Source organism: Lentisalinibacter orientalis, assembly GCF_040706535.1.
GTDB lineage: Bacteria > Pseudomonadota > Gammaproteobacteria > Steroidobacterales > Woeseiaceae > Lentisalinibacter > Lentisalinibacter orientalis.
The window spans coordinates 1304457-1360388 of sequence record NZ_JAPDRJ010000001.1 but is presented as its reverse complement, the minus strand read 5'-3'; the positions used below and the strand labels follow the sequence as shown (position 1 = coordinate 1360388).

53 protein-coding genes (2 of these 53 running past the window's edge) are annotated in these 55932 nt (G+C 67.4%); 27 read left to right on the top strand and 26 right to left on the bottom strand.

Annotation, left to right across the window (positions count from 1 at the left end; translation table 11 throughout):
• The 4 genes from ACJMK0_RS06035 to ACJMK0_RS06020 all read left to right on the top strand — a co-directional run.
• Window positions 1–421 carry the 3' portion of a S9 family peptidase gene (locus ACJMK0_RS06035; RefSeq protein ID WP_405236475.1) on the top strand. 1538 nt of this gene lie to the left of the window's left edge, so 421 of the gene's 1959 nt are visible here — the last part of the coding sequence; the start codon falls outside the window, past its left edge; it ends in the stop codon at window positions 419–421.
• 341 nt (window positions 422–762) lie between these two features.
• A complete protein-coding gene (locus ACJMK0_RS06030) occupies window positions 763–3615 on the top strand; it encodes a TonB-dependent receptor plug domain-containing protein (RefSeq protein ID WP_405236473.1) in 2853 nt (950 codons plus the stop codon).
• Window positions 3616–3779: 164 nt separating this feature from the next.
• Entirely contained in the window at window positions 3780–5009 is a 1230-nt protein-coding gene (locus ACJMK0_RS06025) for a hemolysin family protein (RefSeq protein ID WP_405236471.1), read from the top strand.
• 28 nt (window positions 5010–5037) lie between these two features.
• Complete coding sequence (locus tag ACJMK0_RS06020; RefSeq protein ID WP_405236469.1) at window positions 5038–6162, top strand: PQQ-dependent sugar dehydrogenase; 1125 nt, start codon at window positions 5038–5040, stop codon at window positions 6160–6162.
• A gap of 30 nt (window positions 6163–6192) precedes the next feature.
• Here ACJMK0_RS06020 and ACJMK0_RS06015 read toward each other — a convergent pair whose 3' ends face one another.
• Together ACJMK0_RS06015 and ACJMK0_RS06010 are read right to left on the bottom strand one after the other, a co-directional pair.
• Window positions 6193–6648: a tellurite resistance TerB family protein gene (locus tag ACJMK0_RS06015; RefSeq protein WP_405236467.1), complete on the bottom strand. Its 456-nt coding sequence runs from the start codon at window positions 6646–6648 to the stop codon at window positions 6193–6195.
• A 101-nt stretch (window positions 6649–6749) separates the two neighbouring features.
• Window positions 6750–8642: a Na+/H+ antiporter NhaC family protein gene (locus tag ACJMK0_RS06010; protein ID WP_405236465.1), complete on the bottom strand. Its 1893-nt coding sequence runs from the start codon at window positions 8640–8642 to the stop codon at window positions 6750–6752.
• A gap of 152 nt (window positions 8643–8794) precedes the next feature.
• Between ACJMK0_RS06010 and ACJMK0_RS06005 the strand changes: the two genes are divergently transcribed.
• A complete protein-coding gene (locus ACJMK0_RS06005; protein WP_405236463.1) occupies window positions 8795–9928 on the top strand; it encodes an aromatic ring-hydroxylating oxygenase subunit alpha in 1134 nt (377 codons plus the stop codon).
• A gap of 111 nt (window positions 9929–10039) precedes the next feature.
• Here the strand turns inward: ACJMK0_RS06005 and ACJMK0_RS06000 are convergent, their stop codons facing one another.
• Together ACJMK0_RS06000 and ACJMK0_RS05995 are read right to left on the bottom strand one after the other, a co-directional pair.
• On the bottom strand, window positions 10040–11533 hold the full coding sequence (locus ACJMK0_RS06000) for a sodium:solute symporter family transporter (RefSeq protein ID WP_405236461.1): 1494 nt from the start codon (window positions 11531–11533) through the stop codon (window positions 10040–10042).
• 71 nt (window positions 11534–11604) lie between these two features.
• A complete protein-coding gene (locus tag ACJMK0_RS05995; protein WP_405236459.1) occupies window positions 11605–11889 on the bottom strand; it encodes a GIY-YIG nuclease family protein in 285 nt (94 codons plus the stop codon).
• Between the two features lie 133 nt (window positions 11890–12022).
• On the opposite strand from ACJMK0_RS05995, the gene ACJMK0_RS05990 reads away from it, so the two are divergent.
• Together ACJMK0_RS05990 and ACJMK0_RS05985 are read left to right on the top strand one after the other, a co-directional pair.
• The gene (locus ACJMK0_RS05990; RefSeq protein WP_405236457.1) at window positions 12023–12760 is read left to right on the top strand and encodes a hypothetical protein; all 738 of its coding nucleotides are present in this window, start codon (window positions 12023–12025) and stop codon (window positions 12758–12760) included.
• 23 nt (window positions 12761–12783) lie between these two features.
• Window positions 12784–13677 (top strand): hypothetical protein, encoded by an 894-nt coding sequence (locus ACJMK0_RS05985; protein ID WP_405236455.1) that lies wholly within the window; start codon window positions 12784–12786, stop codon window positions 13675–13677.
• A 16-nt stretch (window positions 13678–13693) separates the two neighbouring features.
• Here the strand turns inward: ACJMK0_RS05985 and ACJMK0_RS05980 are convergent, their stop codons facing one another.
• Entirely contained in the window at window positions 13694–15316 is a 1623-nt protein-coding gene (locus tag ACJMK0_RS05980; RefSeq protein ID WP_405236453.1) for an NAD-dependent malic enzyme, read from the bottom strand.
• 24 nt (window positions 15317–15340) lie between these two features.
• A complete protein-coding gene (locus tag ACJMK0_RS05975; protein WP_405236451.1) occupies window positions 15341–16678 on the bottom strand; it encodes a DUF418 domain-containing protein in 1338 nt (445 codons plus the stop codon).
• A gap of 169 nt (window positions 16679–16847) precedes the next feature.
• Here ACJMK0_RS05975 and ACJMK0_RS05970 point away from each other — a divergent pair, with 169 nt between their 5' ends.
• The gene (locus ACJMK0_RS05970) at window positions 16848–17507 is read left to right on the top strand and encodes a hypothetical protein (RefSeq protein WP_405236449.1); all 660 of its coding nucleotides are present in this window, start codon (window positions 16848–16850) and stop codon (window positions 17505–17507) included.
• Window positions 17508–17594: 87 nt separating this feature from the next.
• Complete coding sequence (locus ACJMK0_RS05965) at window positions 17595–18455, top strand: MBL fold metallo-hydrolase (protein WP_405236447.1); 861 nt, start codon at window positions 17595–17597, stop codon at window positions 18453–18455.
• A gap of 100 nt (window positions 18456–18555) precedes the next feature.
• Here ACJMK0_RS05965 and ACJMK0_RS05960 read toward each other — a convergent pair whose 3' ends face one another.
• Window positions 18556–19299 carry a glutathione peroxidase gene (locus ACJMK0_RS05960; protein ID WP_405236445.1) on the bottom strand — a complete coding sequence of 248 codons (744 nt, stop codon included), beginning with the start codon at window positions 19297–19299 and terminating at the stop codon, window positions 18556–18558.
• A gap of 95 nt (window positions 19300–19394) precedes the next feature.
• Window positions 19395–19874 (bottom strand): Dps family protein, encoded by a 480-nt coding sequence (locus ACJMK0_RS05955; RefSeq protein ID WP_405236444.1) that lies wholly within the window; start codon window positions 19872–19874, stop codon window positions 19395–19397.
• Window positions 19875–19986: 112 nt separating this feature from the next.
• Between ACJMK0_RS05955 and ACJMK0_RS05950 the strand changes: the two genes are divergently transcribed.
• Both ACJMK0_RS05950 and ACJMK0_RS05945 read left to right on the top strand, forming a co-directional pair.
• Complete coding sequence (locus ACJMK0_RS05950) at window positions 19987–20889, top strand: hydrogen peroxide-inducible genes activator (protein WP_405236442.1); 903 nt, start codon at window positions 19987–19989, stop codon at window positions 20887–20889.
• A gap of 108 nt (window positions 20890–20997) precedes the next feature.
• Entirely contained in the window at window positions 20998–21702 is a 705-nt protein-coding gene (locus ACJMK0_RS05945) for a J domain-containing protein (RefSeq protein ID WP_405236440.1), read from the top strand.
• A gap of 4 nt (window positions 21703–21706) precedes the next feature.
• On the opposite strand, the gene ACJMK0_RS05940 is transcribed toward ACJMK0_RS05945, so the two are convergent.
• Complete coding sequence (locus ACJMK0_RS05940; RefSeq protein ID WP_405236438.1) at window positions 21707–21958, bottom strand: hypothetical protein; 252 nt, start codon at window positions 21956–21958, stop codon at window positions 21707–21709.
• 113 nt (window positions 21959–22071) lie between these two features.
• Between ACJMK0_RS05940 and ACJMK0_RS05935 the strand changes: the two genes are divergently transcribed.
• Complete coding sequence (locus ACJMK0_RS05935; protein WP_405236436.1) at window positions 22072–22449, top strand: hypothetical protein; 378 nt, start codon at window positions 22072–22074, stop codon at window positions 22447–22449.
• A gap of 37 nt (window positions 22450–22486) precedes the next feature.
• On the opposite strand, the gene ACJMK0_RS05930 is transcribed toward ACJMK0_RS05935, so the two are convergent.
• Entirely contained in the window at window positions 22487–22747 is a 261-nt protein-coding gene (locus ACJMK0_RS05930; protein WP_405228324.1) for a hypothetical protein, read from the bottom strand.
• Between the two features lie 369 nt (window positions 22748–23116).
• Entirely contained in the window at window positions 23117–23668 is a 552-nt protein-coding gene (locus tag ACJMK0_RS05925) for a lipid-binding SYLF domain-containing protein (RefSeq protein WP_405236434.1), read from the bottom strand.
• A 169-nt stretch (window positions 23669–23837) separates the two neighbouring features.
• On the opposite strand from ACJMK0_RS05925, the gene ACJMK0_RS05920 reads away from it, so the two are divergent.
• Window positions 23838–24350, top strand: coding sequence for a hypothetical protein (locus tag ACJMK0_RS05920; protein WP_405236432.1), 513 nt, complete (start codon window positions 23838–23840; stop codon window positions 24348–24350).
• A 251-nt stretch (window positions 24351–24601) separates the two neighbouring features.
• Here the strand turns inward: ACJMK0_RS05920 and ACJMK0_RS05915 are convergent, their stop codons facing one another.
• Genes ACJMK0_RS05915 through ACJMK0_RS05885 form a run of 7 tightly spaced genes read right to left on the bottom strand, consistent with a single transcriptional unit; the run spans window position 24602 to window position 29103 of the window.
• On the bottom strand, window positions 24602–25420 hold the full coding sequence (locus ACJMK0_RS05915) for a GTP cyclohydrolase II (RefSeq protein ID WP_405236430.1): 819 nt from the start codon (window positions 25418–25420) through the stop codon (window positions 24602–24604).
• 25 nt (window positions 25421–25445) lie between these two features.
• The gene (locus ACJMK0_RS05910) at window positions 25446–26111 is read right to left on the bottom strand and encodes an NUDIX domain-containing protein (protein WP_405236428.1); all 666 of its coding nucleotides are present in this window, start codon (window positions 26109–26111) and stop codon (window positions 25446–25448) included.
• 10 nt (window positions 26112–26121) lie between these two features.
• Complete coding sequence (locus ACJMK0_RS05905) at window positions 26122–26529, bottom strand: CBS domain-containing protein (RefSeq protein ID WP_405236426.1); 408 nt, start codon at window positions 26527–26529, stop codon at window positions 26122–26124.
• 45 nt (window positions 26530–26574) lie between these two features.
• Window positions 26575–26925, bottom strand: coding sequence for a P-II family nitrogen regulator (locus ACJMK0_RS05900; RefSeq protein ID WP_405228311.1), 351 nt, complete (start codon window positions 26923–26925; stop codon window positions 26575–26577).
• Window positions 26915–27751 (bottom strand): DUF1538 domain-containing protein, encoded by an 837-nt coding sequence (locus tag ACJMK0_RS05895; protein ID WP_405236424.1) that lies wholly within the window; start codon window positions 27749–27751, stop codon window positions 26915–26917. The genes ACJMK0_RS05900 and ACJMK0_RS05895 overlap by 11 nt, the downstream gene beginning before the upstream one ends.
• The gene (locus ACJMK0_RS05890) at window positions 27742–28485 is read right to left on the bottom strand and encodes a DUF1538 family protein (protein WP_405236422.1); all 744 of its coding nucleotides are present in this window, start codon (window positions 28483–28485) and stop codon (window positions 27742–27744) included. The genes ACJMK0_RS05895 and ACJMK0_RS05890 overlap by 10 nt, the downstream gene beginning before the upstream one ends.
• Window positions 28486–28530: 45 nt before the next feature.
• Complete coding sequence (locus ACJMK0_RS05885) at window positions 28531–29103, bottom strand: hemerythrin domain-containing protein (protein ID WP_405236420.1); 573 nt, start codon at window positions 29101–29103, stop codon at window positions 28531–28533.
• A 206-nt stretch (window positions 29104–29309) separates the two neighbouring features.
• Here ACJMK0_RS05885 and ACJMK0_RS05880 point away from each other — a divergent pair, with 206 nt between their 5' ends.
• Window positions 29310–30059, top strand: a complete 750-nt coding sequence (locus ACJMK0_RS05880) for a TerC family protein (protein WP_405237904.1) — start codon at window positions 29310–29312, stop codon at window positions 30057–30059.
• Window positions 30060–30116: 57 nt separating this feature from the next.
• Here ACJMK0_RS05880 and ACJMK0_RS05875 read toward each other — a convergent pair whose 3' ends face one another.
• On the bottom strand, window positions 30117–30821 hold the full coding sequence (locus ACJMK0_RS05875; RefSeq protein WP_405236418.1) for an OmpW/AlkL family protein: 705 nt from the start codon (window positions 30819–30821) through the stop codon (window positions 30117–30119).
• A gap of 224 nt (window positions 30822–31045) precedes the next feature.
• Between ACJMK0_RS05875 and ACJMK0_RS05870 the strand changes: the two genes are divergently transcribed.
• Together ACJMK0_RS05870 and ACJMK0_RS05865 are read left to right on the top strand one after the other, a co-directional pair.
• Window positions 31046–32854: an ABC transporter ATP-binding protein gene (locus ACJMK0_RS05870; RefSeq protein WP_405236416.1), complete on the top strand. Its 1809-nt coding sequence runs from the start codon at window positions 31046–31048 to the stop codon at window positions 32852–32854.
• A gap of 17 nt (window positions 32855–32871) precedes the next feature.
• Complete coding sequence (locus ACJMK0_RS05865) at window positions 32872–34062, top strand: M20 aminoacylase family protein (protein WP_405236414.1); 1191 nt, start codon at window positions 32872–32874, stop codon at window positions 34060–34062.
• A gap of 4 nt (window positions 34063–34066) precedes the next feature.
• On the opposite strand, the gene ACJMK0_RS05860 is transcribed toward ACJMK0_RS05865, so the two are convergent.
• A complete protein-coding gene (locus ACJMK0_RS05860) occupies window positions 34067–34420 on the bottom strand; it encodes an HPF/RaiA family ribosome-associated protein (RefSeq protein WP_405236412.1) in 354 nt (117 codons plus the stop codon).
• A gap of 354 nt (window positions 34421–34774) precedes the next feature.
• Between ACJMK0_RS05860 and ACJMK0_RS05855 the strand changes: the two genes are divergently transcribed.
• Complete coding sequence (locus ACJMK0_RS05855) at window positions 34775–35200, top strand: MarR family winged helix-turn-helix transcriptional regulator (protein WP_405236410.1); 426 nt, start codon at window positions 34775–34777, stop codon at window positions 35198–35200.
• 18 nt (window positions 35201–35218) lie between these two features.
• Here ACJMK0_RS05855 and ACJMK0_RS05850 read toward each other — a convergent pair whose 3' ends face one another.
• Complete coding sequence (locus ACJMK0_RS05850; protein WP_405236408.1) at window positions 35219–36943, bottom strand: L,D-transpeptidase family protein; 1725 nt, start codon at window positions 36941–36943, stop codon at window positions 35219–35221.
• A 205-nt stretch (window positions 36944–37148) separates the two neighbouring features.
• On the opposite strand from ACJMK0_RS05850, the gene ACJMK0_RS05845 reads away from it, so the two are divergent.
• From ACJMK0_RS05845 to ACJMK0_RS05835, 3 genes are read left to right on the top strand one after another with little or no spacing between them, the layout of a single operon-like run.
• Entirely contained in the window at window positions 37149–37706 is a 558-nt protein-coding gene (locus ACJMK0_RS05845; protein WP_405236407.1) for a DUF882 domain-containing protein, read from the top strand.
• Between the two features lie 4 nt (window positions 37707–37710).
• On the top strand, window positions 37711–39462 hold the full coding sequence (locus ACJMK0_RS05840) for an amidohydrolase (protein ID WP_405236405.1): 1752 nt from the start codon (window positions 37711–37713) through the stop codon (window positions 39460–39462).
• A gap of 18 nt (window positions 39463–39480) precedes the next feature.
• Entirely contained in the window at window positions 39481–41496 is a 2016-nt protein-coding gene (locus ACJMK0_RS05835; protein WP_405236403.1) for a tetratricopeptide repeat-containing sulfotransferase family protein, read from the top strand.
• Window positions 41497–41527: 31 nt separating this feature from the next.
• Here the strand turns inward: ACJMK0_RS05835 and ACJMK0_RS05830 are convergent, their stop codons facing one another.
• Together ACJMK0_RS05830 and ACJMK0_RS05825 are read right to left on the bottom strand one after the other, a co-directional pair.
• Window positions 41528–42442: a hypothetical protein gene (locus tag ACJMK0_RS05830; RefSeq protein ID WP_405236401.1), complete on the bottom strand. Its 915-nt coding sequence runs from the start codon at window positions 42440–42442 to the stop codon at window positions 41528–41530.
• On the bottom strand, window positions 42439–42999 hold the full coding sequence (locus tag ACJMK0_RS05825; RefSeq protein ID WP_405236399.1) for an aspartyl/asparaginyl beta-hydroxylase domain-containing protein: 561 nt from the start codon (window positions 42997–42999) through the stop codon (window positions 42439–42441). Before ACJMK0_RS05825 ends, ACJMK0_RS05830 begins: the two co-directional genes overlap by 4 nt.
• Before the next feature lie 154 nt (window positions 43000–43153).
• Between ACJMK0_RS05825 and ACJMK0_RS05820 the strand changes: the two genes are divergently transcribed.
• Together ACJMK0_RS05820 and ACJMK0_RS05815 are read left to right on the top strand one after the other, a co-directional pair.
• Window positions 43154–45583, top strand: a complete 2430-nt coding sequence (locus ACJMK0_RS05820) for a TonB-dependent receptor (protein WP_405236398.1) — start codon at window positions 43154–43156, stop codon at window positions 45581–45583.
• Window positions 45584–45699: 116 nt separating this feature from the next.
• The gene (locus tag ACJMK0_RS05815) at window positions 45700–46713 is read left to right on the top strand and encodes an alpha/beta hydrolase family protein (protein ID WP_405236396.1); all 1014 of its coding nucleotides are present in this window, start codon (window positions 45700–45702) and stop codon (window positions 46711–46713) included.
• Here the strand turns inward: ACJMK0_RS05815 and ACJMK0_RS05810 are convergent.
• Window positions 46710–47429, bottom strand: coding sequence for a DUF4097 family beta strand repeat-containing protein (locus ACJMK0_RS05810; RefSeq protein ID WP_405236394.1), 720 nt, complete (start codon window positions 47427–47429; stop codon window positions 46710–46712). The genes ACJMK0_RS05815 and ACJMK0_RS05810 overlap by 4 nt on opposite strands.
• A 127-nt stretch (window positions 47430–47556) precedes the next feature.
• Between ACJMK0_RS05810 and ACJMK0_RS05805 the strand changes: the two genes are divergently transcribed.
• Window positions 47557–48354 carry a DUF2189 domain-containing protein gene (locus tag ACJMK0_RS05805; RefSeq protein WP_405236392.1) on the top strand — a complete coding sequence of 266 codons (798 nt, stop codon included), beginning with the start codon at window positions 47557–47559 and terminating at the stop codon, window positions 48352–48354.
• Between the two features lie 33 nt (window positions 48355–48387).
• Here the strand turns inward: ACJMK0_RS05805 and ACJMK0_RS05800 are convergent, their stop codons facing one another.
• The gene (locus tag ACJMK0_RS05800) at window positions 48388–49746 is read right to left on the bottom strand and encodes a pyridoxal phosphate-dependent decarboxylase family protein (RefSeq protein ID WP_405236390.1); all 1359 of its coding nucleotides are present in this window, start codon (window positions 49744–49746) and stop codon (window positions 48388–48390) included.
• 123 nt (window positions 49747–49869) lie between these two features.
• Between ACJMK0_RS05800 and ACJMK0_RS05795 the strand changes: the two genes are divergently transcribed.
• The 3 genes from ACJMK0_RS05795 to ACJMK0_RS05785 all read left to right on the top strand — a co-directional run bounded on the left by ACJMK0_RS05795 (window position 49870) and on the right by ACJMK0_RS05785 (window position 53077).
• The gene (locus tag ACJMK0_RS05795; RefSeq protein WP_405237902.1) at window positions 49870–51099 is read left to right on the top strand and encodes a putative DNA modification/repair radical SAM protein; all 1230 of its coding nucleotides are present in this window, start codon (window positions 49870–49872) and stop codon (window positions 51097–51099) included.
• 22 nt (window positions 51100–51121) lie between these two features.
• Window positions 51122–52567: a UdgX family uracil-DNA binding protein gene (locus tag ACJMK0_RS05790; protein ID WP_405236389.1), complete on the top strand. Its 1446-nt coding sequence runs from the start codon at window positions 51122–51124 to the stop codon at window positions 52565–52567.
• Window positions 52568–52645: 78 nt separating this feature from the next.
• A complete protein-coding gene (locus tag ACJMK0_RS05785) occupies window positions 52646–53077 on the top strand; it encodes a c-type cytochrome domain-containing protein (protein ID WP_405236387.1) in 432 nt (143 codons plus the stop codon).
• Window positions 53078–53165: 88 nt separating this feature from the next.
• Here the strand turns inward: ACJMK0_RS05785 and ACJMK0_RS05780 are convergent, their stop codons facing one another.
• Entirely contained in the window at window positions 53166–54461 is a 1296-nt protein-coding gene (locus tag ACJMK0_RS05780) for a cysteine desulfurase-like protein (protein ID WP_405236385.1), read from the bottom strand.
• Window positions 54462–54680: 219 nt separating this feature from the next.
• On the opposite strand from ACJMK0_RS05780, the gene hemN reads away from it, so the two are divergent.
• Window positions 54681–55932, top strand: partial view of an oxygen-independent coproporphyrinogen III oxidase gene (gene hemN / locus ACJMK0_RS05775; RefSeq protein ID WP_405236383.1) — the 5' portion only. 131 nt of this gene lie beyond the right edge of the window; only the first 1252 of its 1383 coding nucleotides appear in the window; the start codon lies at window positions 54681–54683; its stop codon lies beyond the right edge, outside the window.

The following is a 55932-nucleotide window of genomic DNA, read 5'->3' as shown; positions in this document are numbered from 1 at the left end:
CATCACCTTCACGCCGGAGCTCTACCAGTGCGCCATCAACTACGTGGGCGTCACCGACATACCGCTGCTGTTCGAGACCATGCCGGCCTCCTGGCGGATGCAGCGGGCGGAGATGAAGCGGACCATCGGCGACTACGACGATCCCGAGGAGCGGGCCGACATGGCTGCGCGCTCGCCGATCAACCACGTCGACAAGATCCGCGTGCCGCTGCTCATGGGTTACGGCGAGGAAGACCCGCGCGTGGTCATCGACCATGCCCTCAATCTGGAGGAGAAGCTCAAGGCCCACGATGTGGAGTACGAGCTCATCATCAAGGAGGACGAGGGCCACGGGTTCCGCAAGCTGGAGAACCAGGTGGAGTGGTACACCAAGGTGGTCAACTTCCTTGACGAGAACCTGAAGAACCCGGATCAGAGCTGACGCGACTCCCGCGGCGGGGCGCAAACGCCCCGTCACCGGAGAGGATGCGAACGCCTCGCAACCAGACGGCTCCCTTCGGGGAGCCGTTTTTTTTCATGAAAACAATAACCTGCGAAATCATTTTTGCCGCGTCGCCGTAAATCGACTTATGTTGCACAGTTGCAACAGAATAATCCCGGAAAAATAGACACTATCGGCGCCAATCTGCTAAATTCCGGCGAGGTCGTCGTCTTGCTGCAACAGGTCGGGCGACGCCGGGATAGCATAAAAAGACTGACTAGAAACCCAATGGAAACCGTCATCCGGCGGTATCCGCCAAGTGATTTCCGGGAGGCTTGGTAATGAAAACCCTGAACCTGCAACGCTGGTCTGCGTTAGTAGCCAGCGCTCTGCTAGTGCTCGGTGCCGTCGGCACCACCACCGCCTTCGCGCAGAGCGAAGAAGAAGACGACGAGGACAGCGCCGAGCTGGACCGCGTGGTCATCACGGGTTCGCGTATCACGCGCACCGCGATCGAGGGCCCGAGCCCCGTCACGGTGATCGACCGCGAACAGATCGACCGGGAAGGCTTTACCACGGTCTCCGAGGCGCTGAAGTCGCTGAACCAGGTCACCGGCCTGGCGCAGAACGAGGCGCAGGCCGGCACCTTCACGCAGAACGCGAACTCCATCGACCTGCGTAACCTGGGTCCTGGCCGCGTGCTGATCCTGGTGGACGGACGCCGCATCTCCGATTACCCGCTGCCCTTCAACGGTCAGTCCAACATCGTGAACATCTCGGCCATCCCGCTGGCGGCGGTCGACCGGATCGAGTTCCTCGCGAGCGGTGCTTCGGCCATTTACGGTTCCGACGCCATCGCCGGCGTGGTCAATATCATCCTGCGCGATGACCTGGCTAATTCGTTCGAAATGAACGTGCGCTACGGCGACTACACCGACGGCGGCGGCGAGAATATCCGCTTCCAGGGTATCGGCGGCTTCCTGGGTAATAACTGGAACATCACCTACGCGTTCGAGTACTTCGACCAGGATCCGATCTATGCCTTCCAGCGCGACTTCATGGACAGCGTCCAGGACGCGCCGCGCCCGAACGAGCGCATCGCCAGCCGCAACGCGGTTGAGATCGACCTGTTCTCCGGCGCCTTCGGCCCGTTCCCGATCTACATCGATCCGCGCGTGGCCACCGGTAACCCCGGCGCGTGTTCGGACTTCCCCGATGCGCCGCTGGCCAGTCGCCCGGATCCTTTCGACCCGAGCGGCCAGCGCTTCTACTGCGGCAGCGAGACCTGGGTGGGCGAGCAGTCCATCCTGAACGGCCGCGAACAGATCAGCGCCTATACGTCCGGCTCGCTGGAACTAGGCGATCACGAGATCTTCGGCGGCGTCAACTACTTCCAGGTGGATGCCGACATCGACACCGGCTTCAACTACTACTTCAACCAGACGCCGTTCTACGTGCCGAACTCGGCCTCCCAGGCCCTGTCGCCCTTCGGCATCCCGGGCTCGGTCGTGCAGATGCAGCGCATCTTCACGAATGCCGAGATCGGCGGCCCGAGCGCCAAGTTCCAGCAGTTCGACGAGGAAGTCATCGACTACTTCGTCGGCATCCGGGGCCAGCTGTTCAGCCCCTACTGGGACTATGAGATCTCCTGGAACTCGTCGAACTACGACCTGACCCGCGACCGCACCCTGCTGGTCGAGGCGCTGGTCGAGGACTACTTCTTCGACGAGGTCCCGGGCGCCGTCGATCCGACGGGCAACGGTTTCCCCGTGCGGGCCATCGACTACAGCACGGTGTACGCGCCGCTCACGCCCGCGATCTGGCAGAGCCTGACGGACAACGAGCGCTCGACGGCGGATTCGTCCAACGACGTCATCCAGGCCGTCATCACGGGCGACCTCATGGACCTGCCGGCCGGCACGGTCCAGATGGCAACGGTGTTCGAGTGGGCAACCCAGGAATACGACATTACCCTGGATCCGCGCCTGGTCGCTGCCAACTACTACTGGGGTCTGACCGGCACCGGCGGTGGCGGCGAGCGTGACCGCTACGCGGCCGGCGTCGAGTTCGCCGTTCCGGTGACCGACCAGCTGCAGCTCTCCCTGGCCGGTCGCTACGACAAGTACGACGACATCACCCAGGTGGACGATGCGTTCACCTACAACGTGGGTCTGGAGTACCGCCCGACCGACCGCATCCTGCTGCGCGGCTCCTGGGCCACCAGCTTCCGGGCACCGGACATGCACTACGTATTCGCCGACCCGAGCGGCTTCTTCACCTCCGTGGTCGACGAGTACCTCTGCCGCGACGAGCAGCCTGGTTCCTCGCTGGGTGCGTGCGCCGACTCCGACCCTGCCCGCTACAACCCGAACATCTTCGGCGAGCGTGCAGGTAACCCGGGGCTGGAAGAGGAAGAAGGCGAGTCGTTCACCGTCGGTTTCGTGGTCGAGCCCATCGACAACCTGTCGATCACGGCCGACTGGTGGCAGGTGGACCTCGACAACATCGTGGTCGACAACCCGCTGGCTCGTATCCTGGAGCTGGAGGCCGACTGCCGCCTGGGTACCCGGGATATCAACACCGGCGAGTGCCAGGACGCCATCGGCCGCGTGACCCGCGTGCCGGACGACGGCACGGTCCGCGCCGAGACCATCCTGCAGGTGGACACGGGCCCGATCAACGCCGCCAACAACAAGGTGACGGGTATCGACGCCTCGCTGGACTACCTGTACGAGACGGACGGCATCGGCACCTTCTCGCTGAGCCTCGGCTGGACCCACGTGCTGGATGACGACTTCAACGTGTTCCCCGAGGACCCGGTGGAGAACGTCCGTGACCAGAGCATCAACTGGCGCAGCCGTGTTCGTGGCAACGTTTCCTGGCAGTACCAGGACTTCACCGCCACGCTGTTCGGCGAGCGCTTCGGCTCGACCCGTTCCTACGAGGGCCGGGTGTTCGACGAGTTCGCCGAGGAGCCGCGCATGGGGCCGCAGATGTACTACAACCTGTCGCTCGGCTACGAGTTCATGGACGGCAAGGCGAACGTGCAGTTCATCGTCGACAACCTGTTCGACGAGAAGCCGCCGATCGACCAGGAGTGGAGCGGCTGGCCGTACTTCTCGTTCTTCAACTACTACCAGGCCTCCCTGGGTCAGTCCTACGCGATCCAGCTCGGCTACCGTTTCGATTACTGATCGAAACCCACTGTCCGCATTGGACGAAAAGCCCGGCTTCGGCCGGGCTTTTTTTTGTGTGTATGATTCGTCGGACAACTGTAGGAGGGGCTTTAGCCCCGATTCATTGAAGAATCGGGCCTGAAGGCCCTCCTACGTGAGGATTTAACGTTCGAGGGATTCCCATGCTCGTCTTCGTCGTCGCCGTCTCGGTGGCTCTCGTCTTCTCCTTCCTCTGTTCCATCTTCGAGTCGGTGCTGCTCTCCGTGCGCTACTCGCGGGTGGAGGAACTCGCCCAGAGCGGCAAGCGCTCCGGGCGGCTGCTCCGGCGCTTCAAGCGGGACATCGACACGCCCATCGCGGCCATCCTGATCGTCAACACCGTCGCGCACACGGTGGGCGCGTCGGTGGCCGGCGCGAGTTACTCCAACGTGTTCGACCCGCAGACGCTGTGGATCTTCACCATCGTCTTTACCGTCGCCGTGCTGCTGTTCACCGAGATCATCCCGAAGACGGTGGGTGTCACGTATTCCGATCTGCTCGCGACGCCGGTCGCCTTCGGCATACAGGCTTTCACCGTGGCGCTGAAGCCGCTGGTGGTGGTGAGCGGCATGCTGTCCCGGGCGCTGCGGGGCGGCGGCGAGGAGATGCCCATCACGTCGGTGGAGGAGATACGCCTGCTCGCCTCGCTGGGCCGCCGGGAGGGCAGCGTCGGCCTGCGCACGGCGTCGATGATCGTCGGCGCCACGCATCTGCGCCAGCTGCGCGCCGTGGACGTGATGGTGCCGCGCGCGGCCGTGCGTTTCCTCTCCGGCAGCATGAGCCGGCAGGAGCTGCTTGAGACGCTGAAGGAGGAACGCTTCAGCCGCTTCCCGTACTCGCCCACGGAGGACCTGGACCAGGCGGCGGGCATCGTGCTGGCCAAGGAGCTGCTGATCCACCTACAGGAGCACGAGGAGGTGGACTGGGAGTCGCTGGTCCGCGAACCCCTGATCGTGCCGGAGACCAAGCCGGTCAACTCGCTGTTGCTCGCCTTCCAGGAAACCCGCACCCACATGGCGCTGGTGGTGGACGAGTACGGCACTTTCCTCGGCATCGTCACCAACGAGGACCTGCTGGAGGAGATCGTCGGCGAGATCTACGACGAGACGGACCGTCCGACGGAGGAGATCTGGCGCCAGCCCGACGGCAGCCTGCACGCGCTCGGCACCGTGGATCTGCGCAAACTCTGCGGCCAGCTCGGCCTGCGCTGGGAACCGGAGGCGGACGTCGTCACCGCCGGCGGTCTCGTCAGCACGCTCCTCGGCCGTCTGCCGGAGGTGGGGGACGAGGTAGAATGGCGCGGCTACCGCCTGCGGGTTCTGGCCGCGGGCCGACGGCGCGCGGAACGCATCGCCGTGAGCAAGGTCGACTAGAAGACGAACAAGAAAAGGGAGAGATTCCATGCTGCGGGTGTCCGTATGGTCGATTCTGACGGCCGTTCTGCTGGTTGGTGTGTCTGCCGAGGTACGAGCGGAGCGATTCGGGACGGAGCGCCACGACTTCGAGGTGTCCGTCGTCACTGACGGCCTTAGCCATCCCTGGGGTCTCGCGTTCCTGCCGGACGGCGACATTCTGATCACCGAGCGAGGCGGCACCCTCCGCCTGATGCGCGACGGCGCGCTGCTGCCCGACCCCGTCGCCGGACTGCCGCCCATCGATCAGCACGGTCAGGGCGGCCTGCTGGACGTGGCGCCGCATCCGGATTTCGCGGAAAACCGACTGGTCTACCTCTCCTACGCAGGGCGGGGCGACGACGGCTACAGCACCGAGGTGCTGCGGGGCCGGCTGGAGGGCGACTCCCTTGCCGACGTGGAAGTGATCTTCCGCGCCACCCCCAAGACGGACGGCAAGCGGCATTTCGGCTCCCGGCTCCTGTTCGGGCCGGACGGCAAGCTCTACGTGTCGCTCGGCGACCGCGGCGACCGGCCCTCGGCCCAGGACCTCTCCTCCCACAACGGCTCCCTGCTGCGGCTGAACCCGGACGGCAGCGTGCCCGCAGACAACCCGTTCGTCGGCCGCGACGGAGCGCAGCCGGAAATCTGGACCTACGGCAACCGCAACATGCAGGGCATGGCGCTCAGGGCGAACGGCCAGATCTGGACCCACGAGCACGGCCCCCAGGGCGGCGACGAAGTGAACCTGATGCGCGCCGGGGTGAACTACGGCTGGCCCGTGATCACCTACGGCCGCAACTACGGCATCGGCACGAAGATCGGTGAAGGCGAGGAGAAAGCCGGCATGGCCCAGCCCGTCCACACCTGGGTGCCCTCCATCGCGCCCTCGGGCATGGCCTTCTACAACGGCGACGCCTTCCCGGCATGGAAAGGCGACCTGTTCGTGGGCTCGCTGAAATTCGGCCTGCTCGTGCGCCTGACCCTGAAAGGCGACGAGGTCGTGGCCGAGGAGCGCATGCTCGACAACGCCTACGGCCGCATCCGCGCGGTGGCCGAGGGCCCGGACGGCCTGCTCTGGCTCCTCACCGACGAGCGCAACGGCAAGCTCCTGAAGCTGACCCCCGCCGAATAAAACGTAGGAGGGCCTTCAGGCCCGACGCGGCTATTTTTCGAAGAACCGCTCGTACGCCGAGTGCATGACCTCCGGCGGGATCTCCAGCACCTCCGCGGCGTAGTGCAGGACGTCGAGCTCCGCCGACTCGCGGCGGCCGTCGGCGGCGATCAGCTCCAGCATGAGGATCGCCACCTCCTCTTTCTCCGACGGGTCCAGCAGGTTCCTGAGCGCCCGCAGCTGGGCCTCGAGTTCCTCGGGCTCCGGCGCCTCGGTCAACGCGGTGGTCAGCAGCTCCAGCGCCTCGGCGCTGCTCAGGCGGAAGTGGCTCTCGGTGATGGCGAGCATCTGCGAGGTCTCGGCCGTGGAGATGGTGCCGTCGGTCTTCGCGATACGCACGAGCAGCGAGGCGATCAGGAACTGGAAGTCCCGATCGGTCATGATGCCCTGGGCATCGACGGCTTCGCCGGACTTCAGCCGCAGGGTATCGCGTGGAATCGTGGCCATGGCTGTTCCCCCGCCATCCGCCCCGGACGCCGCCGGGGCACCGCCCTAGTTTATCCATCCTGCCGCGGAACGCCATCCATGCGCGCCGGGCGGGACGAGGCTCAGCCCGACCCGGGCGACCCCGGCGACGACAGCTCGGCGTCTTCCGGCCGCCGCCCGAGGAAACGGATGACGAGATAAAGCACGAATGCCCCCGCCGGCAGCGCCACCCACCAGGGCAGCCCGTAACCCGTCGGTAACGTGCCGATCAGCAGCGCGACGAGCCCGACGGCCATGGCATAGGGCAGCTGGGTGCGAACATGTTCGATGTGGTCGCAGCCGCTCGCCATGGACGAGAGGATGGTGGTGTCCGAGATCGGCGAGCAGTGATCGCCCCAGACCGCGCCTGCGAGGTTGCAGGCGATGGCCGAATACAGGATGCCGTGGTATTCCGGCCCGGTCATGCCCGCCGCCGACATCACCGCCCAGGTCAGCGGGATGATCAGCGGCATGAGGATGCCCATAGTCCCCCAGCTCGTGCCCGTGCTGAAGGCGGTCAGCGCCGACAGCACGAATATCAGCGCCGGCAGCACCGCCGGCGGCAGGGAGTCACCCAGCAGGCTGACCAGGTAATCCGCGGTGTGCAGTTCCTCGGCGATGCCGGCCAGCGCCCAGGCCAGCACCAGGATGATCATGGCGAACAGCATGGAACGCAAGCCCGTATACCAGGCGTCGATGACCTCCTCCAGATCCAGGATGCGCTGCCCGAGCGACAGGACGGCGGCCACCACCACGCCCAGCAGCGAGGCCCACATCAGCGCCTTGTAGGGATCCGCGCTGCCGATGATCTGCGGCAGCGTCTCGCCTTCGCCGGTGATCAGCAGGGCGGCCAGCAGGGTGCCGATGAGCACCAGGATCGGCAACACGGCGTTGACCGCGCGGACCGGCGCATCTTCCTTCGGCTCCAGATCTTCGAGACCCTCGCCGCTGGATGCCTCCGAGGCCTCGGAGCGCACCCGACCCCCGCGGGCGCGCACCTCGGCGGCGTGCATGCTGCCGAAGTCCCTCCCCGTGATGGCCACGAGGAAGACGAAGAACAGCGCGAAGAGGGGATAGAAGTTGTAGGGGATGGTGCTCAGGAAGACCGAATAGGGATTCTGTGAGAACTCGGGGATGCTCTTCAGCGCGTCGCCGATCAGCCCCACCTCGTAGCCGATCCAGGTGGTGGCCAGCGCCACGCAGGTGATGGGCGCCGCCGTGGAGTCCACGATGTAGGCGAGCTTCTCGCGAGAGATGCGCAGCCGGTCGGTCACGGAGCGGGCGGTGTTGCCGACCACCAGCGAGTTGCCGTAATCGTCGAAGAAGATCGCGATGCCCATGAGCCAGACGGAGACCTGTCCGCTGATCCGGTCCGTGGCCTTGCGCATGATCAGCCGCACCACGCCGTGCATGCCGCCATTGCGGGTAACGATGCCGACCATGCCGCCGATCATCAGGCTGAACAGGATGATCATCGCGTGATCGCTGTTGGCCAGTGCCCCGGCCACGTGCACCTGGAAGGCCTCGAGCAGGCCGCGAAACGCGCCGGTCGGGCTCAGCGAGATGAGGGCGGTGGCGCCGAACCAGATACCCAGCATCAGCGACGGGATGACGCTGCGCAGGGCCAGCGCGAGGAAGATGGCGAGTAGCGGCGGCAGAATGGACAGCCAGCCGGGGATGACGCGCAGCGCCGCTTCGGCCAGAGGCCGGGACGACGCCGCAGAAAGCTCGTACACAGCGAGATCGAGTGCCTGCGGATCGTCCACGAACACGTCGCTGAAGACGGCACTGCCCTCGGGGTCCGCGACGGCCTCGAAGCGCAGGGGGCCTGCGTCCAGTTCCAGACGGGCGCCGGCGGGCGCTCCCTCCACGGCCACGTCGAAAGCGACACCGGCGAGCGCCACGCGGGGCGGCTCCAGCCTGGCCTCGGCCATCGCGCGGGAAGGCAACACCGAAGCCGACAGCGCGACGAACACCAGCAGCGCGAGTGGCTTTCCGATTCTTCTTCTCCCCCCACCACCAGGACAACGCGGCGATGTTAGCACGCGCTTGAGAGCCGCCGGCGCTGGCGTCGGCGCAGCCGCTTCGCGATAATGGAGCCACTTGCAGAGCGATTGCGGGGCTGATCATGGCGACTGTATCCCGGGAACAGGACATAGGCGCGACGGACCGCGACTTCGGCAAGGCGCTGACGCCTCCAGGCTGGGTATTCCACGACCGTTCGCTGTACGAACGCGAACTCGAGGAGATCTTCCGCCGCATGTGGCTGGTGGCGGGCCATCACACACGGCTGTCGTCGCCGGGTGATTTCTTCGTGGTCGACGTCGGCCCGGAGTCCGTGATACTCGCCGCGGATGGCGACGGGCGGCCACGCGCCTGGCACAACTTCTGCCGTCACCGCGGCACCCGACTCACCTCCGGCGGCGGCAACTGCCGGATGTTCCGCTGCCCGTACCACAACTGGGCCTATGGCCTGGACGGTTCGCTGATCGCCGCCCCCGGCATGGACGAGGTGGAGGGCTTCGACCGCGGCGAGTTCCCGCTACGCGAGGTGCGCGTGGAGATCCTCGACGGATTCCTGTTCATCAATCTGGACCCCGACGCCGAGCCGCTGGCCGATGCCTACGCCGAATTCCCCGACCTGTCCGGCTACGACACGGCCGGGCTCGTGCGCGTGGGGCACCACGAGTACGAGGTGGCCGCGAACTGGAAGCTGATCTGCGAGAACTACAACGAGTGCTACCACTGCTCGCTGGCGCACCCGGCCCTGCATCGCGTGAGCACCTACGGCGAACTGCCCGAGTACGACTTTGTCGGCCGCAACTTCAACGGCGGCCCCATGGGCATCAAGGACGGCTGCAACACGCTGACCGTCTCCGGGGTCACCGCGAACCCGCCGCTGCCGGGCATCTCCGAGCAGGAGAAGCGTATGGTGCAGTACCTGAACCTGTACCCGAATTTCCTGTACAGCCTGGCGCCCGACTACGTCATGGCCCACTACGTGTGGCCGCGGGGACCGGATTCGGTCTATATCGAGACGGAATGGTTCTGCTCGCCCGCACAGATGGAACACCCGGACTTCGACGCCACCGATGCGATCGACTTCTGGGACATGACCAATCGCCAGGACTGGGCGCTGTGCGAGAACGCCCACCGGGGCCTGGCCTCCAGCGCCCACCTGCCCGGCCCGTACCACCCCAGCGAGAGCGGCGTGCACGCGTTCGACCGCTGGTACGTACAACGCATGTTCGGCCCATTGTAGGAGGGCCTTCAGGCCCGATTTGATAAATGAATCGGGGCTAAAGCCCCTCCTACATGCCCCTCCTACATGCCCCTCCTGCATGCCCATTGGGGATCGGGCCTGAAGGCCCTCCTACACGGTCTTTCGGTTCAGCCACCAGCCAACCACCAGCACCGGCGCGATGCCGACGAGGCCGCCCAGCGTGCCGGTGACGCCGGGGTTGGCGAAAGTCAGGTCCACCCAGGGCAGCAGCACGCTGCCGTAGAGGTACAGGCCGATGTGCACGACCAGCGCGCCGGCCGACGCCAGCCACAGCAGGCCCAGTGGCATGTCGCGGAACAGCACGCCCGCCAGCAGTGGCGGAGCGGCTGCCACCGCCAGACCGTACACCCCCACCTGGCCGAAGATGCCCAGCAGCCGCGGCGGATCCAGATTGACGATGAAGGCCGCCACGGCGATCGCCACCAGCACCACGTGACTGGCCCGCATGCCGAGCCGCATGCGCTCCTCCGGCGTGCGCTCCCGGGGCGAGTAACGGTCCACCAGGTTCAGCACCAGATCGTTCGCCGTAATCGTCGACAATGACACGAGCAGGCCGTCCAGCGTGGACATCGCCGCGGCCAGGAGCACCACGCTGATGATGGTGAAGACCCAGTCCGGGAACACCGTCTGCAGATACACGGTCATCACCAGGTCCTGACGGAACGCGCCGGTGGTCTCGTCGATGAGCGCGCTCTCCGGCACCACCAGGTGGGCCAGGAAGCCGACGCTCGCGAGCAGCAGGAAGAGGAAGAACACCGCCGCGAACACCAGCAGATAGCGATGTACCGCCTCGTCGGTCTTCACGTACAGCGCCTTGGTCAGGATATGGGGCTGGCAGGCGAGCACCGCGCCTATCACGAAGCCGGCGACATAGACCGAGAAGGGATCGTTGAACAGCTGTCCGCCCGTGTTTACCGGCACCAGCAGATCCGGGTCCGCGGCGGCGAGGCGCTCCGCCACCGAGCCCGGCTCCGCCAGGATGATCGCGATGCCCGAGCCGATCACCACCAGCGTCACCAGGATCATCAGCGAGCCCTGCAACATGTTGGTGAGCACGTGCGCATAGGCGCCGCCGATGAACACGTAGCCGGTGACGAAAGTCAGCGTGATCACCAGCGCGGTCACGTTCGAGACCCCCAGCAGCCGCTGCATGACGATGGAAATACCGCCGACCAGCAGGACCACGAACGCAAACGACAGCAGGTTCAGGAACGAGAAGTACAGCGCGAAGCCGGGCGCCTTGTAGCGCTTGCCCACCCAGTCGGGGATGGTGAGCGCCTTCGCCTCGGCGCCGAAGCGCCGGAAGCGGAACGACAGCAGGTACAGCATCGTGAGGATGCCGAGCCCGGTGCCGGGCACCATGTGGATGAATGCAGACAGGCCGTCCACGTAGATGAAGCCCGGGTTGATGATGAACGTCGCCGCCGAGGCGGTGCTGGCCGCCAGCGTGACGCCGACCACCACCGGGCTGAGGTCGCCACGGCCGATGGCGAACGCGCCGAAATCCGTCGTGCGCTTGTAGCCCCGCCAGCCGAGCCACGCCGTGGCCAGCAGATAGACGATGAATAGCAGCCATGCAAACACGGCCCGCTCCCCCGGTTGCGGATTTCAACGAGCGTTGAACTTATAGGAGAAGCCGCCGGGGCGCAACCGGCTCAGGGATTGTCGTCCCGGGCCAGCAGCCGCCGCTTGGCATCCGCCGGCAGCCGGCGGATGGCGTACTCGCGCCGCTGGGCCGCGGAACGGTCGACGGCGGCTTCCGCGTAGACCAGCTCGGCGGGCAGGCGGCTGCGCGTATAGCGCGCGCCGCGGCCCGCGTTGTGCTCGGCGACCCGGCGCGCGAGATCCGTGGTGATCCCCGTGTACAGCGTCCCGTCGGCGCAGCGCAGCAGATAAACCTGCCAGACGCCGCCCTCCCCTGCAGTGGCCTCGTCACCCATGCGGCGAGTATGCCTTCGCGCTGCCCGGCCGGAAACTCGCGGGAACGCCCGAAAATGCCACAGGCTCGCCACGCTCCGCGCGCGCAGACTCCTGTCCCGTAGACCAACCATTGCTTCACAGGGAGGTGGGGCCATGAAGAGACTGATAGTGTTTTGCGCGGTTGTCGCGCTGTGTTCGATGGGTCGGGCGGCGACCGCGACGACTCTCCAGCCCTGGCAAGGGGATCCGATGGAATTGGACGGCCAGATGATCGAGGACGACAGCATACTGTGCAGCGGCAGTGGCTGCGGACCGCTGCTGGATTCGCTCAGGCAGGAATACCAGATGGACCTGTACCTCCTGCTGAACCAGCCCTCGACTCTCGATGAGACAGCGACCTATACGCTGGCTGTCTCCACCGAGCAGCTCTGTGAGCGGTTAGAAGAGTCGAAACCGAAGGGGTGTTCTTCGTCAACTCCGCCTTCGGTGCCGGGTTACGATCCTACCTGGCAACCCAATGGATGTGGCGTTGGCGGCTGGCGTGACCTTCTACTCGAACAACTCGCAAGTCTGGCCTTGACCAATTTTCATGGTGATCTGGACGAGCCATTTCCCGGCGTCAGCTTCCTGCCCGCATGCAACCAGCACGACTACTGCTACGGAATACAGACAGCCAAATACCGATGTGATGATCAGTTCCACGAGAATCTACAAGGCGCTTGTGCAGAAAACACAGCCAACGCCACCAGGACACTCTGCAACAGCGTTGCCGCCGCCTATTTCGTTGCAGTCACAGACCATGGCGATAGCGCTTATGACTCGGCCGGGGAAGATCTTGCGTGCGCCGAATGGCATCGGCAAATGAATATGAATGAGTGTAAGGCATCATAGGGTTGTGTGATCGGGGCAGTGTGATGAGTAGAGTATTCGTACTGGTTATTGGCTTTGTATCCGGGATGACCGTCGGGTGGCTGCTCTTCGACTCGGCGCGCGCACCCGAGCAAAACCCACAGGAGTCGGCCGCCAGCGCTGGCCATGCGCCGGAAATCGAGCGGAACGAGGGACGAGATCTTCAACTGGCCTCGCACCGACCAGACGACGGCAATGGGACACTCACCGAGCAAGACCAGATCCAGGATATCGAGGCCGAACCGGCATCCGAGTCGAGCACGCTCGCCGTTCAGTCCTATGCGGTTCGCACTCAGGACTTTGGAAAGCTGCTCTCCGCATACGACACAGTGTCAGCGAGGACTCTGCAGGAATTCAATGAACGCTATGCCGATGCCATTGCCTTTCGCACCGAAGGCGAATTCCAATGGATGGAAGAGCAAGGATTCCCGCTACCCGAAGAAATTCTGGCAGCGGCACAGATGTCACTCTCGGAACTGCGGTCGCTGGCAGAAAACGGCGATCAAAAAGCCCAGTTCCTCTACCTGGATCGAGCGCTGGAGAGAGTTCGGGACCTCAGAGATAGCTACCTGCGCTCAGGGATATCGCCAGAAGGCCTCAGAGAGATACCGGAATACGGCGATGCGTTGATCGAGGCAGCCTATGCAAAGGGATTCGTTTCCAAGAGCGAGTCGCCGTTTGCCGGTTATCTGATGGCAGAGTTCTCCAGAGCAGCCTTCGCCAACCAATACGGCTACATGGCAGGCCTGCTCTACGCCAGTGACAGGGGTGATGCGCGGGCGCGCACCAAGCTCAGGAGCTTCGTGCGCGAGCAAGGCATCTGCGAAGAAACGCTTCCCGCGATGGGGATGTACGCGACACTACTCGAGACGCGCCGCTCCAGACCAGAGAATCCGTAACCCGGTGCTAACGCGATCAGTAACTCGGATCGTACATCGTCGCCTCGATCGCCGACCGGAGATCATCCGGGACGGGGTCGAGGCGGGCGATGCCGTCCTCCAGCGCCCGCTCTACGACGGTGGTGGCGATGGCGGCCGATATCTGGCGGATGCGGGTGAGCGGCGGGTACAGCGTGCCGGCCTCCAGGTCTTTCTCGCTGATGAGATCGGCCAGGGTCCGCGCGGCGGTGAGGAACATCGTATCCGGTATGCTCGTGGCGCCGGCGAAGACCGCGCCGAGCCCGATGCCGGGGAAGATGTAGGCGTTATTGCCCTGGCCCGGCCGGTAGAAGCGCCCGCCCCAGGTCACCGGCTGGAAGGGGCTGCCGCTGGCGAAGATGGCGCGGCCATTGCTCCACGCGTAGGCCTCTTCGGCGGTGCACTCGGCTCGCGAGGTGGGATTGGACAGAGCGAAGATCACCGGCCGCGGATTGATGCGGGTCATCAATTCGACGATCTCGCGCGTGAACGTCCGCGGCGCTCCGGTGGCTCCGATCAGAACGTGGGGGCGATGCTCCTCCACGGCACCGAAGAAGTCGGCGGGCGCGCTGTCGGCGGCGTAGTCCGCCAGCGTTTCCGGGATATCGGCGCGATCGCGGGTGATGAGGCCCTTGCGGTCGACGAACCGGATCCGGCTGCGCGCATCCGCCTCGGAGACACCCTCCTCCACCAGTGAGGACACCATGAGGTCGGCGATACCGGCGGCGGCGGATCCCTTGCCCAGGAACATGACCCTCAGGTCCCTGAACGGGATGTCCGTGATCCGGGTGGAGGCGATGACGCCGGCCAGCGCCACGGCGGCGGTGCCCTGGATGTCGTCGTTGAAGCACAGCACGTCGTCCCGGTAGCGAGCCAGCAGCGAGCGCGCATTCTCGGTGGCGAAGTCCTCGAACTGGATCAGCGCATCCGGATACGCCTGCTGCACGGCGCGGACGAACTCCTCCAGCAGTTCCATGTACTCCGGCCCGCGCAGGCGGCGGCGGCGCAGGCCGAGGTACAGGGGGTCGTCCAGCAGCGTCTCGTTCTCGGTACCCACGTCCAGCATCACGGGCAGGCATTGCTCGGGGCGGATGCCGGCGCAGGCGACGTACAGCGAGAGTTTGCCGATGGGGATGCCGGCGCCGTTGCCGCCGAGATCCCCCAGGCCGAGCACCCGCTCGCCGTCGGTCACGACGATCACACGGATGTCCTTCTTCTCCCAGTTGTCCAGCAGCTTCGGTATCTGCCCCTTGTCCTCCGGCGTGATGAACAGCGCACGCGTATGCCGGTAGATGTGCGCGAACTCGAGGCAGGCCTCACCCACGGTCGGCGTGTAGATGATGGGCATGATCTCTTCGATGTGGTCGATGACCGTGCGGTAGAACAGCCGCCGGTTACGCCCCTGCAGCGCGCGCAGGAAGATGTAGCGGTCGATGTCGCTGGACTGGCGCCGGAGGTTCTCCAGCACCCGGGTGATCTGCATCTGCTGTGTGGAGATGGCCGGCGGCAGCAGCCCGCGCAGTCCCAGCTGCTCGCGCTCCTCCGCCGTGAAGGCGGTGGACTTGTTGATATCCGGATCCCGCAGGACGTCGATGCCCCGGAGGTGCGACTTGTTCTCCATACGTGCCTCGCGTTGGTGTGCTCGTCAGCTTTTGAGCGGCTGCCGGCGCCAGTATGTCAGGGATCGCCACAGCCATTCCACGGGCCCGAAGCGGAAGCTCCGCAGCCAGATCGGGCTCAACCAGAGCTGCAGGCCGATCACGGCGGCCACGAAGGCCATCTGCCAGAACCGCGGCACGGTCCCGTAGAGGCCGAGACCATAACCGTAGAAGACAGTCGTGAGTATCAGGGAATGCATCAGGTAGTTGGTGAGCGCCATCCGGCCGACGGCCGCGAAGCGGCGCATGAGCGCGGCGAGTGCTCCGGACTGCACGATGCTCATTACCAGCCCGATGTGGCCGAACGCCACCAGGATGCTGGCGAAATAGTTCGGGATCATGCCGACGCGGAAGGCGTACAGGCCGTCGAACTCGTGCTGCCAGAGATTCCAGCCGCTGAAGGCGGCGAGCGGCAGCCCCAGACCGTAGCCCACGATCATCATGCGCCGATAAAAAGCGGGGCTGCGCTGCGCCGAAAACACCCCGAGCTTCATCAGCGCCATACCGATCAGCATGAGCCCGCCCACGCGCCAGAGTGCGAATGCGATCGCGCCCTGGAACTGCATGCTGGCGACCATCGGCGCACGATGCTCGACGATCTCGCCGTAGCTGCCCCGGTAGGCCTCCAGGTCCGCCTGCACGTCCTCGGCGGTGGGCGCCACGAACGAGCGCATGGCTTCCGCGGCCTCCAGGCGCGCCGCCTCCTCCGCATCGAGCGCCTCGCCGGCATCACGCTGCTCCTGCAGCGGCCGTGTGGCGGCCTGTTCCTCCTCCATGTACTCGGCGCCGGCGTAGTTCATGAGCAACGAGACGGGCAACAACAGACAGGCAACGACGATCAGCGTGCGCGGCGCCCGGCGGCGCAGCGGATACAGCAGCATGCCCACCAGCGCGTAGTGGAACAGGATGTCGCCGAACCAGAGCAGGTATCCGTGGGCCACGCCGATCAGGAGCAGCCACAGCTGGCGCCGGTAGAAGATGCCGGCGAAGCCGGCGCCGCGCTCCTCCGCCCGGCCGGCCATGAGCACCACACCCGCGCCGAACAGCATCGAGAAGATCGTCATGAACTTCTGATCGAACAGCAGGTGGGTGAGGAACCAGGTGCCGAGGTTGTACCACTCCTCGCCGCCCATGATCAGCGGATTCGTGTAGGCGGCGAACGGCATCGCGAAGGCATAGACGTTCATGACCAGGATGCCGAGCACGGCCACGCCGCGAAGGGTGTCGATGGCCGTGATGCGCTCGGCGGCGGTGACCGGCCCCGCAGCGGGCAGCCTGGCCGGATCGTCCATCGCCCCGCCCCGGAGCACGCGCGTCTCGCTCATCGCTATCTCCCTGCCGTGCCGGACCACCCGGACTGGCTCGCATTCTACTGCCCGGGCCCGCCCCGGGCATCCGTGGATGTGATCCCGCTCACACCCGCGACCGGGAAGCCGGTATAGCCTTCCGTTTATTCTGTTCAATCGCCCGCCGGAACGCGGGCACGGAGTGACCATGAATACCCTGCGAATCACCGCTCTGCTGGCCCTGCTCGGCCTCGCCTCGGCAACGCCCGCCCAGGCCGACGACGACCTCTGGTTCGGCGTCCGCGCCGGTACCCTCGGCCTCGGCGTGGAAGCCACCTGGCGCCCGGTGCCGTATCTCGACCTGCGCGGCGGGCTGAACCGCTTCAGCTTCGACGACGACGGCTCCGAGGCCGGCATCAACTACGACGGCGAGTTCGACCTGAACACCTGGTACGCCACCCTGAACCTGCGTGCGCCGATGACGCCGTTCCGCCTGACCGCCGGCTATTTCTCGAACAGCAACGAGGTGAATCTCACCAGCCGCGATGGCAGCACAATCGAGATCGGCGGCACCGTCTATCCCGTCGATCAGGTCGGCACGCTGAGCGGCGCGGTCACCTTCGACAGCGGCGCACCCTATGCCGGCGTGGGCATGGACTTCCGCATCTTCGACACCGTCGGCCTGAGCCTGGATCTCGGCGTGCTGTTCCAGGGCGAGCCGCAGGTAGGCCTCGCGGCCAGCGGGCCGATCGCGGATGAACCCCTGTTTCAGGAGAGTCTGGAGACCGAACGCCAGGAGCTGCAGGCCGAGCTCGAGGACTACGACCTCTACCCGGTGGCCATGCTCGGCTTCCACTGGAACTTCTGATCGACGCGCCGCGGCGGCTTCATCAGAACGTCATCGATGCTCCCTAGCATGGACCGCCATGAAGGCTGTCAGCAGGGAGAGGGAACGATGACGGAGAGTCTTGCTCAAGACCGGCACGGCCCGGCCGCGACGGACGCGGTGGCCGACATGCCGCTCGACCGGCGCTCGGGGAACGGCGAAGGCTACGCGCTGCGCTTCCTCGGCATCGGCGGCGGTACCAGCCAGGGCAGCCCCATCGCGACGGTCGAACGGGGAGCGGAACCGCTCCTGATGATCGACTGCGGCCCCGGCGCCGTGGACGGCTATCGCGCGCAGTACGACGCGCTTCCGCACAGCGTCTATCTCACGCACACCCACATGGATCACGTGGGCGGCCTGGAGGAGCTGTTCCATGCGGCGGCGCCGCTGGTCACCGGCGGCAGGCTGCCGCCCGTGCGGCTGTTCGTGCCGGCCGCCATCGTGGCGCGGTTGCAGGAACGGGTGGTGGGTAACGCCTTCGTCCGGGCCGAGGGCGGAACGAATTTCTGGGACGCATTCCAGCTCGTCCCGGTCACCGGCGGCTTCTGGCTGGATTCGCTGTGGTTCCGGGTCTTCGAGGTGCGGCACATGCAGCCGCGGTTCTGCTACGGCGTCGCGCTGCCCGGGAGCTTCCTGTTCACGGGGGATACCCGGCCCATACCCGAGGTGCTGCGCGAGTACGCCACCGAGGGCGAGACCATCTTCCACGACTGCGCGGTCCGCGCGAATCCCGCCCACAGCGGCTTCGTCGATCTGCTGAACGAGTATCCGGGAGAGACGCTCGACCGCATCGTCGTCTATCACTACGGCTCGGTGGAGAACGGCCGCCGGCTCGAGAGCCACGGTTTCCGCATCGCGAAGCTCGGCCGGCGCCACGACCTGCCGGCGCCGCTGCAGGCGGGTGCTGCGGCGGCCCGACTGGCGTCCTGACCCCGGCGCAGACGAAAAAAAAGCCGGGCCCCTCGCGGGACCCGGCTTTCAAATAGCCGTCGTTGAAACGGCTGGGGGAACGACTCGGGCGCCTGGCCTGTCAGGCCGCCTTGCGCCCGCTGAGCCACTGCTCCAGATCGTCGGCACCGCCGATCAGCTCGCCGTCGACGAACACCTGCGGGAAGGTGGTCGCCTTGGCGACGGCGCGCAGCGTACGGTCCGTGTAGTCCCGGTTCAGCACCAGCTCTTCGTAGTCGATGCCGGCGTCGCGGAGCCGTGCCTTCGCCTCGGCGCAGAACGGGCAGCCCTTGCGTGACAGGATGGTCACGTCGTGGGGCTTCTCCGCGCTCGGCGCGACGTACTCCAACATGGTGTCGGCGTCGGAGACCTCGTAGGGGTCGCCGGGCTTCTCCGGCTCGACGAACAGCTTCTCGATCTTGCCGTCGCGCACCAGCATGGAATAACGCCAGGAACGCTTGCCGAAGCCGAGATCGTCCTTGTCGACCAGCAGGCCCATCTTCGAGGTGAACTCGCCGTTGCCGTCCGGCAGGAACCGGATGTTGTAGGCCTTCTGGGCTTCCTGCCACTCGTTCATCACGAACGCGTCGTTGACGGAGACGCAGATGATCTCGTCGACGCCGTGCTTCTTGAACGTATCGGCCAGCTGGTTGTAGCGCGGCACGTGCGACGATGAGCAGGTCGGCGTGAACGCGCCCGGCAGCGAGAAGACCACCACGGTCTTGCCGTCGAACAGTTCACTGGAGGTCTTGTTGACCCACTCGTGTCCCTCGCGCGTGCGGAATGTCGCGTCGGGTACTCTCTTGCCTTCCATCGATGTATCCATTGATTTACTCCTGGTTTCGGTTCGGGTCATGCCCCGTGTTTCGAATCGGTTTCTCGGTGCGCGCAGCCCGGCCAGGCGGGCCGCTGCGGTGCAGGTCAGGCCGCCTCGTCTTTCAGCAGGCTGCGCAGCATCCACGCGTTCTTCTCGTGAATCTGCATACGCTGGGTCAGCAGGTCCGCCGTGGGCTCGTCGTTGGCCTTGTCCACGACCGGGAACACCTGGCGCGCCGTGCGCACGACGGTCTCCTGGCCGAGCACCAGCTGGCGAATCATCTCCTCGGCGTCCGGGCTGCCCGTCTCCTCCTCGATGTCCGTCAGCTTCGCGAACTCGCTGTAGGATCCGGGAGCCTTGAAGCCCAGGGCGCGGATGCGCTCGGCGATCTCGTCGACGGCCTGAGCCAGCTCGGTGTAATGCTCCTCGAAGAGCGTGTGGAGCGTGGCGAACATCGGGCCCGTCACGTTCCAGTGATAGTTGTGCGTCTTGAGATACAGCGTGTAGCTGTCGGCGAGGAGCCGCGACAGCCCGTCTGCGATCTCCCTGCGGTCTTTCTCTTCGATTCCGATGTTGATGGTCATGATTCGTCCTCCTTCGATGTTCCCTATCATAAGGATTGCCATTGATAATGAAAATGGAATATTTTTATAATAGTGATCGATTTAGTGAATGCAACAGCCGGGACTCCGCTCAATGGCCATTAATCTTCCCAGCGTCAAGCAGTTACGTTACTTCGTGGCGCTCGCCGAACACGGCCACTTCGGCCGTGCCGCCGACGCCTGCCATGTCTCCCAGTCCGCGTTCAGCGTCGGCATCCAGGAACTGGAGGCAGCGCTGGACGTGCAGCTGGTCGACCGCACCAACCGGCAGGTCACCATCACCGCCATCGGCCGGGAGGTGGCGGAGCAGGCCCGCCTCTGTCTCAGAGATCTGGAGTCGCTCGTGCAAATAGCAAGGGTGGGCCAGAAGCCGCTGTCCGGCCCCCTGCGCCTCGGCGTCATCCCCACCATCTCACCGTTCCTGCTGCCCCGGGTGCTCCCCCTGGTGCGGCAGAGCTTTCCCGAGCTGAAGCTGTTCCTGGTGGAGGATCTCACGGAGAAGCTGCACCACAAGCTCCTGGCCGGTGACATCGACCTCATGCTGTTCGCCGTCCCCTACGAGCTGCGCAACGTGGAGACCGAGCCGCTGTTCCGGGACCGCTTCCTGCTGGCGGCGCATCGCGAGACGCGTCTCGTGGACCCGGAGAACTACCGCTACAACCGCCTGCACGCCGACAGCGTGCTGCTGCTCGAGGAAGGCCATTGCCTGCGGGAGCACGCCATAGACGCGTGCCGCATCCGCAGCTCCGAAAAGGTGAGCCGCTTCGCCGCCACCAGCCTGCTCACCCTGATCGAGATGGTGGACGCCGACCTCGGCATCACCTTCCTGCCGGAGATGGCCAGGGACTCGGCGCTGCTGAGCGCGACCGACGTCGGGCTCTGGCCCATGGGCGAGCGATCCTACCGCGAGATCGCCCTCGGCTGGCGCCGCGGCAGCGCCCGCGCGGACGAATTCCGCGAGCTGGGCACCTTCATCACCGACAACCGACAGCCCTGACGGCCGTCGCCCGCAACGCGGCGATCTCGCCCTTATGTCGAGTCGGGCCTCGCGGCGTCGCTCGGGTCACTAGAATCCGGGTCATAACAAGAACAACGAGGCGCAGGCATGAAGTCCCGGAACGACCCTGTCGGGGAGCGTGACTACTACCGCATCCTCCACGTCCAGCCCGACGCACCGCTGGAGGTGATCCGCTCCAGCTATCGCACGCTGATGCAGCGGATGCGCGCGCATCCCGATCTGGGCGGCGACAACCGCCGCGCGGCGGCTCTGAACGAGGCCTGGTCGGTGCTGCGGCACCCGGAGAAGCGGGCGTCCTACGACGCTGCCCGCTCGGCCGCCCGCGCCTCTCCCCGGCCTTCCCGGCGGGAACCGCGGCCGACCGAAGCGTGCCTGTTCTGCGGCACGGAGCGCGCCCATGCCGGCGCGCCGGACGCGGGCGAGCGCTGCGGCGAGTGCGCCAGCCCGCTCGCACCGGCCGACCGCAGTCGCCTGGAGACCCGGGGTCAGCGGGCCATCGCCCGCATCCGCCGCTCGCAGCCGATCACCTTCCTCGCGACCTGGCCGCAGCACTTCCCCATGACGGGACGCATGCAGGACGTCTCCCTGCACGGGCTGAAATTCGTCACCCGGCAGGCCCTGTCAGCCGGCCAGATCATCCGCCTCGACAGCGACATCTGCCGGGCGATCGCCCGCGTGGTGGCCGCGCAGCCTTCGGTGGAATCGGGTGGCCGGCAGTGGCTGGTGCGGGCGGAGTTCCTCACGCTCGATCTCGAGCGCACGGTCGGGGCTTTCGTCTGCGAGACCGCCTGAGGCCTCAGACGCAGACCGTCACGAAGCCGAGAGCCAGCCAGAGCACCGCGGCCCGCCGCGCGATCGCGAGCAGGGTGTCGCCGAGCCGGCGGGTGAGTCCCCCGATGGCGAGGTCGTGCACCCGGGTGTCGATCTGCTCCCGGTGCAGCTCGTACGCCGCATCGGAGGAATCCAGATAGCCCTCCGGCAGGAGCACCAGCCCGTCCCCGCTGAATTCCTCTTCCTCGACGGAAGGCGATACGACCCGCTCAGCCATGGAAAAATTCTAGCGCAGGCAGCCGCTTAGCGCCGTGAGCCCGATCACAGAAGCGCTCTCCCCGAGCGACAGGCCGCTGGACACGCTCCCCGCGAAGCGCGACAGTCGGGGCCATGGAGAGCAACGACCTCCGCTGCTGGCGCTGCGGCGCCCCGCTCGCCAGGCTCACCCTGCCCCTGTCACGGCTGGACGAGTGCCCGGAGTGCAGCATCCCGCTGCACGTGTGCCGCATGTGCGTCCATTTCGATCCCACGGTTGCCCGCCAGTGCCGGGAGGACGACGCCGAGGAGGTCAAGGAGAAGGAGCGGCCGAATTTCTGCGACTACTTCCGGCCCTCGGCCACGGCCTTCGAATCGAGCGCCATCGACGCCGAGCGGCGCGCGCAGCAGGAACTCGACAGCCTGTTCGGCGGCGCGCCGGAGCCGGGCCCCGGCGAGGACGGCGGAGACGATCCCCTGGCCGACGCCGAGTCGCTGTTCCGCAAGGAGTAGAGCGCGCGGCGCTGGCGACGGAAATCCGTCGCCGCCCTCACCGGCGCTTGCGCCGCTTCCGCTTTCCCTTGCCGGGCGCGTTGCGGCCCGGCTCGTCCGTGCCGCCCCACTTCTCGCGGTGCGCGGCAGCCGCCTGGGACTGCACCGAAGCGTGCCGGTTGGACAGCAGCAGCGAATCGGGCGAGCACACCCGGGCCTTGATCAGGCCCAGATCGGCGGCTGCGTCGAACAGGCTCGGATACCACCGCTCCCACTTGGGCAGTAATGCTTCCACCTGTTCCCTGAGGCTCGCACTCATTGCAGCCATCCTCCTCGATCGTCCCCCGAATCTATCCCAACGCTCCCGCCAGAGGAAGGGCGGGCGTCGCGGCGCCGGGCATTGCAAGGGCGTACATGAAAAAGGGCCGCATCGCTGCGGCCCTCCGTGAGTGGGGTGTCGTCAACCCCCGGGTATCTTCCGTACCCTGGGCCTCACTGCGACAGCGAAGGCTGCTCCACTGTCACGGCGAAATCCCGGGGCTGGAACGACACTGCCAATTTCTCACTAGACATTGGATCACCTCCTTTCGGTTATGGGCCGAGCCGACAGCATCCAATAATTGCCGGCGAATTCCAAGCGCTGCCGCGAAAAACGCGGACCCGGTCACGAACGGCAATTAGACAGAGCCTAGTCCTTGCTCATGTCCAGCTTCGTGAACTTGGCGCCCTCGAGCGTCAGGTTGTACATCAGGCCCTTGCTGCCGAAAACGAAGCCGACCACCGGATCCTTGATGTTCGCCGTATCGATCGTCTTGCCGGCCCCCAGGTCGATCAGCGCCACCGAGCCGTCCACGCCCACCTTGAAGCCGGCGCTGCTGCGGAACTTCTTCAGCGCCTCCTGCGTCATGAAGGCGATAACGATGCTCTTGGCCTGCGCGCCGAACTGGAAGCCGATGGAACCGGCCGCCGTGGAGTAGTAGTCGACCGTCTCGCCGCCGACCCTGAGCGCGCCCTTGCCGTATTCGCCGCCGATGCCGATGCCGGCCTTGACCACCCGCGGAAACACCAGCACGCCGGCGGCGTTGCTCAGGAAGACGTCCGCGCCGTCGACTTCGGACTTGAAGCTGGCCAGCGCCTCGTCGACGTCGGCATCGATCTCCGCTGCGTCGTCGGCCAGCGCGGGCTGCGCGAAACAAAGGGCTGCCAGCAGGATGGCAGGGAATAAATTCGGGGTCTTCATGGCCGGGACTCCTCGGGAAGAAAGCGCCGGAATTCTAGCAGCATCCGGTGAATCGAGGCTGAACGCCCCCCGGCGGCGGCATCCCGGCCTGTGAAGCGATTCTCAGAATTTCCGGCGTCCTGGCGGGCATAATCCCGACACTATGCGCAGAAACCGCGCGGAGTACGGTATGGCACAGGGATCGGACAAGCCCGGCAAAGGCGACACCGTCAGGCTCGCACGGCCCGGCGGCAAGGTGGGGCTCGACGAGCGCGGCCACTCGGTGTGGGTGGGCGACGTCAAGACCGGGCGCTTCGAGCTGATGAACACGCAGACGGTCGAAGCACTGATCCAACAGGGAGACCCGAATCTGCGCGAGGAGATGGACCGTCTCGCGGGCGACGGCGCGGAGGGCGTGGTGGCCAGGGAGAAAGACACGGGCCACTTCCGCATCCTGGAAACCGAGAGCCTCGAGGCGATGATGAACCGCCCCGTCGCGGGACGCGAATCGGTGGCGGTCGGCGGCCGCAACATAGACGAGCTCGAGCCCGAGCCCGACGAGGCCGATGAGTTGCAGCTGGTCAGCACCCAGATGCTGCGCCAGATCCTCGGCAAGGACGTGACCGAAGCGGACGACGCCGACGACGATGCGCCGGAGGCGGCCTTCTTCAACCCCTACGACAGCACGCCGAAAAAGAAATAGATCGGCCGTTCCGTCGGGCTGTTCCGTCGGCCCGTTTCATCGGCCTGTAATACGAGCCCGCTAGTATCAATCCCGGTTCGGGGACTCACCCAGACCCGTTCCAGGCTGCGGACCCCCCACCCGACACCCGCAGCCGACCGTCCGGCACGCGACAGGATGCCGCAACGGATACCACGGAGGTACCCGGCCGGACGACTCCCCCCAGACCGGTGTACCGGCGGCCGCAACGGCCGCCGGTCTCACCGGCACCCTCAGTCCGTCAGGTCCTCGTCGCTGAGCCGGTGGCCCCAGTCCCGCTTCGCCGCCAGATAGCGGCGGTTCCAGTCGCCCACGCCGGTCACGTGCTTGACCGCGTCGATGTCCGTCAGGCCGTGCTCGGCCAGGTCGGCAACCTTCTTCGGGTTGTTGGTCAGCAGGCGGAACGGCCGCTTGCCGAGGAAATGCTGCAGCAGCGCAGCCGCGTCGCTGAAGTCCCTGGAATCGTCGGGCAGACCGAGGGACCGGTTGGCCTGGTAGGTATCCTCCCCGGCGTCCTGCAGGATGTAGGTGACCGCCTTGGCCCAGAGCCCGATGCCGCGGCCCTCGTGGCCGGCCATGTAGATGAGGATCCCGCCCGCGGGGTCGGCATGAATGCGGTGCATGGCCGCGACGAACTGGGGCCCGCATTCGCAGCGCTGGGAGCCGAAGACGTCACCGGTGAGACAGCTCGAGTGCACGCGGACGAGCGGCCGGTCCGCCGTCTCCGGCGCACCGATCAGGAGCACGCTGTTGACCGCCATGGAAGAGGCGAGCGTGGCGAACAGCCGCTGGCCACCCTGTTCCCTGAGCTCCCGGGCGAGGTCCTCCACCTTGGACAGCTCGGTATGGCGTACCGCCGCGTACCAGCGCACCTCCATGCGCAGCCCGGCGACGTCCAGCGGCAGCGGTATGGGCCCGAGCAGGTTGATGGCCGGCTCGCCCGGCGGCGGCGGATTGGCCGCGTCGATGACCCGTCCGTAGCGGTCGATGCGGATCAGACGGCCCTGCTCGATCAGCCGGCCGCGGATCGTGGGATCGATGTACGTGAACATGGGCGAAGGATAGCACCGCCGGCCGTCAGCTCTCCGGCCGCTCGCGGCGGAGATAGCAGCGCTCGCCCCGGTAGCACAGCAACAGCGGAGGCCGTCCGGGATCCGCGAGGCACGGACGAACCTCGGCGAGCATGGCCTCGGTCACGTCGATGAGACCGGCGGTCACGCTCCCCTCCGGATCCACCCAGCGCAGGTCCAGCAATTCGCCGTCGCCGCCGAGGGTGCCGCGGAGATACCGGGCATCCACCATGAAGAAGCGGGCGTGGTAGCGCCACGGACTGTAGGCCGGCGTGATGGCCCGCCCGACGTAGCGCAGGCGGTGCAGCGGCGGCGCCAGGCCCAGCGCCCGGAAGATGTCCCAGCCGCCGGCACCCGGACCCACGTCTCCGGGCACGCCCAGCACCAGGCCGGTCTCCTCGGCCGTCTCGCGCACGGCCGCCATGGCGAGCGCCCGGGCATGCGCCGGCGAGCGGAACGCTCCCCACTCCCCGGCTGCGAGGTCGGAAGCCGGGCTCGCCCGCCGGTCGTCCGGCTCGAGCCGGCCGCCGGGGAAGACGTAGACGCCCGGCGTGAACCGTGCCTCGCGGCGGCGCCGGCCCATGAGCACTTCCACGCCGCGGCCGCGCCGACGGTAGACCAGCAGGCTCGCCGCGTCCTGCGGGCGTACGGGAGATCGACGGGTCGGTGTCATGCGACCGGTCTCACTCCAGCGTCGGCAGCGCCTCCAGCGCCAGCACGTAGTAGCTGACGATGCCCACCACCGTATGCGTCTCGTCGATCACGGGCGCGTGGCCGATGCCCACACTCTCGAACAGGCGCGCGCAATAGCGGATGTCCATCTCCGGCCGCACCGAGATGACCGGTTTCGCCATGATCTCGTAGACGTTGACGCGTTCCGGCGCCCGGTCCTGGCCGATCACGTGCTTGGCGATGTCCGAGAAGAGCAGCATGCCGTATTCGTCGCGCTCGTGGCGCCGCTTGACGATCAGGCAGGTGGCCTGCACCTGCTTCATGGTCCTCAGCGCGTCCAGCACGGTCATGCTGCCGTCGATCTCCGTGACCTCGCGATGCATCACCTCGCTGACGGGCACCCATTTTCTTTCAGCCATGATCACTCCTCTCTGTTCGTCGGCAGCAGAACGGATTCCATCCCCTCACAACTGCTCCTCCACTACCTCGGTCAGCTTCTGTGCCTGACTCGTAACGCCCACGGCGTCCTCGACGTCGATCTGGATGGCGATACCCGTCCCGGGCTTCTCGTCGAACTCGCCCACCTCGCCAATGTGCTCCAGGATGTGGCGGCTGAGATGCTGTTCCACCAGCATCATGACCACGTCCCGCTGGGTGGAGAGCGTGAGACCCAGGAAGGTCTTCTTTTCCTTGGAGCCTTCGCCCCTCGCGTTGTTGACGACGGTGCAGCCGGTGGCGCCGGCCTCCCGGGCCGCCTCCATGATGGCGTCGGTCTTGTCGTCCTCGACGAAGGCGATGATGAGTTTAAAGTGCATTGCCGTTCTCCTTATCCCGTTTCGCGACGGTCCCGCCGTCGCGCGACCTTTGTTCGTGCTTGGATTGACTGCGGCCCCGGAGCTCCGACAGCTGGGCATACGCCAGGACACAGATGATGGGGAACATGCAGGCGAAGGCCACAAGGCCGAACCCGTCCAGCAGGGGACTGCGGCCGGGTACGGATTCGGCGAGGCCGAGGCCCAGCGCCGTAATCAGCGGAACCGTCACCGTGGAGGTCGTGACGCCGCCGGAGTCGTAGGCGAGCGGCACGATCGCGCGCGGCGAGAAATACGTCTGCACCATCAGGATGACGTAGCAGGCGATGATGTAGTAATGCAGCGGCGTGCCGGTCACGATGCGCAGACAGCCGAGTGACACGCCGATGGCGACGCCGAGGGCGACCGCCACCCTGAGCCCCCAGGGATGGATGGCTCCGCCCGAGACGTCCCGCGCCTTCAGGGCCACCACCAGCAGCGCCGGCTCGGCCAGCGTGGTACTGAAGCCGAGGCAGAAGGCGAAGGCGTAGACCCAGAGATAGTCGGCCCACTGCACGCCGGCGAGGGTGTCCCCGGCCGTGCCGATGAATTCCGGGGAGGTCAGCTGCTGCGCCATCAGCCGGCCGAGCGGGAACAGGGCCTGCTCCAGCCCGATGAGAAAGCAGCCGAGGCCGATGACCACGAGTACGAACCCGACCACGATTCGGTTCCGGTCGGGCATCCGGCCGCCGATGACGAACCACTGGAACAGGAACAGGAACAGGGCGATGGGCGCCACGTCCAGCGCCGTGCCGCCGAGTATCGCCAGGCTGCCGGCGATCATATCCACTTCAGCATTATCCCGTAGCCCATCACGAAGATGATGGGCGTCAGCGAGGCGAAGGCGATCAGCCCGAAGCCGTCCAGCATGGGGTTGCGCCCCTCCAGCGACGAGGCCAGGCCGACGCCCAGCGCCGCCACCAGCGGCACCGTGACGGTGGAAGTGGTGACGGCGCCGGAATCGTAGGCGATGCCGACGATCTCGGCGGGCGCGAAGATCGTGGCGATCACCACGATGACGTAGCCGCCGATGATCATGGCCGGCAGCGGCCAGCCGGTGATGATGCGCATGACCCCGAGGACCAGCGCGACACCGACCGCCAGCGCGACGGTCATCCTGAGCCCGGTGGCGTAGCGTGTCTCCGATTCGGGTGTCGCCTCGATGGCGCCCGCCAGCGCGGCCACCTCGCCGGCCTCGGCCGCCACCGCGATCAGCGCCGGCTCGGCCACCGTCGTGCCGAAGCCGAGCGCGAAGGCGAATACGATCAGCCAGAAGACACTGCCCTTGCGCGCCAGCGCGTGGGCGAGATTCTCGCCCACCGGGAAGAGCGCCAGCTTGAGCCCGTAGATGAACAGCGTGAGGCCGATGACCACCAGGAGGACGCCACCGGCGAGCGGCGCGAGCGTTGCCGCCGGCTGACGCAGCACCAGCAGCTCGAACACCGCGATGACCACGACGATGGGAGTCAGGTCGCGCAGACTGTCGCGGAGATCGCGCCCGAGCGCGCGCAGGACATCAAACATGGCGCTGTGCGTTCTCTCCCCGTTTGTCGGCCGTGTCGACCCGCCTCAGTGGTCCAGGGCGTCGGCCTCGTTGCGGATGAACTTGTACAGGCTCTCGTAGGAGGACTGCACCGACGGACCGAAGACCGGATCGTGGGACTGGTCGGTCTGCCCCGGCAGCGCATCCCAGTCCTCGTCGGCGAGCAGCTCGTCGGCCAGCGTGAAGAGCGCCGCCTCTTCCCAGCGCATGTGATCCCTCAGCTTGCGCACGTAGTCCGCGGCGGCCGCCGCCAGCTCGTCCCGCCGCACCACGGAGCCGGCCTCCACCGCGTCCAGCGCCTCGCGCAGTTCGATGCCGACGCGGCCCAGCTCGTCGTGCTCCTCGAGGATGCCCTCGATACCGCTCAGCATGTCCGGCGCCACGACCTTCAGCCGATGGTAGATGCGGTCCTCCCGCGGATGGTGCACGGAATCGGGGTACGACGTCATGTAGCGCATGATGTCGTGCGCCAGCTCGTAGTCGGGTTCGAGGCCGTCGGCGATCCGCCGCGTCTCCTTCTCCAGCAACTGCAGGAGAACGGCGATATTGCGATGGTCGTCCCGCAGCTGGGCGAGGACCGTGGAAACTGGTGTCGGCATAGTTCGTTCCTGACGCATCTTCCCGGACATGCGCGCGCAGCCGGGCCGGCGGAGCCCTTCCCGCCCGAAACCCATCCTGCGGAGGGCGGCAGGCACAGCCTATTCGGGAATACCACTACCGCCCTGCCGGCGCAACCGCCGGCTTGTGATAACGTCTGGTGCCGACGGGGGCAAAGCCGCGGAGACTCGCTGTGGGATGGATCACAATGCCGGAGGCCTGGATCGCACTGGCCTCGCTGACGGTGCTCGAGATCGTGCTCGGCATCGACAACATCATCTTCATCTCGGTGCTGGTGGGCCGGCTGCCCGCCGAGCAGCGCCAGCGCGCCCGCATCCTCGGGCTGGGGCTGGCCATGGGCATGCGTATCGTGCTCCTGCTGCTGATTACCTGGATCATGCAGCTTTCGGCGGACCTGTTCGAGGTGCTGGGCACCGCCATCTCCGGCCGCGACCTGATCCTGATCGGCGGCGGACTGTTCCTGCTGGCGAAATCGACTCTGGAGATCCACCACTCGGTGGAGGGCGTGGACGCCGACGATAAGCAGGTAAAGGCGGCGACCTTCGGCGGCGTGCTCGCGCAGATCGCGCTCATCGACATGGTCTTCTCACTCGACTCGGTGATCACCGCCGTCGGCATGGCCGACCACCTGGCGGTGATGGTCATCGCCGTGGTCATTGCAGTGGGCGTGATGATGTTCGCGGCCGGCGCCATCGGCCGCTTCGTCGACGAGCATCCCACGGTCAAGATGCTGGCGCTCTCTTTCCTGGTGCTGATCGGCACGGCGCTGATCGCCGAGGGCATCGACCTGCACATCCCGAAGGGCTACATCTACTTCGCCATGGCCTTCTCGGTGGGCGTCGAGATGCTGAACCTGAAGGTCAGGAAGAACCGCCGGCCGGTGGCCCTGCGCAAGCGAGTGCCGAAGGAAGAGGAATTCCTCGAACAGGAAGGCTGAAACGAAAAAAGGCCGGGCTGTCAGGCCCGGCCTCTTCCCGTCAGATACGTTGCGGTATCAGAACTTGTAGCCCACGTTGATGCCGTACACCCAGGGGTCGATCTCGACCGTGCCCAGATCCAGCGTGCCGACGGGGTCGACCGTCAGCTCGGCATCCGTCTCGATGTTGATCCAGCGCACGTCGAAGTTGATCGTCCAGTTCTCGTTCAGGATGAAGTCGGCGCCCACCTGAGCGGCGAGACCGAACGACGTGTCGAGGTCGAGATCCGCGCCCGTCACGTCGAGACCCGGATTGAGGGCTTCGACGGTATCGATCAGGGCCTGATCGACGTCTTCGCTGAAGAAGATCGTCATGTTCAGGCCGAGCCCGACGTAAGGCTGGAATGCGCCGTCCGGCAGGAAGTGATACTGCAGCGAGAAGGTCGGCGGCAGGTGATCCGTTTCGGCGATCTTGCCGATGCCCTTGATCTCGATGTCATGGTTGAACGGTGCCGCGGCGAGGACTTCCAGCCCCCAGTTCGGCGTGAAGAAATAGGTGCCGTTGAAGGTCAGCGTCGTGCCGGAGTCGACCTCGATCGTGACCGGCGTCGTGCCTTCACCTGCCGGCACGGCCGTGTCCAGGTTGTCCGACTTCGGGTCGACCGAGGTCACGCCCACGCGGAACAGCCAATCGCCTGCCTCGTAGGCTTGTGCCGGCCCTGCGATGAGCAGAGACGTACCGACGCAGACAGCCAGAATTCTTAATGAAGATCCCTTCATCATGAGTCTCCTTGGCCTGATGCAGCGGTCGCAAGCAACCAGACCGCCAATGAATGTTCACGCGACCGTCACTATTGTCCGCCGGCCACTGCGATCGGGGTATACGGATTGTCCTGAGACGAGCCTCGAAAATTACTTATTGCGCTGCAGCATCCCCTCATTGCGCTGCCGGCGTCAGTTCGGAATCGGCGGTGCCGCACGCGCCGGCCCCTGCTAAGCTCCCGCCGATGAGCGGCGAGGCCAAGAGCTCCTTCCAGGCACTGAAGCGCCTGCTGCACTACGCGCGGGGCTACCGCCGGCGCATCTGGCTGGCCACCGCCTGCTCCGTGCTGAACAAGCTGTTCGACGTGATGCCGGAGATCCTGATCGGCATCGCCATCGACGTGGTGGTGCGCCAGGAGGACTCCTTCGTGGCCGCGCTCGGCATCATCGAACCCCGCTCCCAGATGCTGCTGCTCGGCGGGCTGACACTCGTCATCTGGATGAGCGAGTCGCTGTTCGAGTACCTGTATCTGATCCTGTGGCGGAATCTGGCCCAGGATCTGCAGCACGGCATGCGCATCGACGCCTACCGGCACGTCCAGGACCTGGACCTAGCCTATTTCGAGGATCAGAGCACGGGCAACCTGGTGGCCATCCTGAACGACGACGTGAACCAGCTGGAGCGCTTCCTGAACGGCGGCGCCAATAACCTCATCCAGGTGGCGACCACGCTGGTGGCCGTGGGCACGGTGTTCTTCGTGGTCTCGCCGCTGATCGCGGTGGTGGCGTTCACGCCCATCCCTGTCATCGTCGTCGGCGCCTTCTACTTCCAGCGCCGCGCGCAGCCACTCTACGCCGAGGTCCGCGAGCGGGTCGGCGGGCTGGGCTCGCGCCTCGCGGCCAACATCTCCGGGATAGCCACCATCAAGAGCTTCGCCACCGAGCGGCTCGAGGCCGAGCGGGTGCGCGCGGACAGCAACGCCTATGTGTCGGCGAACCGCCGCGCCATCGCCGTGAGCTCGGCCTTCATCCCGGTGATCCGCATGGCCATCCTGGCCGGTTTTCTGGCCACCTTCCTGATCGGCGGCTGGATGACCCTGTCCGGCGCCCTCGCCGTGGGCGCCTATGGCGTACTCGTGTTCCTCACCCAGCGGCTGCTGTGGCCGCTGACCAGCCTGGCGGAGACGGTGGACCTGTACGAGCGGGCCATGGCGTCGTCACGCCGGATACTGGATCTGATCGAGGCGCCCGTCGGCATCCGCGATGCCCCGGAAGCCGAGGCGCTCGGCGCGGTGGAAGGCCGCATCACCTTCGAGCACGTGTGGTTCGCCTACGCCGACGGCGAACCGGTGCTCAGGGACATCGACTTCGACATCGCGCCGACCGAGACCGTGGCCTTCGTAGGCCAGACCGGCGCCGGCAAGAGCTCGCTGATCAAGCTGATGCTGCGCTTCTACGAGCCCGGTCAGGGCGAGATCCTGCTGGATGGGCGGCCGATCCGCGATTTCACCCTGGAGAGCCTGCGCCGGCGCATCGGGCTGGTAAGCCAGGATGTGTTCCTGTTCCAGGGCACGGTGCGGGACAACATCGCCTACGGCGCGCCGGAGGCGAGCGAGGCGGCAATCGTCGAGGCGGCCCGGGCGGCCGAGGCCATGGAGTTCATCGAGCGCCTGCCACGGGGTCTGGACACCGTCGTGGGCGAGCGCGGGCAGAAACTCTCCGGCGGCCAGCGCCAGCGCCTGTCACTGGCCCGGGCGCTGGTGAAGGACCCGCCGGTGCTCATCCTGGACGAGGCGACTTCCGCGGTGGACAACGAGACCGAGGCGGCCATCCAGCGTTCGCTCGCCACCATCTCGCACTCGCGCACGACCGTGGTCATCGCCCATCGGCTCTCCACCATCGTGCACGCGGACCGTATCATCGTGCTCGAGCGGGGCCGCATCGCCGAGACCGGCGATCACGGCTCCCTGTTGGCCCGGGGCGGCATCTATGCCAGCCTCTGGGCGGTACAGACCGGACAGGAGGCAGCCGCCCCCGCCGGCCCGATGACCTGACGGAGACGGAATAAGGCATGGAACTCCTGGACCGGATACGCGAACGCCAGCAGGCGCTGACCGCCTGGCGCCATCACATCCACGCACACCCGGAACTCGCCTACGAGGAGAAGGCCACCAGCGACTTCGTGGCGGAGAAACTGGCGGCTTTCGGCCTGGAGGTGCACCGCGGCCTCGGGGTGACCGGCGTGGTGGGCACACTCCGCGCCGGCAACTCCGACCGTGCCATCGGCCTCAGGGCCGACATGGACGCGCTGCCCATCCAGGAGCTGAACGAGTTCGAGCACCGCTCCCGCCACCCGGGCCTGATGCACGCCTGCGGCCACGACGGCCACACCACCATGCTGCTCGGCGCGGCGGAGCACCTGGCCGCCAATCCGGACTTCGACGGGGTGGTGCACTTCATCTTCCAGCCCGCCGAGGAAGGCCGGGCCGGCGCAAAGGCGATGATCGAAGACGGCCTGTTCGATCTGTTCCCGGTGGAATCGGTCTACGGCATGCACAACTGGCCCGGGCTGCCGGTGGGCGAGTTCGCGGTGCGCGTCGGCCCCCAGATGGCCGCCTCGGACAAGTTCGAGATCACCGTGCGCGGCCGCGGCGGCCATGCCGCCATGCCCCACCAGACCATCGACCCGGTGGTGACCGCCGCCCACATCATCACCGCGCTGCAGTCGCTGGCCAGCCGTAACACGGAGCCGACCGATTCGGTGGTGGTCTCGGTCACCGTGCTGCGGGGCGGCGAGACCTTCAACGTCATCCCCGACGAGGTGGTGCTGAAGGGCACCGCGCGCACGCTCACACCGGAGTCACGCGACCGGATCGAACGGGACATCGCGCGGGTGGCCGCCGGCGTGGCGGCAGGCTTCGGCGCCACGGCCGAGACGACCTACCACCGCACCTACCCGCCCACGGTGAACACGCCGGACGAGGCGGAGATCGCCGCACGGGCGGCGGCGGCCGTGGCCGGCGCCGGCAACGTGCACCGCGACCTGCCGCCCACCATGGGCGGCGAGGACTTTGCGTTCATGCTCGAGGAGAAGCCCGGCTGTTATCTGTGGCTCGGCAACGGCCCCGGCGAGGGCGGCTGCATGCTGCACAACGCCCGTTACGACTTCAACGACGAGGCGCTGCCGATCGGCGTCGCCTACTGGGTCAGCCTGGTGGGCGAACTGCTCGGCCGCGCCGAGCGCGCGCCCCGGGCCGCCTGAACTCTCAGCCTGCCTCTTGCGCCGCCCGGGCCTTGCCGGTGCGCTGGCGATTGTAGCCCTTCAGCCGGCGCGTCGCCGCACGGAACGAGTCGTTCACCGCCACGTACGGGTCCTCGTGGGCGTGGTTGTCTTCCTGGGCATGGCTCACGACGATCTCGCGCCCCGGCACGTTGATGTCCACGACGACGTGATAGATCCGCCCCTTGTTCTGGTGCCGGTGCGGCGCCTCCACGGTCACCCGGCACGAGATGATGTCCGAGCACACCTGCTCGAGCTTCTCTGCCTGTTCACGGATGACGGTCTCCAGCGCCGGGGAGCGCGGGATGTCCTTGAAGCGGACTTCGACGGGTATCTGCATTAGGCGACTCCTCTCTGGATGCCTTTTCCGGTGCCTTTTCCGGATGCCTGTTTCGACTATGCGGCGGGCTCCCCCGGAGCAGCCATCAGTGGAATCCACGATCGATGCTGCCGCCGACGGCGGAGGATATTGGCTGGAGTGCCTCGTCCGGTGGGCACCCCTCCTCCGCGTATCCCGCCCGTGCCTGCCTGTGGGTCGATACTAGCAGCGGCGGTGCCCTCGCGCCCGCTGCAAAGCAGCACGGTACGCCGGCTTTCTGCACCCGCCGCAAGACCCGGTTACAGGCGCCAGGGGTCGTGATATTATTGACATGCGGATTGTCTTGAAGACAATTATTTTGTCAGGAGGCCTGACATGCAGAAACACTTCGACGACCTGTTCCACGAGGTACGGCTGCTCTTCACCACGCTGATCCACACCGGAGAACAGCTGCACGAAGACTCCGAGATGACCCAGCCCCGCCGTGCGGTGCTCGAGCACCTGCTGCGCGAGGGCCCGTCGACCGTGCCGGCCATCGCCCGGGCGCGGCGGGTATCGCGCCAGCACATCCAGGCGCTCGTCAATCCGCTGCTGCACGAGGGCCTGGTCGAGCGGGTGGAGAATCCCGCTCACCGGCGCTCGAAGCTGGTGCGGCTGACGGCGGCGGGGCAGAAGGTGATCGAGGACATCCGCAGCCGCGAGGCCCATCAGCTCGACCAGGCGGGCATCGGCGTGTCCGACGACCAGCTGCGCGGCGCGACGGAGGTGCTGCGCCACGTCCGCGAGGCGCTGGAGGCCTGAGCCGGCCCGCCGCGGACGCTACGGCAACAGGCTCCCCGAAGCGCCGGGATCGAGCCCGGCGGGCACGTCGAAGTCGCTGTCCAGTGCCCGCAACACGGCCGCGTCGCGCTCGTAGACGTCCGGGTAGAAGCCGAACTCGCCGTCGGAGCCCATGCCGGCCGTCCAGTACAGGATCATGACGGGGACCGGACGCGGCAGGAAGACGGTGCGCGTGAGCCCGGTCGCCGCCGCGGCATCGATCTCCGCAGGCCCCCAGTCCGGATCCCCGTCCAGCAGCAGCGCCGCCAGTTCCAGCGGCCGCTCCACGCGGATGCAGCCGGAGCTGAAGCTGCGATCGGCGCTCCGGAACAGCTCCCTGCCCGGTGTGTCGTGCAGATAGACGTTGTACGGATTGGGCAGGATGAACTTCACCCGCCCGAGGGCGTTGCCGGGACCCGGGGGCTGCACCAGCTGATAGGGCAAAGCTCCATTCCGGTAGCGGGACCAGTCGACCTCCTGCGGCGCAACGACGCTGCCGTCGGCCGCCACCACGTGCAGATTTCGCCGGGTCACGGCGGCCGGTTCCGCGATGGCCTCCGGGATGATGTCGTTCTCCAGTATCACCGGGGGCACCGTCCAGGTGGGGTTGAAGACGAGATAGACGATCCTGGAGCGGAACACGGGGGTGCGCCGGTAGGGCTGCCCCACCACCACCCGCGTCTCCCAGTGGATTGCGTCGCCGCGCATGAGGAAGGCGCGGAAGCCGGCGATGTTCACCAAAAGGTAGTCACGCTCCGGGCGCTCCAGCACCCAGCGGGCCCGATCCAGGTTCACGCGAATCTGGTCGATGCGCGCGGCGACCGGGAGGTTCATCGCCGCCAGCGTGCGGGCGCCGACGACCCCGTCCGGCTCCAGCCCGTAGCGACGCTGGAAGGCGGCCACGGCGGCTTCGACCACGTCGTCGTACTGCCAGGGATCCGGCGCCGCCGGCAGCGGGATCTCCGCAGCCAGCCGTGAGCGGACCGCGGCCACCCGCGGATCCCGCATGCCGGGCTTCAGCGCCGGCCCGGCCGGGATCGCCTGCCAGCCGCCCGAGGCGGCGATGTCCCGGTAGCGGGCCAGAGCCGCCACCAGTTGCCGGTACGGCGCTCCCCGCTCGAGACTGAAGAACCCGGCCAGGGACTCCGCCGCCAGCGCCGCTTGCAGCGTGGCCACCGGGTCGCCTTCCTCGGTGTCCGGGTGAAAATTCCAGTGAGGATCGAGGCGCGAGGGCTCCACCTTCCCGTAGACGAGGTGATGGGCGAGTCGCGCCAGGGCGTCGGTCATGAGCAGATCCCGGTCCGCCCTGCCGTAGGGGTCCCCGTCGGCGCCCATGTCGTCGACATGGCGCTCCAGGACGGCGAGATGATAATCGCCGGGGTTCAGTCCCTGCTCCGCGCTCGCGCGCACCAGCGCCAGCAACTCGCGGCGGCGCTCCGCCTCGGACCATAACGGCCGGAAGCGCCGGGCGGCGTAGAGATCCGGAAGCAGCGTGCGGGCCGCCAGCGGCTCCCCCTCGAGCACATGCAGGGTATCCGCCTCGATCTGCTCCAGCCGCTGGCGCAGCCGCTCCCGGACGGCCTGCTCCGCGGAGCCGTGCAGTTCCTGATCCCATGGCGAGGCCGCAGCCCCCGCAGCGGCACCGGTCAGCAGCAGAGCCAGCAGCAGGACCGGCAGTCGGGCCTGCGGAATGGGGTGGTTGATCGGGGCGCCGTGGTAGGACACGCCACTATTCTAAACCGGGACCGGCGACACGGAACGGGAACCGCAGGGAGCTCAACCTGTCGATATTCTTTCCAGTCTGCGTCCTCGTCGTCCATAATCGCCCATCGGAGTCGATCGTGTGCGAACGGAGTCTGCTGGCAGTACTGGCACGACAACGGGTTACGACAACGGGTTGCGACGATGGGACCCGACAATGGGAGAGAACATGGCAGGAGACACCCCGGACGATAGTCATTGCGCTTCGCGGCGCCGGTTTCTGGCGGGCGCCGCGGCAGGGGCCGCGATGCTGGCGCCCTGGAGCCGCGCGGCGGCCGCACTGGAGACCCGCAGCCTCGCCTTCTCGCACAACCACACCGGCGAGAGGCTGAAGGCCGTCTATTTCGAGGGCGGCGAATACGTCCCCGACGCGCTGGCCGAGATCAACCATCTGCTGCGCGATTTCCGTACCGGCGAAGTATGGGAGATGGACGTCACACTGCTGGACACCCTGGCCGACCTGCGGTCCCTGACCGGCAGCACCGCCGAGTTCCAGATCATCTCCGGCTACCGCTCGCCCCAGACCAACGCCATGCTGCGCAGCGCAAGCTCGGGCGTGGCGAAGCGCAGCCTGCACATGCAGGGTCGCGCCATCGACGTCCGCCTCTCCGGCTACGACACCGCGAAGCTGCGCAAGGCCGCGATGAGCCTGCGCCGGGGCGGTGTCGGCTATTACGCCCGCTCGGACTTCCTCCACGTGGATACCGGCCGCGTGCGGAGCTGGTAGGACGATGCGCGCGACGCTGCTGGCGACGGCGCTCCTGGTTCTCCAGGCCGGCTGCGCGGAGCGGCCCGCCGGGGAGGCCGGGGAAGCCGCCGGCGTCGAACCCGCGGACATCGTTTTCACCGGCGGCATCATCCATACCGCGGACGAAGAACGCAGCCGTGCCGAGGCGGTGGCCGTCCGCGGCGACACCATCGTCGCGGTGGGCGGCGCCGGCGAAGTGAGCGCCTGGATCGGCGCCGACACCCGCGTGGTCGACCTGGCCGGCCGCGTGGTCCTGCCCGGCCTGCACGACGCCCACATGCACCCGATCACCGGCGGCGAGATGCTGCTCGGCTGCTCGTTGTTCGGACTCACGACCCCGGACGCCATCCTCGCGAAAGTCGCGGAATGCGTGGCGGAGAGCGACGACGAATGGGTGATCGGCGAGAACTTCGACCTGGCCGCCTTCCCCGGCGGCAATCCCCACAAGTCGCTGCTGGACGAGATCGCGCCCGATCGCTACGTCTACCTGCGCGGCACCGACGGCCACAACGATCTGGCCAACTCGAAGGTCCTCGAGCTGGCGGGCATCACCGCGGAGACGCCGGACCCGCCCAAGGGCGTCATCGAGCGCGACCCCGAGACCGGCGAGCCGACCGGCATGCTGCGCGAGACCGCGCGGGCGCCGGTGGAGGCGCTGCTGCCGCAGACCACGTTCGAGGACCGGGTGGCGGCACTCGAGGCGACGCTGGCGGAGACGGCGCGCTACGGCATCACCTCCCTCGTCGACGCCTGGACGGGCGTGCCCGACTGGGAGGTGTATCGGGCAGTGGCCGAATCAGACGGGCTCGACGCCCGGGTGAAGGCCTCGCTCACCTACGGCGTCAATGCCAAACACCAGGGCGAGGCATGGGAAGCCGCGCTGGCCCGGCGCGACGAGTTCGCCGGCGAGCGCTTCAGCGTCAGCGCGGTGAAGTTCTTCGTCGACGGCGTGCTGGAGGGCGAGACCGCCGCCCTGGTCGAGCCCTACACCGGCATGCGCGAGCACCGCGGTGTGCTGAATTTCGAGAGCGACGAGCTGAAAGATGCGGTCACCCGCTTCGATGCGATGGGTCTGCAGATCCACATGCACGCCATCGGCGACCTCGCCGTACGCGAGGGGCTGGACGCCATCGAGGCCGCGCGCAAGGCGAACGGCGACACCGGCAACCGGCATCACATCACGCACCTGCAGCTGGTCCACCCCGACGACATCCCCCGCTTCGCCGAGCTCGGCGTCGCCGCCAGTTTCCAGGCGCTGTGGGCGTATCCGGACGCGTGGATCATGGAGATCAACCTGCCTGTCGTGGGCCCGGAGCGCGTGGAGCGCATGTATCCCATCGGCAGCATCCACCGCGCCGGCGGCACGATCGTCGGCTCCAGCGACTGGGCCGTGTCGTCGATGAACCCGCTGGAGGCCATCGAGACGGCCATCACCCGGCAGGATGCCTCCGGCCAAGTCGACGGCACGCTGAACGCCGACGAAGCCGTGGATCTCGCGACGATGCTCGACGCCTACACCCGCAACGCGGCGCGGCTGCTCGGCCACGACGACATCACCGGCTCCATCGAGACCGGCAAGCGGGCGGATATCGTGGTGCTCGACCGCAACATCTTCGCCATCCCGGCCGGGGAGCTGAGCGAGGTCCGGGTGGACATGACGCTGCTCGACGGCGGCATCGTCTACGAGCGCGATGAAAAGGCCGACGCAGGCGCACCGGCGGAGACCGACACCTGAATACAAGGGCCGGCATCCATGGCTGAGGGCAGCAGCTCCGGCGTCGCCGCGCCGCGGGCCACGTTCCACCAGGCCATCCGGCTGCTGAACGGCGGCGATGCCGAAGGCGCGATTGCCGTCTGCCGGGAAGCGCTGGCGGAGGACCCGGACGACATCAACTTCACGGCCCTGATGGGCGCGATCCTGCTGAAGGCGCGTCGGCTCGACGAGGCCGAGGAGCAGCTGCGCCGGGCCATCGCTCTCGCGCCATCGTTCGCCAAGCCCCACGAGGACCTGGGCCTGTTGCTGCTCCAGCAGCGGCGCAACGAGGAGGCCGAGGCGGTGCTGCGCCGTGCCGTCACCCTGGACCCCGATCTGGAGCAGGCGCATTTCCAGCTCGGCCGGGCGCTGCTCGCCAACGGCAAAAGCGACGAGGCCGACGAGGCGTTCGAGCGCTGCTTCGCGCTGAACCCGGAGAAGGGACGCCTCGCGGAGGCCGCCCGTCTGCACCGCTCGGGCAAGGTCGAGGAAGCCGAGCGGCTGTATCGGCGCGTGCTGAAGGACAACCCGAAAAACGTCACCGCGCTGCGGCTGCTCGGCGTGATCGCCATGCAATCCGGTCACCCGGAGAATGCCGAGGAACTGCTGTCGAAGGCGGTACGGCTGGCGCCCGACTTCACCGGCGCGATCATCGACCTGGGGCGTCTGCACCAGGACCAGAACCGCCTCGCCGAGGCCATCGAGTGCTTCGAGAAGGCCGTCGAGACCGATCCGCGCAGCTCCCACGCCCACTTCCTGCTGGCGGCCGCGCTGGCGCCCGCGGCCCGCACCGCGGCTGCGGCCGCGGCCTACCGGCGCGCAATCGAACTGAAGCCCGAACATGCAGGCGCCTGGCTCGGCCTGGGCCACACGCTGAAGACCCTGGGCCGCCAGCCCGAAGCGATCGAGGCCTATCGGGAGTGCATCCGCCTGAAGCCCGGCAACGGCGAGTCCTGGTGGAGCCTGGCCAACCTGAAGACCTATCCGCTGGGCGACGAGGATATACAGGCGATGGAGGCGGCGCTGCAGACGCCGGACCTGAACGAGCAATCCGAGGTCAACTTCCTCTTCGCCCTGGCCAAGGCCTGGGAAGATCGCGAAGACTACGACCGGGCCTGGCATTACTACGACAGGGGCAATCGCCGCCAGCGCATGCGGGAGAACTACGACCCCGTGCAGACCGAGGTGAACAACGACGCCATCGTCGAGGTCTTCACCGAGGAATTCCTGGCGGTCAACGAGGGCATCGGCTGCGACGATCCGGCGCCGATCTTCATCGTCGGGCTGCCGCGCTCCGGCTCCACGCTGATCGAGCAGATCCTGGCGAGCCACAGCCAGGTGGAAGGCACGGCGGAACTACCCTATCTCGGCCGCGTCGCCACCAGCCTGAATCGCAACCGCGCCGACGGCGTGAATTACCCCCAGGCCGTGCGCGAGCTGAAGGGACCGAACTTCGAGGCGCTGGGCCGCCGCTATCTGGAGCATGCCTCGCTGCATCGCGTGGAGGGCCTGCCCCGGTTCATCGACAAGATGCCGAACAACTTCCCGAACGTGGGCTTCGCGCACCTGATCCTGCCCCGGGCGAAGATCATCGATGCCCGGCGCCACCCCATGGATTCGTGCCTGAGCTGCTATCGCCAGCTGTTCGCCCGCGGTCAGACTTTCACCTACGACCTCACCGAGATCGGCGAATATTTCCTGCAATATCAGCGCATGATGGACCACTGGCACGCCGTCCTGCCCGGGCGCGTGCTCACCGTCCAGTACGAGGAGCTGGTGAGCGACTTCGACAGCCAGGTACGCCGCCTGATCGACTACTGCGAGCTGCCGTGGGAAGACGCCTGCCTGAACTTCCACGAGACGGACCGCCCGGTACGGACCGCGAGCTCGGAACAGGTGCGTCAGCCGATCTACCAGGGTGCCGTCGGCTTCTGGCGCCGCTACGAGCAGCATCTGGACGAGCTGGCCGGGGTGCTGGAGCCGGTCCTCGGGCGCTACGAGGGCTACGCCGGCTGAGACGGCCTGCCGCCCCCCACCCGCCGACGCCTCAGTACGGCCAGACCTCCAGTCCGTGGACCGCGTTGCGGATGTCCTTCGTGAGCGTCACCACCATCCGCGTGCGGCCGGCGGCCAGATCGTGTATCGCGACGGTCGACGGCGAGGACCCGGCTGCGATGCAATGGTCGTCGATGACGGCCAGCCCCCGACCGAAGGCCTGGCGCGCGATGCGGGTATCGTCCAGCTCGGTGTGGGTCAGTTCGTCCGGGTCGTAGACCGGTACGCGGAAGGCCTGCTCGTGTCCCGGCGTGGCGTAGCGCACGACGTCGGCCTGGGTATCGTTGAACAGCACGCCCTCCCGGAACGGCCGCGCGTTGTGCACGCCCTGGGGCAGACCCGCCTGCGCGACGATGCGCCGGCCGTCGTAGGTGAGCAGTGCCCCCGTGCGCAATCCGCTGAAATGCATGCCGCGGTCGTCGCAGTGGACCATGTTCAGGTGCAGGCGATTGCCGGGCTCGGGCCCGGGACCCTCGACGGGATCGAAAGGGGTGCCACGGAAATCGCCGTGACCGCGCACGACGTGCAGGCCCCAGCAGAAACGCTCGGCGTCCAGATCGAAGCCGAGCAGCGCGTCGTAGCCGGTGGACGTGAGGTAGAGCCGGCGCTGGTAGACCGCGATCTCGTGGCAGTGCCTGAGATAGGGGTTGCGCCAGGAGTCGACGAGGCGGAAGTCGGGCGTATAGGCGAACAGCTCGTCGCTCGCCGCAATGTAGACCCGCTCGCCGTCGAAGGCGATGCCCCTCAGCCCGCGGTCCCAGCCGCGCCCCTGCCAGTCGATGTCTGCCGTGTTCCAGTCGACGGTCTGCACCACGCGCTCGCGCTCGAGGTCTATCAGGTAGACGCCACCGTGACTCTCGCCCTGGTGGCTGCCGCGCACCACGGACGTGGCAACGAGAATGGTCACGCCGCGCGCACGGCGCCGGGCGGCAGGTAGTCGAAGATGAACGTCACCCGGTCCTCGTCGCCCTTGTTCATGACGCTGTGCAGCAACTGGTTGTTGAGCTCGTAGACCTTGCCCACCTCGAGCCGGTGCGGGCGCCCGTCGATCATGAAGCGCACCCGCGGATTGGTGGTCACCGGGATATGGATGCGATGGCTGGCATGGAAGGACGGGTGGGAATCCCGGTGGGGGTCGATGCGCGCGCCGGCGGCCAGCCGCGCCGCCATGGCGCGGATGATGGTGCCGCCGGGCGGGTAATAGCGGGCGATGATGTCCTGCATCAGCGGCAGCGCGGCGTCGGCCAGACGGTCCCAGCCGGGCTCCTTGCGCACCGTGATCTCCGGCCAGTTCTTGCCGTCCGTGAATATCATCACGATGGAAGTGGTGCGCTTGTGGACCTCGTACTCCTGCTGGCGGTACTCCTGTTCGTTCCAGGCTGAATCGTCCTGGCCGAGGATCGCGTCGCGCAGCGGCTCGACGTCGACGTCACCGAGTTCTTTCAGGGGCTGATCAATTTTCATGGCTACCGCCTGCTGCGATTCGTCTTGTCGCGAACAGCCAACATAAGACGCTTTTCGGCATAGCAATCATGATGTCACAACAGATACAGCTGTAAACATTATTTGCGCTTTCGCCACGCTTCAGTAGTATTAAGCAAAAGCGGGAGAGACAGCAATGGCCGAAAATCAACAGTCGGGCGCTGCCGCGTACAGCCGTAGCGCCATCGCCGCCGCGGTATCCGCGGCCCTCACGGGACCCAGTGCGTTCGCCCAGACGCAGGGTGACGCCATCGAGGAAATCGTCGTTACGGCGACGAAACGCGAGGAGAGTCTCGCCGACATCCCGATGTCCATCCGGGCCTTCACGACGGACGATATCGTCCGCCAGGGTCTCCAGAGCCTCGACGATTACGTCGGCAAGATCCCGAGTCTCGCGCTGGCGCGCAGGGAGCCGGCGGGCAATAACGTGGTCTTCCGCGGCGTCGCCGCATCGGGCATCGATTTCGGCACCGGCCCCTCCAGCGGCATCTATCTCGACGAGCAGCCGATCACCTCCGCCGGCCTGAATCCGGACCCGCGCCTGGTCGACATTCAGCGGCTCGAGGCCCTGAGCGGCCCGCAGGGAACGCTGTTCGGCGACGCCTCCCAATCCGGCACGCTACGTATCATCACCAACAAGCCGGATCCCACCGCCTTCGACGCCTGGGTGGAACTGGAGGCCAACCAGATCGCCGATGGCGACACGGGCTACGACGTCAGCGGCATGCTGAACATCCCGCTGGCCGAGAACAAGCTTGCGCTGCGGCTGGTCGGCTTCACCGCCGAAGAAGCAGGGTTCATCGACAATGTGCTCGGCACCAGCCCCGGCGGCACTTACACCAACGCGGAGTTCGTGGAAGACGACGTCAACTCGACCACCATCACCGGCGGCCGTGCAGCGCTCCGCTGGTTCCCTAACGACCGGTGGACCGTCGATGCCTCCGCCATTTTCCAGTCGACCGAGGCGGACGGCTTCGGCGACAAGGACTTCGACCGCTCCGGTCTCGAACAGGTGCGATTCTTCGACGAGCGATTCGAAGACGACTGGTACCAGATGGCCCTGACGCTGGAAGGTTCCACCGGCATCGGCGACTTCATGTTCAGCGTGTCCTACTTCGACCGCGAGGTGGACTACGAAGCGGATGGCACCGAGTACATGTTCGCATTCCAGGAACTGAGCGACGCGTACGAAGCCTATTTCAACGATGTCTATGGCACGGACTACGACTTCTATTTCTACGACTTCGGCGGCGAAGTGGTCCGCGGGTACAACCTGGATAACCTTCAGTCCGAGCGCTTCAGCATCGAGGCACGCTGGTCCACGCCCGAAGTCGATGACAGCCGCTGGCGCGGCATCGTGGGGCTCTTCTACCAGAGCTTCGAGGATACCGATATCTACAAGGCGGGCGCGGAGAACTTCGCAGGTTCACCGGCCTTCTATTACCTCGCGTATAACGCTTACAACCCGTCGCTGAACGGCCTGCCACCGGGTAGCTGGGACTTCTCCGATCCCTCGGTGCGACCCGGCGACTGGTTCTTCGGCATCTACAACTCGGAGATCGACCAGTTCGCGCTATTCGGCGAGGCCACGTTCTACCTCACGGACAGCCTGACCGTTACGGCCGGCGGCCGCTGGTATCAGGTGGACCGCAAGGAGAGGCAGGTGCTCGGCGCACTGCAGCAGGGTCCCGTGCCGAACCCGGAGACCGATTACGTGTTTACCGATGGCAGCGGTGACGAGAGCGACGACGGTTTCGTGCCTAAGGTCAATGTGACATACAACTTCAGCGATCGGAGCCTGGCGTATGTCACCTACTCCGAGGGCTTCCGCAGCGGCGGCGCCAACGCGCTGCGCCCGAACTCGGTCTTGCCGCGGAAGTACGACTCCGACATGGTCCAGAACTACGAGGTGGGCTACAAGACGACGACGGCCGGCGGCCGGCTGTTCCTGAGCGTCGTCGGCTATCACATGATCTGGGACGACATCCAGCTGCAGGTGAACGATCCGCAGCCGGGCGTCTTCCAGCTCGGCGTGGTCAACTTCCCGGAGGCGACGATCGACGGCGTGGAGGTGCAGACCTCCTTTGTGCCGGCCCCGGGCTGGTCGCTGGATGCAACGCTCGCCTGGAACGAGGCGGAGATCTCGGAGAGTGCGACGCTGTTCCCGGGCACGGGTGCGGCCGTGGAGGCCGTGGACGGCACCCGCCTGCCCATCACGCCGGACTGGAAAGGTTCGCTCTCCATCGAACGAACCTTCCAAGACACGACGCTGTTCGGCGGTACGCCGTTCCTTCGCGCGGATTACACCTACACGGGCGAGTCCATCAACGCGCTGGCCGGGCTAGAGGCCACGGTAGTATCGCCGCCGCCGACCATCCAGGATTCCTACAGCGTGCTGGACCTGCGTGCCGGTATCGATGCAGACAAGTGGAGCGTCGGTGCCTACATCGCGAACGTGTTCGACGAGCAGGGCGATCAGTTCATCAACAACCGCTACGCGAAGCGTCGGGTCACGGTGAATCAGCCATTAACCTTCGGCGTGACCTACCGCCGCAACTTCCGCTGACTACGGGGCAGTCCGGCGACCGGAAACCGGGCCCGCGAGGCCCGGTTTTTTTATGCGCGTGTGCCGTGCTCTAGAATCCGGTGCATGAGCAGGCGCGGGAAACACCGGGGGCGGGCGTGAGGCGGCGGCGCGCCATCGCGACCGCTATCACCATTGCCATCGTCATTGGCGTGGCCGCCGTGCTGGTCGCACTCGCAATCTGGGTCGCCGACATGCGCAGCGAGCAGCGGGGCCGATTGATCGCCCGGCACGGCACACTGGTAGCGACCACCGTGGACACCGCCGACCCCGCCGCCGCGGCGCCGGGCGGCTACCTGGACGAGACCCTGTCCCTCGCCGCCGACACCGGGCTCCGCGTCGACCTGCGCGTGCGGTGGCCGGACGTCGCGCCGGGAGAGCGCGTGCCCGTGCTGCTGCTGCTGGGCGGCCACCGCACGGGCAAGGACGCGGTGGAGCTGGCCGGCGTGCCGGACGGTGTCGCCTACGCGGCCATCGACTATCCCTACGACGGCAGTCACCGGCTGCGCGGCGTGTGGCAGACCCTGAGGGCGATCCCGGCTATCCAGCAGGCTTTCCTGGACACGCCGCCGGCCCTGTCGCTCGCACTCGACTGGCTGCTCGCACAGCCCTGGGCGGATCCGGCACGCACGGAGCTCGTGGGCGTCAGCCTGGGCGTCCCCTTCGCGGCGGCAGCCGGCGCGCTGGACGAGCGGTTCCGGCGGGTCTGGCTGATCCACGGCGCCGGCGACAACCACGCCTGGCTGGCCCACAACCTGCGCGAGGACTTCCCCGCCGACTGGCGGCGGGCGGTGATGACCGAGTTCTTCTACACGCTGATCTACGCCGAGAGCTTCCGCACGGCGCGCTGGGTGGAGGCCATACCGCCGCGCCCGGCCGTCATCATCGCGGCGCGGGAAGACGAGCGCCTGCCGCCGGAGGCCCTCGCGCCGCTGCCCGCCATCGCCGCGCGGGAGCCCGCCGTCGACCTGCTGTGGACCGACGGGCTGCACATCGAGCCGGACCGCCCGGAGGTCATCCGGCAGCTGCTCGATCTGGTGTTGGTGCGGGTGCGCCAGGACCCGCCGCCGGTGGCCCCGGCGGCCGACCCCGAGTCACGCCAGCCGCGCTAGTCGCGCACGTCCACCTCGCCGCCGATATCGTCGAAGCGCAGGCTGCCGCTGCCGGCATCCAGCACCGTGAGATCGCCCGCCACACCGGTGACGGTGATGCCCCCGGAACCGTCGTCCACGGTGACGCTGCCCGCCACGTCGCGCACGGACAGGCTGCCCGAGCCGTCGTCGATCACGACGTCGCCGCCGGCGTCCTGGACGGCCAGGGAACCGGACCCGTCATCGATCTCCACGGTGCCGCCCACCCGGGTGAGCACCAGCGAGCCCGAACCGTCCTCCACGTCGATGTCGCCGCGGACGTCGGTGATGGCGAGCGAGCCGCTGCCGTCTTCCACCTCCAGCGCGAAGCGCTCGGGCACGCGCACATCCACGCTCATGGTGGGATGCTCGCCCCAGAACGAGCTCCAGCCGGTCTGCCGCAGTTCGGCGACGAGCTCAGCCGCCGCGACGCCCCGCTCCAGGGTCAGCCGGACCTGCTCGGCGAGGATCTCCGCGGCCTCTTCGGCATCGGCATCCGGGAAGTGGATCTCCGCCCGCACCCGTATGCGGTCCGCGCCCGGCATGCCGGTGATCTCCATCGGCCCCGCGCCGGTCTCGATCTCCAGCCGGTCGAGGCCCTCGGCCTCCAGCGCGAGCTCGATGACTTCCGTATGTTCCGCCGCAGCCGGCAGCGCAGCCAGCAGTGCGACGGCGGCCGCGATCGTCACTGTCCTCACTGCCCTCACTGTCCTCACTGTCCTCACTGTCCGCATGGTCGTCTCCCTTGTCGCGAATGATCGTTCTGCATCACCCATGGATGCAATGAGCAGGGCATTCGGTTTAAATTCGGACCCGGGGGGACGCATGATGACCAGCGAGAACGAGACGCGGCAACCCGCCGGGGGGAAGCCGGAAGAACTGCCATTCGTGGCGCCGTGCCGGGACCTGCCTCCGCTGGCGGCGTTCGGCTGGCTGCGACGGGGCTGGCGCGATCTCCGCGCCGCGCCGCGGCAGAGCCTGTGCTACGGGGTCGTCGTCATGTTCGCGAGTTACGCGGCCGGCCTCGTCGCCTGGAAGCTCGGCGGCGTCTGGCTGCTGCTGGCGATGGCCTCGGGCTTCCTGTTCGTCGGCCCGCTCATGGCCATCGGCGTCTACGAGATCTCCCGCCAGCTGGAGCGGGGCACCCGGCCGACGCTCGCCGAGGGCATCCGGGAGACCTCCCAGCACGTGGGCAACGCCCTGGTCTACGCCATCGTCGTGCTGGTGGTCTTCCTCGTCTGGGCCCGGGCCGCTTCGATGGTGCACATATTCTTCCCGGTGGAGACGAACCACTCCTGGCGCGACCTGGTGCCCTTCCTCGGCATCGGCAGCGCGGTGGGGGCCATCTTCGCGAGTATTGTCTTTGCCGCCAGCGCCTTCTCGCTGCCGATGATCGCGGACCGCCGGACGGACACCGTCACGGCGGTCGTCACCAGCGTGAACGCCGTGCTGCGGAACAAGGCGGCGATGGTCGTTTGGGCGGCCCTCGTGGTGGGCTGCATCCTGCTCGGCTTCGCCACCGCTTTCCTCGGCCTGGCGGTGGTGATGCCGCTGCTCGGCCACGCCACCTTCCACGCCTACCGGGAGACCATCGACGCGAGTGCCTGGCCGCCCGCGGACTAGACCCCGTCGAGAAGCGCCGGACTCGGGGTGCCGTCAGCCGGCACGCACCCGCTCCGCGACACGCAGCATGGCCGCCAGGCTGCGCTCCACGTCGGCGTCGCTGGTCGACCAGCCACTCACGCTGATGCGCATGGCCGTGCGGCCCTGCCACACCGTCCTGCCGCACCAGCAGGTGCCGTCGGCCTGGATGCCCTCGATCACCGCAAGCGTCGTCGCCGCATCGCCGAAACTCACCAGTACCTGGTTCAGCACGACGTCGTTCAGTATCTCGTAGCCGGCCGCGGCGAGTCCCTCGGCGAAGCGCCGCGCATGCCCGCAGCAGCGCTGCACCAGTTCGGCGACCCCTGCCCTGCCCAGCTGGCGCAGCGCCGCCCACACCTCGACGCCGCGGCCGCGTCGGGAGAGCTCCGGCGTGTAGTCGGCCGGGCTGCGATGGGCGCCGGGAGGCGGCAGGTACTCGGCCGTGATCGCCATCGCCGCACGCAGCGCCTCGCCGTCCCGCACGAAGGCGACGCCGCTGTCGTAGGGCACGTTCAGCCACTTGTGCGCGTCCGTCGCCCAGGAGTCGGCGGCCGCCATACCCTCGACCAGATGGCGGTGCGCCGGCGAGGCCGCAGCCCACAGACCGAAGGCCCCGTCCACGTGCACCCAGGCACCGGCCGGCTGCATCCGTTCGCACACGCGGGAGACGGGATCGCAGGCGCCGGTATTCACGTTGCCCACCTGGGTGCAGACGATGGTGGGCCCGTCCGGTTCCGGCAGGTGCTCCGGCAGCAGGCGCCCCTGATCGTCCACCGGGATGGTCACCACCCGGTTACGGCCCAGACCGAGGACGCCGAGGGATTTGCTCACGGAGGGGTGCACCTCCTCGCCGACCACGACGGTGACCGCGGGCGCGCCGATGAGGCCGTCGGCCTCGACGTTCCAGCCTGCGTCGCGCAGCACGGCATTGCGGGCCGCCGCCAGGGCCACCAGGTTGGCCACCGTGGCGCCGGTAACGAAGGAGCCCGCGCAGCCGGCAGGCAGCCCGAGAACGTCCAGCAGCCAGCGCAGCGCCACCGCCTCCAGGGTGGCGGTTCCCGGCGTCGGTTCGTACATGGCGCTGTTCTGATCCCAGGCGGTATTCAGCCAGCTGGCGGCGAGCGGCGCAGGCAGCGAGCCGCCGATCACAAAACCGAAGAAGCGCGGCCCGGCCATCGCCGTGGTGGCGGGGGAGCCGAGCTCGTCGAGCAGCGCGAGCACCTCGCGCGGATCGCTGCCGGTCTCCGGCAGCGGCTCCTCGAACCGGTCCAGAGCCGCGACGGCTTCCGCCGACGGCGCCACCGGCCGCTCGTCCAACCCTTCCAGATAGCGCAGCGCCCGCGCGCTCGCGTCCTCCAGCAGGTCCTTCATCGGGCTACCTCGTCATGTCGTGCCGCCGCCGCGTTCCTCGACAATGTCTCTGCAGGGATTGACGGCGGCTGTATATCCATACAGTCTTGGTGGGCATAACAACAGTAGTCCGCCATGCCCCGCCTGACGACCATCGACAAGCTCGCGATCCTGGCCGACGCCGCCAAGTACGACGCATCCTGCGCCTCCAGTTCGGCCCGGCGCAAGGACTCGCGCGCCACCGGCGGCATCGGCTCCACCGGCGGCGCCGGCATCTGTCACTCCTACGCGCCGGACGGACGCTGCATCTCGCTGCTGAAGGTGCTGCTGACCAACTATTGCCAGTACGACTGCCAGTACTGCGTGAACCGCATCTCCAGCGACGTGCAGCGTGCGCGCTTCGGCGTGGACGAACTGGTGAACCTGACCCTGGAGTTCTACAAGCGGAACTACATCGAGGGGCTGTTCCTGTCCTCCGGCATCATGGTGAGCGCGGACTACACCATGGAGCGATTGATCGAGGTGGCCCGCCGGCTGCGCGAGGAGCACCGGTTCCGCGGCTATATCCACCTGAAGACCATCCCGGACGCCGACCCCGCGCTGATCGAGGAGGCCGGCCGCTACGCCGACCGGCTCTCCATCAACATCGAACTGCCCACGAGCCGCGGCCTCGCCAGGCTGGCGCCGGAGAAGGACGCCGGCCGCATCCGCACGGCCATGGGCCGGGTGCGGCTGCGGCTGGAGGAGAGCCGACCCGACCGCCGCGGCCGCCGGGACCCGAACGGACTCAACGCCACGGGCCAGAGCACACAGATGATCGTCGGCGCCGACGACGCCGACGACCGGGCGATACTGACCACCAGCGCCTCGCTCTACGCGGGCTACCGCCTGAAGCGCGTGTATTACTCGGCCTTCAGCCCCATCCCCTACCCCAGCGCTTCCCTGCCGGCAGCGCCGGCGCCGCTGCTGCGCGAGCACCGCCTCTACCAGGCGGACTGGCTGTACCGGTTCTACGGCTTCGGGGTGGAGGAGATTCTCGCCGGCGGCGACGGCAGCATGCTGGACCCCGCCGTGGACCCGAAACTCGCCTGGGCGGTGCGCCACCGGGAGCGCTTCCCGGTGGACGTCAACCGCGCGGACCGCGAGACCCTGCTGCGGGTACCCGGCCTCGGCACCCGGGCGGTCGCCCGCATACTGAAGGCGCGGCGCCACCGCAGGCTCGGCCTCGAGGATCTGCAGCGCATGACCGTATCGCTGCAGAAGGTGCGCCCGTTCGTCGTCGCCCGGGGCTGGCAGCCCGGCCGATTGCTGGACAGTCCGGCGCTCGCCGGCCTGCTCGCCCCGCCGCCCCGCCAGCAGAGCCTGCCGCTGTGAGTCGTACGCTGTCAGTCGTACCATGAGCCGCGGCAACATCGAGATCGTGCTCGACGCGGCGGACGGCTACGAAGCCTGGCGTGATCAGGCGCGCCGCCTGATCGCGGCCGCCGTGCCGCCGGAGACCACCGCCTGGCGCGAGCGGCGCGCGACCCCGGACCTGTTCGCCGGCGCGCCGGCCGCACTGCCCCGCACCCGGCGGGCCATCCTGGTACCGAAGGGCTTCCCGCCGCTCGCCGAACGGGTCGCCTGTCACCGGGATCCGCGCCGCTTCGAGCTCCTCTATCGGCTGCTCTGGCGCCTGCAGTCGGAACGCTCCCTGCTGGACGTGAGTTTCGACGCCGACGTGGCGCTGGCCGCCGGCATGGCCCGCTCCGTGCGGCGCGACATGCACAAGATGAAGGCCTTCGTGCGTTTCCGCCGCGTGCGTCACGCCGTCGTCGAGGCCTACGTGGCGTGGTTCGAGCCGGAACATCACATCCTGAAGGCGGTGGCGCCGTTCTTCATGCGCCGCTACACCGGCATGCGGTGGTCCATCCTCACGCCGGAGGCGAGCGCGCACTGGGACGGCGACGCGCTCACCTACGGCCCGGGCGCGGCCCGCGCCGACTGCCCCGACGACGACGCACTGGAGGCATACTGGACCACCTACTACGCCAGCATCTTCAACCCGGCGCGGCTGAAGGTGGATGCCATGCGTGCGGAGATGCCGCGCAAGTACTGGCGTAATCTGCCCGAGGCCCGGCTGATCCCGACGCTGGTCAGGGACGGGGAGCGGGCGCAGCGCTCGCCGCCGCCGGGGCGGCGGCCGGCGGCCGGCCGGGCACGGCAGTGGATCAGGATGGACATGGCGGAAGAGAAGACACCACGGACGCTGGATGAGCTCGCGGCCTGCCTGGAGGCCTGCCGGCGCTGCCCCATCGGCGAACAGGCGACCCGGGCGGTGCCCGGCGAAGGCCCTGCGGACGCCGGGCTGATGCTGGTCGGCGAGCAGCCCGGCGACCGGGAGGACCTCACCGGCCGCCCCTTCGTCGGCCCGGCGGGACGGCTGCTCGACGAGGCGCTGGCGGCAGCCGGCATCGAGCGCGAGCGCATCTTCCTGACCAACGCCGTGAAACACTTCAAGTTCCGGCTGCAGGGCAAGCGCCGGCTGCACCAGAAGCCGGACGCGAGCGAGATCGACCATTGCCGCTGGTGGCTCGGGCTGGAGCTCGGGATGGTGGCACCGCGGGCCGTCGTCGCGCTGGGGGCCACGGCCGCGCGCAGCCTGCTCGGCCGACCCGTGGCCGTCGGCGAGGATCGGGGCAGCGCCCTCTCGCTGGAGGACGGCACATCGGTGTGGATCACCGTCCACCCTTCATATGTTCTCCGCCAGCGGGACGAGCAATCCCGAGAGCGCGAGCTTCGCCGCCTGGTGGCGGACCTTCGCAAGGCGGCGGCACAGACAGTAGGTATTGCGCGAAATTGACAGGGATGCCTTCCGGTCTAGGATGAAACGGTGACCGAGCAGGCCGCCGTCCCGGCGGCAGCGCACAAGGGGGCAACCATGGGCAGATTCGTGGATACGATTCAGGGACTCAGGAACATCCCGCTCGCCATCGCCACCGTCGCCATCCTGGGCCTGACCTTCCTGTCGGGCTGCGAGCGGCAGGTCAGTTTCTCGGAGGACGTCCAGCCGGTCCTGGCGGCCAACTGCGCCGGCTGCCACAGCGGCTACGCCGAAGGCGAGACCAGCACCGGTCTGAACGTGACCGATTACGCGAGCCTCATGCACGGCACCCGCCTCGGCGAGGTGGTGGTGCCGGGCAGCGCCGCCTCCAGCACGCTTTACCTCGTGGTCTCCGGTGAGAGCGCGCCGGAGATACAGATGCCGCCCCACCATGAGGATTCGCTCGCGCAAGGGCGCGGCTCCCCGCTGGACAGGGACGAGGTGCAGCTGATCAAGGACTGGATCGACCAGGGCGCGAAGAACAACTGACCCGCGGCCGATCGGCGCAACAGGCCGCACGCGCCGGGCCAGTCGGGGCGGCAGGCTCGGCCGGACGGCGGGCCGACCCGGAGCCGCGTCAGCGGCCGGGCGCGATACGCGGCAGGATGCTCTCGAGCGTATTCAGCAGCACGTCCAGTTCCTCGATGCTGTTGTAGTGCACCGGACCCACGCGGATGACGCCGCCCGCCTCCATCAGGCCCAGCGCCCGCACCACCTCCAGCGCGTAATTGTGGCCGTTCCAGACGAAGATGCGCCGCTGCCCGAGTTCCCGAGCGATCATCGCCGGCGCCACGCCCTCGACGGTGAAGGCCACCGTCGGCAGGCGCCGCGAGTACGCGTCCGGATCCGTGATGCCGTGCACCCTCACGCCCGGCAGAGCCTGCAGCCCGTCGATGAGATGGCGCGAGAGCGTCTCCTCGTAGTCGAGCAGCCACGCGAGTGCGGTGTGAACGTGCAGGGCGCGGCCGCTCATGCCGGGGAAGCGCCCGGCATAGTCCGCGGCCCAGGCCTCGCCCAGCGACGCGAAATAGTCCACCGCGCCCGCCGTCCCGGCCATGCCCTCGTGGCTCTGGGTGCCGGTCTCGAAACAGCCCGGGATCCTGTTCGGCGCCGGCCGCACCTTGTAGGGCTCCAGCGACTCCAGGATCTCGCTCCGGCCCCAGAGGATGCCCTGATGGGGGCCGAAGAACTTGTAGGCGGAGCAGGCCAGGAAATCGCAGCCGAGCGCCTGCACGTCGGTAGGGACATGGGGTGCGGACTGCACCGCGTCCACGAAGGTCCAGGCACCGGCCGCCCGCGCCCGGGCCGCGATGGCGGCGACGTCGTTCACCGTGCCCAGCAGGTTACTCGCGCCCGCCACGCAGACCAGCCGCGTGCGCTCGCCCAGCAGGCGATCCAGTTCGGCCAGGTCGAATTCGAAGGTCTCCGTGTCGAACGGCAGCCACTTCACCTCCAGGCCGTGGTCCCGCGCCATCATGACCCACGGCCAGATGTTGGCGTCGTGGTCCATCTGCGTGACGATCACCTCGTCGCCCGGCGACAACGCGGCGCCGATGGAGCGGGAGAGATGGAAGGTGAGGGTCGTCATGTTCTGCCCGAACACGATCTCGTCGGCCGACGGCGCGTTCAGAAAGTCCGCCATGGCCTGATGGGCGTCGGCGGCGATCTCGTCGGCCAGCCGGGAGGTTTCGAAGGGCCCGCCCAGGTTGGCGTTGGCCTCCAGCAGGCAACGGCTCATCCGGTCGACGACCGTGGCGGGAACCTGCGTGCCGGCCGGATTGTCCAGATAAATGCGCCCGCCGATGTCCCCGTCCAGGGCCAGGGCGGGGAAGCGCTCGCGGATTTTCTCGAGGGGATAGTCCTGTACGGGCATGGGGCCTCCCGGGGTGACGAGGGGCGCATGATGAAGGCCCGGGCCGGCCGCGGCAAGGCGCCGCCTTCGGCTAATGCCTATGCAGGCGGCCGCGGTGTTCGGGTACGGTTAGCCTCGGGCCGGGGAGCGAGCCTCTTACCATAATCGTTGTGGTTCAATGAGATGTGACCGCCGCGCGGCGGTATCGGGATTCAGATTCAGGGATTCAGGAATATCGGCATGCAGCCAATCAAGTTCGACGAGGCGCTGATCAGGCGCTACGGAGGCCGCGGGCCCCGCTACACCTCCTACCCCACGGCGGTGCAGTTCCACGAGTTCGACGAGGCGCAGTACAAGCGCCAGTGCGTCCTCAGCAACGAGCGCAACGACGGACCCCTGTCGCTGTACCTGCACATCCCCTACTGCCACACGCTCTGTTACTACTGCGGCTGCAACAAGGTGGTGACCCGCAACCGGGACCGGGCCTCCGAGTACCTCGGCCACCTGTTCCGCGAGGTGGAACTCCAGTCCGCCCTGTTCGACGACAACCGGGTGGTGGAGCAGCTGCACCTCGGCGGCGGCACGCCCACCTATCTCAGCGAGGAGCAGCTCTCCTCGGTCATGGCCAAACTCGGCGAGCACTTCCGGCTGCGCGGCGACGGCCGGCAGGAATTCTCCATCGAGATCGACCCGCGCAGCATCCGCCCGGGCATGGTGGCGGCGCTGGCCGGCATGGGCTTCAACCGGCTCAGCATGGGCGTGCAGGACTTCGACCCGGAGGTGCAGAAAGCGGTCAACCGCATCCAGCCGCCGGAGGAGACCCTGCCGCTCATCCAGCAGGCCCGGGACGCCGGCTTCCGCTCGGTCTCCATCGACCTGATCTACGGCCTGCCCATGCAGACCCCGGAGCGCTTCGACCGCACGCTGGACACCGTGCTGGAGGCCCGGCCCGACCGCATCTCGGTCTACAGCTACGCTCACCTGCCGCAAATGTTCCGCGCCCAGCGGCTGATCCGCCAGGAGGACCTGCCCAGCGACGACGTGAAGCTGGCCCTGCTCGGCCACACCATCCAGCGGCTCGGCGGCGAAGGCTACGAGTACATCGGCATGGACCACTTCGCGCGCAAGGACGATGAGCTCGCCATCGCGCGCGAGAACGGCACCATGCAGCGGAACTTCCAGGGCTATTCCACCCATGCGGACACCGAGCTGATCGCCCTCGGCGCGAGTTCCATCGGCCGCATCGCCGACTGCTACAGCCAGCACACCCGGCACGACCACGACTACGGCCGGCGCATCGAGGAAGGACACCTGCCCGTCGAGCGCGGCCTCATCATGAGCGACGACGACAAGCTCCGCGGCAAGGTGATCCAGTCCATCATGTGCCGGGACCGGCTGATCTTCAGCGAGATCGAGGAGCGCTTCGACATCGATTTCCGGAGCCGCTTCGCCGACGAGCTGGCGGACCTGGCGCCGCTTGAGGAAGACGGCC

What these genes read in the sequence shown, in the direction of transcription:
- ACJMK0_RS06030 (WP_405236473.1), top strand. Translation starts at nt 763, where the DNA reads ATGAAAACCCTGAACCTGCAACGCTGGTCTGCGTTAGTAGCCAGCGCT.
- ACJMK0_RS06025 (WP_405236471.1), top strand. Translation starts at nt 3,780, where the DNA reads ATGCTCGTCTTCGTCGTCGCCGTCTCGGTGGCTCTCGTCTTCTCCTTC.
- ACJMK0_RS06020 (WP_405236469.1), top strand. Translation starts at nt 5,038, where the DNA reads ATGCTGCGGGTGTCCGTATGGTCGATTCTGACGGCCGTTCTGCTGGTT.
- ACJMK0_RS06015 (WP_405236467.1), bottom strand. Translation starts at nt 6,648, where the DNA reads ATGGCCACGATTCCACGCGATACCCTGCGGCTGAAGTCCGGCGAAGCC.
- ACJMK0_RS06005 (WP_405236463.1), top strand. Translation starts at nt 8,795, where the DNA reads ATGGCGACTGTATCCCGGGAACAGGACATAGGCGCGACGGACCGCGAC.
- ACJMK0_RS05995 (WP_405236459.1), bottom strand. Translation starts at nt 11,889, where the DNA reads ATGGGTGACGAGGCCACTGCAGGGGAGGGCGGCGTCTGGCAGGTTTAT.
- ACJMK0_RS05990 (WP_405236457.1), top strand. Translation starts at nt 12,023, where the DNA reads ATGAAGAGACTGATAGTGTTTTGCGCGGTTGTCGCGCTGTGTTCGATG.
- ACJMK0_RS05985 (WP_405236455.1), top strand. Translation starts at nt 12,784, where the DNA reads ATGAGTAGAGTATTCGTACTGGTTATTGGCTTTGTATCCGGGATGACC.
- ACJMK0_RS05980 (WP_405236453.1), bottom strand. Translation starts at nt 15,316, where the DNA reads ATGGAGAACAAGTCGCACCTCCGGGGCATCGACGTCCTGCGGGATCCG.
- ACJMK0_RS05975 (WP_405236451.1), bottom strand. Translation starts at nt 16,678, where the DNA reads ATGAGCGAGACGCGCGTGCTCCGGGGCGGGGCGATGGACGATCCGGCC.
- ACJMK0_RS05970 (WP_405236449.1), top strand. Translation starts at nt 16,848, where the DNA reads ATGAATACCCTGCGAATCACCGCTCTGCTGGCCCTGCTCGGCCTCGCC.
- ACJMK0_RS05965 (WP_405236447.1), top strand. Translation starts at nt 17,595, where the DNA reads ATGACGGAGAGTCTTGCTCAAGACCGGCACGGCCCGGCCGCGACGGAC.
- ACJMK0_RS05960 (WP_405236445.1), bottom strand. Translation starts at nt 19,299, where the DNA reads ATGGATACATCGATGGAAGGCAAGAGAGTACCCGACGCGACATTCCGC.
- ACJMK0_RS05955 (WP_405236444.1), bottom strand. Translation starts at nt 19,874, where the DNA reads ATGACCATCAACATCGGAATCGAAGAGAAAGACCGCAGGGAGATCGCA.
- ACJMK0_RS05950 (WP_405236442.1), top strand. Translation starts at nt 19,987, where the DNA reads ATGGCCATTAATCTTCCCAGCGTCAAGCAGTTACGTTACTTCGTGGCG.
- ACJMK0_RS05945 (WP_405236440.1), top strand. Translation starts at nt 20,998, where the DNA reads ATGAAGTCCCGGAACGACCCTGTCGGGGAGCGTGACTACTACCGCATC.
- ACJMK0_RS05940 (WP_405236438.1), bottom strand. Translation starts at nt 21,958, where the DNA reads ATGGCTGAGCGGGTCGTATCGCCTTCCGTCGAGGAAGAGGAATTCAGC.
- ACJMK0_RS05935 (WP_405236436.1), top strand. Translation starts at nt 22,072, where the DNA reads ATGGAGAGCAACGACCTCCGCTGCTGGCGCTGCGGCGCCCCGCTCGCC.
- ACJMK0_RS05930 (WP_405228324.1), bottom strand. Translation starts at nt 22,747, where the DNA reads ATGAGTGCGAGCCTCAGGGAACAGGTGGAAGCATTACTGCCCAAGTGG.
- ACJMK0_RS05925 (WP_405236434.1), bottom strand. Translation starts at nt 23,668, where the DNA reads ATGAAGACCCCGAATTTATTCCCTGCCATCCTGCTGGCAGCCCTTTGT.
- ACJMK0_RS05920 (WP_405236432.1), top strand. Translation starts at nt 23,838, where the DNA reads ATGGCACAGGGATCGGACAAGCCCGGCAAAGGCGACACCGTCAGGCTC.
- ACJMK0_RS05915 (WP_405236430.1), bottom strand. Translation starts at nt 25,420, where the DNA reads ATGTTCACGTACATCGATCCCACGATCCGCGGCCGGCTGATCGAGCAG.
- ACJMK0_RS05910 (WP_405236428.1), bottom strand. Translation starts at nt 26,111, where the DNA reads ATGACACCGACCCGTCGATCTCCCGTACGCCCGCAGGACGCGGCGAGC.
- ACJMK0_RS05905 (WP_405236426.1), bottom strand. Translation starts at nt 26,529, where the DNA reads ATGGCTGAAAGAAAATGGGTGCCCGTCAGCGAGGTGATGCATCGCGAG.
- ACJMK0_RS05900 (WP_405228311.1), bottom strand. Translation starts at nt 26,925, where the DNA reads ATGCACTTTAAACTCATCATCGCCTTCGTCGAGGACGACAAGACCGAC.
- ACJMK0_RS05890 (WP_405236422.1), bottom strand. Translation starts at nt 28,485, where the DNA reads ATGTTTGATGTCCTGCGCGCGCTCGGGCGCGATCTCCGCGACAGTCTG.
- ACJMK0_RS05885 (WP_405236420.1), bottom strand. Translation starts at nt 29,103, where the DNA reads ATGCCGACACCAGTTTCCACGGTCCTCGCCCAGCTGCGGGACGACCAT.
- ACJMK0_RS05880 (WP_405237904.1), top strand. Translation starts at nt 29,310, where the DNA reads ATGCCGGAGGCCTGGATCGCACTGGCCTCGCTGACGGTGCTCGAGATC.
- ACJMK0_RS05875 (WP_405236418.1), bottom strand. Translation starts at nt 30,821, where the DNA reads ATGATGAAGGGATCTTCATTAAGAATTCTGGCTGTCTGCGTCGGTACG.
- ACJMK0_RS05870 (WP_405236416.1), top strand. Translation starts at nt 31,046, where the DNA reads ATGAGCGGCGAGGCCAAGAGCTCCTTCCAGGCACTGAAGCGCCTGCTG.
- ACJMK0_RS05865 (WP_405236414.1), top strand. Translation starts at nt 32,872, where the DNA reads ATGGAACTCCTGGACCGGATACGCGAACGCCAGCAGGCGCTGACCGCC.
- ACJMK0_RS05860 (WP_405236412.1), bottom strand. Translation starts at nt 34,420, where the DNA reads ATGCAGATACCCGTCGAAGTCCGCTTCAAGGACATCCCGCGCTCCCCG.
- ACJMK0_RS05855 (WP_405236410.1), top strand. Translation starts at nt 34,775, where the DNA reads ATGCAGAAACACTTCGACGACCTGTTCCACGAGGTACGGCTGCTCTTC.
- ACJMK0_RS05845 (WP_405236407.1), top strand. Translation starts at nt 37,149, where the DNA reads ATGGCAGGAGACACCCCGGACGATAGTCATTGCGCTTCGCGGCGCCGG.
- ACJMK0_RS05840 (WP_405236405.1), top strand. Translation starts at nt 37,711, where the DNA reads ATGCGCGCGACGCTGCTGGCGACGGCGCTCCTGGTTCTCCAGGCCGGC.
- ACJMK0_RS05835 (WP_405236403.1), top strand. Translation starts at nt 39,481, where the DNA reads ATGGCTGAGGGCAGCAGCTCCGGCGTCGCCGCGCCGCGGGCCACGTTC.
- ACJMK0_RS05825 (WP_405236399.1), bottom strand. Translation starts at nt 42,999, where the DNA reads ATGAAAATTGATCAGCCCCTGAAAGAACTCGGTGACGTCGACGTCGAG.
- ACJMK0_RS05820 (WP_405236398.1), top strand. Translation starts at nt 43,154, where the DNA reads ATGGCCGAAAATCAACAGTCGGGCGCTGCCGCGTACAGCCGTAGCGCC.
- ACJMK0_RS05805 (WP_405236392.1), top strand. Translation starts at nt 47,557, where the DNA reads ATGATGACCAGCGAGAACGAGACGCGGCAACCCGCCGGGGGGAAGCCG.
- ACJMK0_RS05800 (WP_405236390.1), bottom strand. Translation starts at nt 49,746, where the DNA reads ATGAAGGACCTGCTGGAGGACGCGAGCGCGCGGGCGCTGCGCTATCTG.
- ACJMK0_RS05790 (WP_405236389.1), top strand. Translation starts at nt 51,122, where the DNA reads ATGAGCCGCGGCAACATCGAGATCGTGCTCGACGCGGCGGACGGCTAC.
- ACJMK0_RS05785 (WP_405236387.1), top strand. Translation starts at nt 52,646, where the DNA reads ATGGGCAGATTCGTGGATACGATTCAGGGACTCAGGAACATCCCGCTC.
- ACJMK0_RS05780 (WP_405236385.1), bottom strand. Translation starts at nt 54,461, where the DNA reads ATGCCCGTACAGGACTATCCCCTCGAGAAAATCCGCGAGCGCTTCCCC.